Annotated in this window: 55 protein-coding genes and 2 riboswitches (1 of these 57 running past the window's edge); of the genes, 36 read left to right on the forward strand and 19 right to left on the reverse strand. The window is 71.9% G+C overall.

Annotated features, from left to right (window positions below; genetic code table 11):
- The 3 genes from AB0I06_RS19225 to AB0I06_RS19235 all read left to right on the forward strand — a co-directional run.
- Window positions 1–770, forward strand: a 770-nt coding sequence (locus tag AB0I06_RS19225) for a cbb3-type cytochrome c oxidase subunit I (RefSeq protein ID WP_363120010.1), incomplete at its 5' end; no start/stop codon positions are given.
- Entirely contained in the window at window positions 767–1165 is a 399-nt protein-coding gene (locus tag AB0I06_RS19230) for a cytochrome c oxidase subunit 4 (RefSeq protein ID WP_363120011.1), read from the forward strand. The genes AB0I06_RS19225 and AB0I06_RS19230, both read left to right, overlap by 4 nt.
- A gap of 132 nt (window positions 1166–1297) precedes the next feature.
- Window positions 1298–2551 (forward strand): Ig-like domain-containing protein, encoded by a 1254-nt coding sequence (locus AB0I06_RS19235; protein ID WP_363120012.1) that lies wholly within the window; start codon window positions 1298–1300, stop codon window positions 2549–2551.
- Window positions 2552–2660: 109 nt separating this feature from the next.
- Here AB0I06_RS19235 and AB0I06_RS19240 read toward each other — a convergent pair whose 3' ends face one another.
- Complete coding sequence (locus tag AB0I06_RS19240; RefSeq protein ID WP_363120013.1) at window positions 2661–3062, reverse strand: hypothetical protein; 402 nt, start codon at window positions 3060–3062, stop codon at window positions 2661–2663.
- A gap of 145 nt (window positions 3063–3207) precedes the next feature.
- On the opposite strand from AB0I06_RS19240, the gene AB0I06_RS19245 reads away from it, so the two are divergent.
- The 6 genes from AB0I06_RS19245 to AB0I06_RS19270 all read left to right on the forward strand — a co-directional run bounded on the left by AB0I06_RS19245 (window position 3208) and on the right by AB0I06_RS19270 (window position 10359).
- Window positions 3208–3828 (forward strand): heme-copper oxidase subunit III, encoded by a 621-nt coding sequence (locus AB0I06_RS19245; RefSeq protein WP_363120014.1) that lies wholly within the window; start codon window positions 3208–3210, stop codon window positions 3826–3828.
- Window positions 3829–3901: 73 nt separating this feature from the next.
- Entirely contained in the window at window positions 3902–4714 is an 813-nt protein-coding gene (locus tag AB0I06_RS19250) for a c-type cytochrome (protein WP_363120015.1), read from the forward strand.
- Entirely contained in the window at window positions 4711–5784 is a 1074-nt protein-coding gene (locus AB0I06_RS19255; protein ID WP_363120016.1) for a Rieske 2Fe-2S domain-containing protein, read from the forward strand. Before AB0I06_RS19250 ends, AB0I06_RS19255 begins: the two co-directional genes overlap by 4 nt.
- Window positions 5781–7403, forward strand: coding sequence for a cytochrome bc complex cytochrome b subunit (locus tag AB0I06_RS19260; RefSeq protein ID WP_363120017.1), 1623 nt, complete (start codon window positions 5781–5783; stop codon window positions 7401–7403). The genes AB0I06_RS19255 and AB0I06_RS19260 overlap by 4 nt, the downstream gene beginning before the upstream one ends.
- Window positions 7404–7537: 134 nt before the next feature.
- Entirely contained in the window at window positions 7538–8602 is a 1065-nt protein-coding gene (gene trpD / locus AB0I06_RS19265) for an anthranilate phosphoribosyltransferase (RefSeq protein ID WP_363120018.1), read from the forward strand.
- Window positions 8603–8677: 75 nt separating this feature from the next.
- A riboswitch (SAM riboswitch) is annotated at window positions 8678–8794 on the forward strand.
- Between the two features lie 182 nt (window positions 8795–8976).
- On the forward strand, window positions 8977–10359 hold the full coding sequence (locus AB0I06_RS19270; protein WP_363120019.1) for an aminotransferase class V-fold PLP-dependent enzyme: 1383 nt from the start codon (window positions 8977–8979) through the stop codon (window positions 10357–10359).
- Between the two features lie 60 nt (window positions 10360–10419).
- On the opposite strand, the gene AB0I06_RS19275 is transcribed toward AB0I06_RS19270, so the two are convergent.
- A complete protein-coding gene (locus tag AB0I06_RS19275; RefSeq protein ID WP_363120020.1) occupies window positions 10420–10701 on the reverse strand; it encodes an Lrp/AsnC ligand binding domain-containing protein in 282 nt (93 codons plus the stop codon).
- On the reverse strand, window positions 10698–11450 hold the full coding sequence (locus AB0I06_RS19280) for a rhomboid family intramembrane serine protease (protein WP_363120021.1): 753 nt from the start codon (window positions 11448–11450) through the stop codon (window positions 10698–10700). Before AB0I06_RS19280 ends, AB0I06_RS19275 begins: the two co-directional genes overlap by 4 nt.
- A 159-nt stretch (window positions 11451–11609) precedes the next feature.
- On the opposite strand from AB0I06_RS19280, the gene AB0I06_RS19285 reads away from it, so the two are divergent.
- From AB0I06_RS19285 to AB0I06_RS19305, 5 genes are all read left to right on the forward strand, one after another.
- Complete coding sequence (locus AB0I06_RS19285; protein ID WP_114251597.1) at window positions 11610–11849, forward strand: hypothetical protein; 240 nt, start codon at window positions 11610–11612, stop codon at window positions 11847–11849.
- A gap of 37 nt (window positions 11850–11886) precedes the next feature.
- Entirely contained in the window at window positions 11887–13236 is a 1350-nt protein-coding gene (locus AB0I06_RS19290; protein WP_363120022.1) for an NYN domain-containing protein, read from the forward strand.
- A 245-nt stretch (window positions 13237–13481) separates the two neighbouring features.
- Window positions 13482–14522 carry an NlpC/P60 family protein gene (locus AB0I06_RS19295; protein WP_363120023.1) on the forward strand — a complete coding sequence of 347 codons (1041 nt, stop codon included), beginning with the start codon at window positions 13482–13484 and terminating at the stop codon, window positions 14520–14522.
- A gap of 210 nt (window positions 14523–14732) precedes the next feature.
- Window positions 14733–15746 carry an NlpC/P60 family protein gene (locus AB0I06_RS19300; RefSeq protein ID WP_363120024.1) on the forward strand — a complete coding sequence of 338 codons (1014 nt, stop codon included), beginning with the start codon at window positions 14733–14735 and terminating at the stop codon, window positions 15744–15746.
- 32 nt (window positions 15747–15778) lie between these two features.
- Window positions 15779–16963, forward strand: a complete 1185-nt coding sequence (locus AB0I06_RS19305) for a hypothetical protein (protein WP_363120025.1) — start codon at window positions 15779–15781, stop codon at window positions 16961–16963.
- A gap of 67 nt (window positions 16964–17030) precedes the next feature.
- Here AB0I06_RS19305 and AB0I06_RS19310 read toward each other — a convergent pair whose 3' ends face one another.
- Entirely contained in the window at window positions 17031–18266 is a 1236-nt protein-coding gene (locus AB0I06_RS19310; protein WP_363120026.1) for a glycosyltransferase family 87 protein, read from the reverse strand.
- Window positions 18267–18384: 118 nt separating this feature from the next.
- Between AB0I06_RS19310 and AB0I06_RS19315 the strand changes: the two genes are divergently transcribed.
- Window positions 18385–19527 carry a glycosyltransferase family 4 protein gene (locus tag AB0I06_RS19315; protein WP_363120027.1) on the forward strand — a complete coding sequence of 381 codons (1143 nt, stop codon included), beginning with the start codon at window positions 18385–18387 and terminating at the stop codon, window positions 19525–19527.
- A gap of 163 nt (window positions 19528–19690) precedes the next feature.
- Window positions 19691–21277, forward strand: a complete 1587-nt coding sequence (locus tag AB0I06_RS19320) for a GMC oxidoreductase (protein ID WP_363120028.1) — start codon at window positions 19691–19693, stop codon at window positions 21275–21277.
- Between the two features lie 44 nt (window positions 21278–21321).
- Here AB0I06_RS19320 and AB0I06_RS19325 read toward each other — a convergent pair whose 3' ends face one another.
- On the reverse strand, window positions 21322–23118 hold the full coding sequence (locus AB0I06_RS19325) for an AMP-dependent synthetase/ligase (RefSeq protein WP_363120029.1): 1797 nt from the start codon (window positions 23116–23118) through the stop codon (window positions 21322–21324).
- Window positions 23119–23414: 296 nt separating this feature from the next.
- Between AB0I06_RS19325 and AB0I06_RS19330 the strand changes: the two genes are divergently transcribed.
- The 6 genes from AB0I06_RS19330 to AB0I06_RS19355 all read left to right on the forward strand — a co-directional run bounded on the left by AB0I06_RS19330 (window position 23415) and on the right by AB0I06_RS19355 (window position 28798).
- Window positions 23415–24212 (forward strand): metallophosphoesterase, encoded by a 798-nt coding sequence (locus AB0I06_RS19330; protein WP_363120030.1) that lies wholly within the window; start codon window positions 23415–23417, stop codon window positions 24210–24212.
- A gap of 108 nt (window positions 24213–24320) precedes the next feature.
- Complete coding sequence (locus tag AB0I06_RS19335; RefSeq protein ID WP_363120031.1) at window positions 24321–24758, forward strand: SRPBCC family protein; 438 nt, start codon at window positions 24321–24323, stop codon at window positions 24756–24758.
- A gap of 126 nt (window positions 24759–24884) precedes the next feature.
- Window positions 24885–26054, forward strand: a complete 1170-nt coding sequence (locus AB0I06_RS19340) for an ArsA-related P-loop ATPase (RefSeq protein WP_363120032.1) — start codon at window positions 24885–24887, stop codon at window positions 26052–26054.
- 101 nt (window positions 26055–26155) lie between these two features.
- Complete coding sequence (locus AB0I06_RS19345) at window positions 26156–26656, forward strand: DUF5304 domain-containing protein (RefSeq protein ID WP_363120033.1); 501 nt, start codon at window positions 26156–26158, stop codon at window positions 26654–26656.
- A gap of 133 nt (window positions 26657–26789) precedes the next feature.
- Window positions 26790–27743 (forward strand): ROK family glucokinase, encoded by a 954-nt coding sequence (locus AB0I06_RS19350; protein WP_363120034.1) that lies wholly within the window; start codon window positions 26790–26792, stop codon window positions 27741–27743.
- A 308-nt stretch (window positions 27744–28051) separates the two neighbouring features.
- Window positions 28052–28798 carry an endonuclease/exonuclease/phosphatase family protein gene (locus tag AB0I06_RS19355; RefSeq protein WP_363120035.1) on the forward strand — a complete coding sequence of 249 codons (747 nt, stop codon included), beginning with the start codon at window positions 28052–28054 and terminating at the stop codon, window positions 28796–28798.
- Here the strand turns inward: AB0I06_RS19355 and AB0I06_RS19360 are convergent.
- Together AB0I06_RS19360 and AB0I06_RS19365 are read right to left on the reverse strand one after the other, a co-directional pair.
- Window positions 28795–29439, reverse strand: a complete 645-nt coding sequence (locus tag AB0I06_RS19360; protein ID WP_363120036.1) for a hypothetical protein — start codon at window positions 29437–29439, stop codon at window positions 28795–28797. The two genes, AB0I06_RS19355 and AB0I06_RS19360, sit on opposite strands and share 4 nt — an antisense overlap.
- On the reverse strand, window positions 29432–30229 hold the full coding sequence (locus AB0I06_RS19365; RefSeq protein ID WP_363120037.1) for an alpha/beta fold hydrolase: 798 nt from the start codon (window positions 30227–30229) through the stop codon (window positions 29432–29434). The genes AB0I06_RS19360 and AB0I06_RS19365 overlap by 8 nt, the downstream gene beginning before the upstream one ends.
- Before the next feature lie 203 nt (window positions 30230–30432).
- On the opposite strand from AB0I06_RS19365, the gene AB0I06_RS19370 reads away from it, so the two are divergent.
- The 4 genes from AB0I06_RS19370 to AB0I06_RS19385 are packed head-to-tail and all read left to right on the forward strand — an operon-like array spanning window position 30433 to window position 34235.
- A complete protein-coding gene (locus AB0I06_RS19370) occupies window positions 30433–31212 on the forward strand; it encodes a lysophospholipid acyltransferase family protein (protein WP_363120228.1) in 780 nt (259 codons plus the stop codon).
- Between the two features lie 28 nt (window positions 31213–31240).
- Complete coding sequence (locus AB0I06_RS19375; RefSeq protein WP_363120038.1) at window positions 31241–32467, forward strand: DUF5931 domain-containing protein; 1227 nt, start codon at window positions 31241–31243, stop codon at window positions 32465–32467.
- The gene (locus tag AB0I06_RS19380) at window positions 32464–33153 is read left to right on the forward strand and encodes a response regulator transcription factor (RefSeq protein WP_363120039.1); all 690 of its coding nucleotides are present in this window, start codon (window positions 32464–32466) and stop codon (window positions 33151–33153) included. Before AB0I06_RS19375 ends, AB0I06_RS19380 begins: the two co-directional genes overlap by 4 nt.
- A gap of 53 nt (window positions 33154–33206) precedes the next feature.
- Entirely contained in the window at window positions 33207–34235 is a 1029-nt protein-coding gene (locus tag AB0I06_RS19385) for a 6-phosphofructokinase (RefSeq protein WP_363120040.1), read from the forward strand.
- Window positions 34236–34285: 50 nt separating this feature from the next.
- Here AB0I06_RS19385 and AB0I06_RS19390 read toward each other — a convergent pair whose 3' ends face one another.
- Both AB0I06_RS19390 and AB0I06_RS19395 read right to left on the reverse strand, forming a co-directional pair.
- Entirely contained in the window at window positions 34286–36151 is a 1866-nt protein-coding gene (locus AB0I06_RS19390) for an anthranilate synthase family protein (RefSeq protein WP_363120041.1), read from the reverse strand.
- Between the two features lie 95 nt (window positions 36152–36246).
- On the reverse strand, window positions 36247–36342 hold the full coding sequence (locus tag AB0I06_RS19395) for a trp operon leader peptide (protein ID WP_363120042.1): 96 nt from the start codon (window positions 36340–36342) through the stop codon (window positions 36247–36249).
- A gap of 57 nt (window positions 36343–36399) precedes the next feature.
- Here AB0I06_RS19395 and AB0I06_RS19400 point away from each other — a divergent pair, with 57 nt between their 5' ends.
- Both AB0I06_RS19400 and AB0I06_RS19405 read left to right on the forward strand, forming a co-directional pair.
- Window positions 36400–37752 (forward strand): class II 3-deoxy-7-phosphoheptulonate synthase, encoded by a 1353-nt coding sequence (locus tag AB0I06_RS19400; protein WP_363120043.1) that lies wholly within the window; start codon window positions 36400–36402, stop codon window positions 37750–37752.
- 148 nt (window positions 37753–37900) lie between these two features.
- A complete protein-coding gene (locus tag AB0I06_RS19405; RefSeq protein WP_234750469.1) occupies window positions 37901–38134 on the forward strand; it encodes a (2Fe-2S)-binding protein in 234 nt (77 codons plus the stop codon).
- Between the two features lie 9 nt (window positions 38135–38143).
- Here the strand turns inward: AB0I06_RS19405 and bfr are convergent, their stop codons facing one another.
- On the reverse strand, window positions 38144–38620 hold the full coding sequence (bfr, locus tag AB0I06_RS19410) for a bacterioferritin (RefSeq protein ID WP_363120044.1): 477 nt from the start codon (window positions 38618–38620) through the stop codon (window positions 38144–38146).
- A gap of 175 nt (window positions 38621–38795) precedes the next feature.
- On the opposite strand from bfr, the gene AB0I06_RS19415 reads away from it, so the two are divergent.
- Window positions 38796–39446, forward strand: coding sequence for a sulfite oxidase-like oxidoreductase (locus AB0I06_RS19415; RefSeq protein ID WP_363120045.1), 651 nt, complete (start codon window positions 38796–38798; stop codon window positions 39444–39446).
- Window positions 39447–39450: 4 nt separating this feature from the next.
- Here AB0I06_RS19415 and AB0I06_RS19420 read toward each other — a convergent pair whose 3' ends face one another.
- The 5 genes from AB0I06_RS19420 to thiO form a co-directional block, all read right to left on the reverse strand.
- Window positions 39451–40329, reverse strand: a complete 879-nt coding sequence (locus AB0I06_RS19420) for a deoxyribonuclease IV (protein WP_363120046.1) — start codon at window positions 40327–40329, stop codon at window positions 39451–39453.
- Window positions 40330–40388: 59 nt separating this feature from the next.
- Window positions 40389–42317 carry a Stk1 family PASTA domain-containing Ser/Thr kinase gene (gene pknB / locus AB0I06_RS19425; protein ID WP_363120047.1) on the reverse strand — a complete coding sequence of 643 codons (1929 nt, stop codon included), beginning with the start codon at window positions 42315–42317 and terminating at the stop codon, window positions 40389–40391.
- Between the two features lie 87 nt (window positions 42318–42404).
- The gene (locus AB0I06_RS19430; RefSeq protein ID WP_363120048.1) at window positions 42405–43202 is read right to left on the reverse strand and encodes a thiazole synthase; all 798 of its coding nucleotides are present in this window, start codon (window positions 43200–43202) and stop codon (window positions 42405–42407) included.
- A 2-nt stretch (window positions 43203–43204) separates the two neighbouring features.
- Window positions 43205–43405, reverse strand: a complete 201-nt coding sequence (gene thiS, locus AB0I06_RS19435) for a sulfur carrier protein ThiS (RefSeq protein ID WP_363120049.1) — start codon at window positions 43403–43405, stop codon at window positions 43205–43207.
- Window positions 43402–44574, reverse strand: a complete 1173-nt coding sequence (gene thiO, locus AB0I06_RS19440) for a glycine oxidase ThiO (RefSeq protein ID WP_363120050.1) — start codon at window positions 44572–44574, stop codon at window positions 43402–43404. The genes thiS and thiO overlap by 4 nt, the downstream gene beginning before the upstream one ends.
- Window positions 44572–44683: riboswitch (TPP riboswitch) on the reverse strand. It overlaps the preceding gene by 3 nt.
- 52 nt (window positions 44684–44735) lie before the next feature.
- Here thiO and AB0I06_RS19445 point away from each other — a divergent pair.
- The 6 genes from AB0I06_RS19445 (at window position 44736) to AB0I06_RS19470 (ending at window position 49820) form a co-directional block, all read left to right on the forward strand.
- Window positions 44736–45086: a hypothetical protein gene (locus tag AB0I06_RS19445; RefSeq protein ID WP_363120051.1), complete on the forward strand. Its 351-nt coding sequence runs from the start codon at window positions 44736–44738 to the stop codon at window positions 45084–45086.
- 32 nt (window positions 45087–45118) lie between these two features.
- The gene (locus AB0I06_RS19450) at window positions 45119–46360 is read left to right on the forward strand and encodes an FAD-dependent oxidoreductase (protein WP_363120052.1); all 1242 of its coding nucleotides are present in this window, start codon (window positions 45119–45121) and stop codon (window positions 46358–46360) included.
- Between the two features lie 110 nt (window positions 46361–46470).
- Window positions 46471–46836 (forward strand): Rv2175c family DNA-binding protein, encoded by a 366-nt coding sequence (locus AB0I06_RS19455; protein ID WP_086855209.1) that lies wholly within the window; start codon window positions 46471–46473, stop codon window positions 46834–46836.
- Between the two features lie 310 nt (window positions 46837–47146).
- Window positions 47147–47806: a thiamine phosphate synthase gene (thiE, locus tag AB0I06_RS19460; RefSeq protein WP_363120053.1), complete on the forward strand. Its 660-nt coding sequence runs from the start codon at window positions 47147–47149 to the stop codon at window positions 47804–47806.
- A gap of 95 nt (window positions 47807–47901) precedes the next feature.
- Window positions 47902–48825 carry a methylenetetrahydrofolate reductase [NAD(P)H] gene (gene metF / locus AB0I06_RS19465; RefSeq protein ID WP_363120054.1) on the forward strand — a complete coding sequence of 308 codons (924 nt, stop codon included), beginning with the start codon at window positions 47902–47904 and terminating at the stop codon, window positions 48823–48825.
- Between the two features lie 56 nt (window positions 48826–48881).
- Window positions 48882–49820, forward strand: coding sequence for a hypothetical protein (locus AB0I06_RS19470; protein ID WP_363120055.1), 939 nt, complete (start codon window positions 48882–48884; stop codon window positions 49818–49820).
- A gap of 28 nt (window positions 49821–49848) precedes the next feature.
- Here AB0I06_RS19470 and AB0I06_RS19475 read toward each other — a convergent pair whose 3' ends face one another.
- From AB0I06_RS19475 to AB0I06_RS19490, 4 genes are all read right to left on the reverse strand, one after another.
- The gene (locus AB0I06_RS19475) at window positions 49849–51348 is read right to left on the reverse strand and encodes an NAD(P)/FAD-dependent oxidoreductase (RefSeq protein ID WP_363120056.1); all 1500 of its coding nucleotides are present in this window, start codon (window positions 51346–51348) and stop codon (window positions 49849–49851) included.
- Window positions 51349–51811: 463 nt separating this feature from the next.
- On the reverse strand, window positions 51812–52441 hold the full coding sequence (locus tag AB0I06_RS19480; RefSeq protein ID WP_363120057.1) for a TetR/AcrR family transcriptional regulator: 630 nt from the start codon (window positions 52439–52441) through the stop codon (window positions 51812–51814).
- A 47-nt stretch (window positions 52442–52488) separates the two neighbouring features.
- A complete protein-coding gene (locus AB0I06_RS19485) occupies window positions 52489–54573 on the reverse strand; it encodes a YhgE/Pip domain-containing protein (RefSeq protein WP_363120058.1) in 2085 nt (694 codons plus the stop codon).
- A complete protein-coding gene (locus AB0I06_RS19490) occupies window positions 54545–55357 on the reverse strand; it encodes an ATP-binding cassette domain-containing protein (protein WP_363120059.1) in 813 nt (270 codons plus the stop codon). The genes AB0I06_RS19485 and AB0I06_RS19490 overlap by 29 nt, the downstream gene beginning before the upstream one ends.
- Before the next feature lie 167 nt (window positions 55358–55524).
- Between AB0I06_RS19490 and AB0I06_RS19495 the strand changes: the two genes are divergently transcribed.
- On the forward strand, window positions 55525–56042 hold the 5' portion of the coding sequence (locus AB0I06_RS19495; RefSeq protein ID WP_363120060.1) for an SAV_6107 family HEPN domain-containing protein. The gene runs 43 nt beyond the window's last position; only the first 518 of its 561 coding nucleotides appear in the window; the start codon lies at window positions 55525–55527; its stop codon lies beyond the right edge, outside the window.

The following is a 56042-nucleotide window of genomic DNA, read 5'->3' on the forward strand; positions in this document are numbered from 1 at the left end:
CCGGCGGTGTGCTGCTGCCGTTCTTCTCCTTCATGACGTTCCTCATCGCGGTCCCGACCGGTGTGAAGTTCTTCAACTGGATCGGCACCATGTGGAAGGGCTCGCTGTCCTTCGAGACACCGATGCTCTGGGCGACCGGCTTCCTGATCACCTTCACCTTCGGTGGTCTGACCGGTGTCATCCTGGCCTCGCCGCCGATGGACTTCCACGTCTCCGACTCGTACTTCGTGGTGGCCCACTTCCACTACGTCGTCTTCGGCACCGTGGTGTTCGCGATGTTCTCCGGCTTCCACTTCTGGTGGCCGAAGTGGACCGGTAAGATGCTGGACGAGCGCCTGGGCAAGATCACCTTCTGGACGCTGTTCATCGGCTTCCACGGCACGTTCCTGGTCCAGCACTGGCTGGGCGCCGAGGGAATGCCGCGCCGGTACGCCGACTACCTGGCGGCCGACGGCTTCACCGCGCTGAACACGATCTCGACGATCAGCTCGTTCCTGCTCGGCATGTCGATCCTGCCGTTCTTCTACAACGTGTGGAAGACGGCCAAGTACGGCAAGCCGGTGGGCGTCGACGACCCGTGGGGCTACGGCCGCTCCCTGGAGTGGGCGACCTCCTGCCCGCCGCCGCGGCACAACTTCATCACCATGCCGCGGATCCGCAGTGAATCCCCGGCGTTCGACCTGCACCACCCCGAGATCGCGGCTCTCGACCAGCTCGAGAACGCCGGTCACGAGAAGGCCATCGCTGGTGGCAAGGAGGCCGGCAAGTGAAGATCCAGGGCAAGATGTTCATGTGGCTGAGCGTCTTCGTCCTCGCCATGGCTGTGGTCTATGGCGTGTGGTCGAAGGAGCCGGCCGGTACCACGGCGCTCTTCCTGGCCTTCGGCCTGTGCATCATGATCGGCTTCTACCTGGGCTTCACGGCCAAGCGGGTGGACGTCGGTGCGCAGGACAACAAGGAGGCGGACGTCGCGGACGACGCCGGCGAGGTCGGGTTCTTCAGCCCGCACAGCTGGCAGCCGCTCTCGCTGGCCGTCGGCGGCGCCCTCGCCTTCCTGTCGATCGCGATCGGCTGGTGGCTGATGTACTTCTCGCTGCCGATCATCCTGATCGGCGTCTGGGGCTGGGTCTTCGAGTACTACCGCGGTGAGAACCGCACCCAGTAACACACGCCGAGCGCCTCAGGGGCCCGGACACTCCGACAGGAGCGTCCGGGCCCCTGCCGTGTGCCGTAACGCGGTTCACTCGTACGAGTCGCTCGGCGTGCCGCTGTTGACCCGGCTTCCTAGCGTGAGCTCATGAGCCACACAGCGATATCCCGCCCCCGCACCGCCGTCGGCTGCACGCTGCTGGTGATCGCCCTCTGCGCGGGCGCCACCGCCTGCGGCTCGGACGGCAACCCGCTCGCCGCCCGCCCCTACGACGCGGCGGACCAGGTCTCCTTCAACGCCCCCTCCGAAGGCCGCAAGAAGGCCGACCCGGACAAGCCCCTGGAAGTCGTCGAGGACTCTGACGGGCGCATCACGGACGTCACCGCCCAGGACGCCTCAGGACGCTACGTGGCGGGCGAACTCGCCGCCGACGGCAGCCGCTGGCACAGCACCTCCCCGCTCGCCGCCAACGCCAGCTACACGGTCCGGGTGAGCACCGAGGACGAGGACGGGGCGCCCGGCCGCAAGGTCGTCACCTTCGACACCGGCAAGCCGACCACCAAGCAGCGCCTGGACGTCACCTTCGGCCCCAAGGGGGGCACCTACGGCGTCGGCCAGCCGATCACCGCCGAGCTGAGCCGGCCCGTCAAGGACCTGGCCCAGCGGGCCGTCGTGGAACGGGCCCTCAAGGTCTCCTCCACCCCCGCCGCGGACGGCGCCTGGCACTGGGTGGACGACAAGAAGCTGCACTACCGCCCGAAGGACTACTGGCCCGCGCAGGCCACCATCCAGGTCCGCAGCAACCTGCAGGGCATCAAGATCGGTGACCGCATGTGGGGCGGCAAGGCCAAGCCGCTGACCATCACCACCGCGGACAAGCTCATAGCCGTGACGGACGCCGCCGCCCACCGGATGACGGTCTACAAGAACGACGAGATCATCCGGCAGATACCGGTGACCACGGGCATGCCCGGCTACGACACGCGCAACGGCGTCAAGGTCGTCCTCGCCAAGGAGGGCACCGTCCGGATGACCAGCGCCAGCATCGGCGCCTCGGACTTCTACGACCTGGTCGTGCACCACTCGGTCCGGGTCACCAACAGCGGCGAGTACGTGCACGCCGCCCCCTGGTCCGTCGGCTCCCAGGGCTTCGCCAACGTCAGCCACGGCTGCACCGGCATGAGCACCGAGAACGCCGCCTGGTTCTTCGACACCGTCCGCGAGGGCGACATCGTCGAGGTCGTGAACTCCGGCGGCGACACGATGGCGCCCTTCGGCAACGGCTTCGGCGACTGGAACCTCGACTGGGCGAAGTGGCGCACGGGCAGCGCCCTCGCCGGCGGCACCCCGGACGGCCTCACACAGGCCGACAGGGCCCGACTGCGCCCGCAGAGCGTCTAGACGCCCTTGGGGCACGCCCGCACGGGCACGCCCCTTCAGGGGCGCGGGGAACTGCGCGAACAACCCCCACGGGCCCGCAGCCGCCCCACAACCGGCCGAGCCCGACCCGCTAGGCGTTCAAAGCCGCCTTGTCCCGGAGCAGCGAAGCGAGTGCCGCGGCGAACTCCACCGGCTCCACCGGCAACGTCACCGCGGCCTCGGCGCGACTCCACGTCGCCAGCCACGCGTCCTGCGGCCGCCCGATCAGCAGCAGCACCGGAGGACACTCGAAGATCTCGTCCTTGATCTGCCGGCAGACCCCCATGCCGCCCATCGGCACGGCCTCACCGTCCAGCACGCAGACGTCGATGCCGCCCCGGTCCAGCTCCTTGATCACCGCCGCCGGGGTCGCGCACTCCACGAACTCCACCACAGGGACGTCCGGGGCCGGCCGCCGGCCGGTCGCCAGCCGCACCTGCTCGCGGGTGTTGGAGTCGTCGCTGTAGACCAGCACCGTGGCGGTCGGCTGCATTGTTCCTCCGTGACGTCAGCGTCGTAAGGACAGGCCCGTTGGGCCGGATGCTACTCCCTTGAACACCACGTCAACACCGGTACGACCGGCTTAGACACTCCGAACGGCACCCCCCGGAGTGAGGGCGGGATAAGCGACCGACATAATGTCGGTCGTGGCGACAGCAACGACAGTAGAAACCGGGCACGCGCACCCGTCGGTCAATCGGCCGAACCTCACCAGCGTCGGAACCATCATCTGGCTGAGTTCCGAGCTGATGTTCTTCGCGGCCCTCTTCGCGATGTACTTCACCCTGCGATCGGTGACGGGTCCCGATCACTGGAAGGAGATGGCCGCCCATCTCAACTTCCCGTTCTCGGCGACGAACACCACCATCCTGGTGCTCTCCTCGCTCACCTGCCAGCTCGGCGTCTTCGCCGCCGAGCGCGGTGACGTGAAGAAGCTGCGGATGTGGTTCATCGTCACCTTCATCATGGGTGCGATCTTCATCGGCGGTCAGGTCTTCGAGTACACGGAGCTGGTCAAGGACGCGGGCCTGTCCCTGTCCTCCGACCCGTACGGCTCGGTGTTCTACCTGACCACCGGCTTCCACGGCCTGCACGTGACGGGCGGTCTCATCGCCTTCCTGCTGGTCCTGGGCCGGACCTACGCCGCCCGGAGGTTCACCCACGAGCAGGCGACGGCCGCGATCGTCGTGTCCTATTACTGGCACTTCGTCGATGTCGTCTGGATCGGCCTCTTCGCCACGATCTACATGATCAAGTAGCAGGGCCCGCATCCGCGCCACGAGGCGCATCCCAGAAGCATCGACGCAGAAGATCCTGACACCGGGGTAATCCGTGAAAAAGCTCTCCGCACGACGACGCCACCCGTTGGCGGCGCTCGTCGTCCTACTCCTCGCGCTGGCATGCACCGGGGGGCTGTACGCCGTGTTCGCACCCGCGGACAAGGCGCAGGCCGACGAAACCGCCCAGTCCCTCACCATCGAGGAGGGCAAGAAGCTCTACTCGGTCGGCTGCGCCAGTTGCCACGGCACCGGCGGTCAGGGCACCTCCGACGGGCCGAGCCTGGTGGGTGTGGGCGCCGCGGCCGTCGACTTCCAGGTGGGCACGGGCCGTATGCCGGCCGCCACCTCCCAGGGCCCCCAGGTCCCGGAGAAGAAGAACATCTACTCGCAGGCCGAGATCGACCAGCTCGCGGCGTACATCGCCTCGCTGGGCGCCGGTCCGTCCGTCCCGACGGAGGAGCAGTACGGCCCCGAGGGTGCCGACATCGCCAAGGGCGGTGAGCTGTTCCGCACCAACTGCGCGCAGTGCCACAACTTCACCGGCAAGGGCGGCGCGCTGACGCACGGCAAGTACGCGCCGACCCTCGAGGGCGTCTCCCCGAAGCACATCTACGAGGCCATGCAGACCGGCCCGCAGAACATGCCGTCCTTCCCCGACACCACGCTGTCGGAGAAGAACAAGAAGGACATCATCGCGTACCTCGACGCGGTCAACAGCGAAAAGACCGAGAGCCCCGGCGGCCTCGAACTGGGTGGCCTCGGGCCGGTCAGTGAAGGCCTGTTCGGCTGGATCTTCGGTCTCGGCGGTCTGATCGCCGTCGCCGTGTGGGTCGCCGCCCGGACCGCAAAGGCCAAGAAGTCATGAGTAGCCAAGACATTCCAGAAGAGAACCTGCCTGCCGCGCAGTCCGCAGGCCATGACGAGCACGGGCACGGCGTGGTGAGCGTCGCGGACGAGAAGCACCCGTTCGCCGACCCGGGCCTGCCGCCCCACGAGCACCGGATCCAGGACATCGACGAGCGGGCCGCCAAGCGGTCCGAGCGTGCGGTCGCCCTGATGTTCACGGTGTCGATGCTGGCCACCGTCGCCTTCATCGCCGCGTTCGTGGCGATCCCGGTCGACAAGTCGGTCTTCATCTTCCCGCTGGGCCACATCAGCGCGCTGAACTTCGCGCTGGGCCTGACGCTCGGCATCGCGCTGTTCTGCATCGGCGCGGGCGCCGTCCACTGGGCCCGCACCCTGATGTCGGACGTGGAGGTCGCCGACGAGCGGCACCCGATCGAGGCGGCGCCCGAGGTCCGCGAGAAGGTCTTCGCGGACTTCAAGCAGGGCGCCAAGGAGTCCGCGCTCGGCCGCCGCAAGCTGATCCGCAACACCATGCTCGGCGCGCTCACGCTGGTCCCGCTCTCCGGAGTCGTGCTGCTGCGCGACCTCGGTCCGCTGCCCGGCGAGAAGCTCCGCCACACGCTGTGGTCGAAGGGCAAGCTGCTCGTCAACATGAACACCAACGAGCCGCTGCGTCCCTCCGACGTCGCGGTCGGTTCGCTGACCTTCGCCAAGCCCGAGGGCCTGGAGGAGCACGACCACGACTTCCAGAACGAGATCGCCAAGGCCGCCCTGATGATCGTCCGCATCCAGCCGGACAACATTAAGGACAAGCGCGAGCTCGAGTGGTCGCACGAGGGCATCGTCGCGTACTCGAAGATCTGCACCCACGTCGGCTGCCCGATCTCCCTGTACGAGCAGCAGACGCACCACGTGCTCTGCCCCTGCCACCAGTCCACCTTCGACCTCTCCGACGGTGCCCGAGTGATCTTCGGTCCCGCTGGTCACGCCCTGCCGCAGCTCCGCATCGGCGTGAACGACGAGGGCTACCTCGAGGCGCTCGGCGACTTCGAAGAGCCCGTCGGCCCTGCTTTCTGGGAGCGCGGATGAGCACTGCACAGACACGCCGCAAGGCGCCCGCGGGTGAGCGGGTCGCCGACTGGGCCGACGGCCGCCTCGGGATCTACTCCCTGGCCAAGGCCAACATGCGCAAGATCTTCCCGGACCACTGGTCCTTCATGCTCGGTGAGATCTGCCTCTACAGCTTCATCATCATCATCCTCACGGGTGTGTACCTGACGCTGTTCTTCCACCCGTCGATGAACGAGGTGGAGTACCACGGCAGTTACGTCCCGCTCCAGGGGCAGCTGATGTCGGAGGCCTTCGCCTCCACGCTGGACATCAGCTTCGACGTCCGCGGCGGTCTGCTCATCCGGCAGATCCACCACTGGGCGGCGATCATCTTCCTCGCCGGCATGTTCGTGCACATGATGCGCGTCTTCTTCACCGGCGCGTTCCGCAAGCCGCGCGAGATCAACTGGCTGTTCGGCTTCCTGCTGTTCGTCCTGGGCATGTTCACCGGTTTCACCGGCTACTCGCTCCCGGACGACCTGCTCTCCGGCACCGGTGTCCGCTTCACGCAGGGCGCGATCCTGTCCGTGCCGATCGTGGGCACGTACATCTCGATGTTCCTGTTCGGCGGGGAGTTCCCGGGCACCGACTTCGTCGCCCGGTTCTACTCGATCCACATCCTGCTGCTGCCGGGCATCATGCTCGGGCTCGTGGTCGGCCACCTGATCCTGGTCTTCTACCACAAGCACACCCAGTTCGCGGGTCCCGGACGGACCAACAAGAACGTCGTCGGCATGCCGCTGCTGCCGGTCTACATGGCCAAGGCCGGAGGCTTCTTCTTCCTGGTCTTCGGTGTCATCGCGGCCATCGCCGGCATCGCGACCGTGAACCCGATCTGGGTCCTGGGCCCCTACCGTCCCGACCAGGTGTCGACCGGTGCCCAGCCCGACTGGTACATGGGCTTCGCCGAGGGTCTGGTCCGCGCCATGCCGGGCTGGGAGATCAACCTCTGGGGTCACACGCTCGTCCTGGGCGTGTTCATCCCGCTGGTCCTCTTCGGCCTGTTCCTCGCGATCATCGCCCTGTACCCGTTCATCGAGTCGTGGGTCACCGGGGACAAGCGCGAGCACCACATCCTGGACCGCCCGCGCAACGCCCCGACGCGTACCGCCGTGGGTGTCGCGTGGGTCACCGGCTACATCATCATGCTGATCGGCGGTGGCAACGACATCGTCGCCACGCACTTCCACCTGTCGATCAACGCGGTCACCTGGTTCGTCCGGATCGGCTTCTTCCTCGGACCGGTCATCGCCTTCGTCGTCACCAAGCGGATCTGCCTCGGCCTCCAGCGCCGGGACAAGGAGAAGGTGCTGCACGGCCGCGAGTCGGGCATCATCAAGCGCCTGCCGCACGGTGAGTTCATCGAGGTGCACGAGCCGCTCAGCCAGGAGCAGATGTACACGCTCACGGCGCACGAGCAGTACAAGCCGGCCGAGATCGGCCCGACGGTCGACGAGAACGGTGTCGAGCGCAAGGTGAAGGGCTCCGAGAAGCTGCGCGCCAAGCTCAGCGACGCCTACTACGGAGAGGGCGCCCAGATCCCGAAGCCCACCGTCGAGGAGTACCGGGAGATCACGAGCGGCCACGGCCACCACTGATCACTGCTTCGCCACGCCACTGAAGGGCCCCGTCCGGTGTTCGGACGGGGCCCTTCGCGTGCCCGGGCCTGGATAGGGTGGACCCGTTGAGACTCTCGTCCCGCAGTGCGGGACGCCTGACCCTGGAGCGGCTTATGAGCGCTGTGACCCCCGCTGGAGGCGACACCGCGGCGGGCCGCTCCTGGCCCCTGCTGCTGAACGGCCTGCTGGACGGCAGGCACCTGAGCGCGGACGACACCGCTTGGGCGATGGACCGGATCATGCGCGGCGAGGCGACCGAGGCGCAGATCGCCGGGTTCGTCGTCGCCCTGCGCGCCAAGGGCGAGACCGTCGAGGAGATCAACGGTCTGGTCCGCACGATGTACGAGCACGCCAACGTGATCGAGGTGCCCGGGGCGACGGTCGACATCGTCGGCACCGGCGGTGACGGCGCGAAGACGGTCAACATCTCCACGATGTCCTCCATCGTCGTCGCGGGCACCGGCGCGAAGGTCGTCAAGCACGGCAACCGGGCCGCGTCCTCGGCGTCCGGGGCCTCCGACGTGCTGGAGAAGCTCGGGGTCAACCTGGAACTGCCGCTGCACCGGGTCGCGGAGGTCGCCGACGAGGCCGGGATCACCTTCTGCTTCGCGGTGAAGTTCCACCCGGCGCTGCGGCACGCGGGCGCGGCGCGCGGCCAGTTGGGCATCCGCACGGTGTTCAACGCCCTCGGCCCGCTGACCAACCCGGCCCGGGTCCGCGCCCAGGCCGTCGGTGTGGCGGACCCCCGCATGGCGCCGATCGTCGCGGGCGTCTTCGCCGAGCGCGGCAACTCGTCCCTGGTCTTCCGGGGCGACGACGGCCTGGACGAGCTCACCACCACGGCCACGTCCCGGGTGTGGATCGTGCGCGGGGGCAAGGTGACCGAGGAGGCCTTCGACCCGCGTGACGTGGGCCTCGACCTGGTCCCCGTGGAGGCCCTGCGCGGCGCTGACGCCTCCTACAACGCGGAGGTCGCGCGGCGGCTGCTGGACGGGGAGACCGGGCCGGTGCGGGACGCGGTGGTGCTGAACTCGGCGGCGGCGCTGGTGGCCCTGGAGCCCACACAGGCCCCGCTGGCCGAGCAGATCCGCGCCGGGATGGTGAAGGCGGCCGAGTCGATCGACTCGGGCGCGGCGAAGCGCACCCTGGAGCGCTGGGTGGCCGCGAGCAACAAGTAGCGGATGTCCGTACGGCGTCCCGCGATCCGGACTCGGGTTGCGGGACGCCGATCTTTTCGCGTACGTTCCTGAGCAGGTCATGAGTGACAGTCATGAGGCCCCGGCCGACTGTCCGGCAACCCTCCGTCCGTGGCGGGGTGCCCCGGGTGAAGACCAGGCCGCAGGCAGCGAGGTCTGCGGCAAGCGCGGACCCCTCGCACGCTTTTGAGAAGTGTGGGGCCAGGGGTCCTGGTCGTCGAGGAGTTCTCCCGTGAATCAGCGAATGCGATAGGGCCGCAGAGCCCCGCCTCCGCATCCCTCTTTCCTTCACCCCCCCCGCTGGCAGCCGTACCGGCTCGCGGGCGGATTCCACCTGCCTTCACGGGAGTTCACCCATGTCCGTCTCCACCGTTGCCGCCGCTCCGTCCATTTGTGCCCCGCTGCCCGTTCTGGGCCGGGACGTCACCGTGCCGCTCGTGACCGGCGGCGAGGTCACCTACGCCGCCCTCGACTACGCCGCCAGCGCCCCGGCGCTCCAGCGGGTCTGGGACGACGTCGCCGCCTACGCGCCGTACTACGGCAGCGTGCACCGCGGGGCCGGGTACCTCTCGCAGCTGTCGACCGACCTGTTCGAGAACGCCCGCCGGACCGTCGCGGAGTTCCTGGACTGCCGGGAAGGCGACCAGGTGGTCTTCACCCGCTCCACCACCGACTCGCTCAACCTCCTCGCCGCCGCGCTCCCCGCCGACTGCCAGGTCTTCGTCTTCGAGACCGAGCACCACGCCTCCCTGCTGCCCTGGCGCGACGCCCGCGTCACCTTCCTCGACGCGCCGCGCAGCCCCGGTGCGGCCGTCGAGAGCCTGAACCGCGCCCTGGCCGGCCGGACGGTGTCGACCGAGGGGGGCCACGGGCCGGCCCTGGTCTGCATCACCGGCGCCTCCAACGTCACCGGCGAGCTGTGGCCGGTGCGGGAACTCGCCGCGGCCGCGCACGCCCACGGTGCGCGGATCGTGCTGGACGCCGCCCAGCTGGCCCCCCACCACCCGGTGTCCGTCGCCGATCTGGACGTCGACTGGGTCGCCTTCTCCGGGCACAAGCTGTACGCGCCCTTCGGCTCGGGCGTGCTGGCCGGGCGGTCCGACTGGCTGCGCACGGCCGAGCCGTACCTCGCGGGCGGCGGCGCCAGCCGCAAGGTCACCCGGCGCGAGGACGGGGGAGTGGACGTGGAGTGGCACGACAGCGCCGCCCGCCACGAGGCGGGTTCGCCCAACGTCATCGGCGCCTACGCCCTGGCCTCGGCCTGCAAGGCGCTGACCGAGGCCGGCTTCGACACCCTGGTGGCCCGTGAGCGGTACCTGGTCCGCGCGGTACGGGAGGGTCTCGCCGACGTGCCCGAGGTGCGGTTCCTGTCCCTCTTCGGGGACGACGCGCCGCGGGTCGGGGTGCTCTCCTTCGTCGTCGAGGGCTGGAACAGCTCCCACTTCGCCGCCGCCCTGTCCGCGGAGTACGGCATCGGCGTGCGCGACGGGCTGTTCTGCGCCCACCCGCTGGTGCGCACGCTGCTCGGCAGCGACCCCCGGTCGCAGGGGGAGTGCGGGTCGCCGGAGGCCGCGCCCGGGGAGAAGTCGCTGAACGCCATCCGGGTCAGCTTCGGCGCGGGCACGCCGGACGAGCACGTGGAGCGGTTCGTGCGCGCGGTCAGGGAGCTGGTGGCGGACGGGGCGAAGTGGACCTACCGCACCGAGGACGGCCGCTGCGTGCCGGACACCTCCGCCTGAGCCGGCGGTCGGCCGCCCTGTCCGCCCTGGACGATCATCCGCAGGGCGGACAGGGCGGCCTCAGTTGTCCAGGCCGATCGAGAACGCCGCTTCCAGGTCGTGCTGCGAGTAGGTGCGGAACGCCACGTGCGTATCCGTCCCCTCCACCCCGCTGATCTTGCTGATCCGGCCCGGGATGACCTCCGCCAGGTCCTCGTGCTCCTTGACCCGGACCATCGCGATCAGGTCGTAGGTGCCCGTGACGGAGAAGACCTCGCTGACGCTCTCCAGCGCCGCGATCGACTCGGCGATCTCGGGGATCCGGTCCACGCTGGTCTTGATGAGGACGATCGCGGTGATCACGGCTGGTTCTCTCCCTCGGGGGCCGGAGCAGGGGCGGCCTTCACTCTAGTGGGGCCGGTCGGGCGGCCGTAGCGGACCGACGCGTAGCCGAAGCCCAGACCGAATCCGATCAGGTGGGCGAGGTAGGCCACCCCCGGCCCGTCCGAGGCCCGCCCCGCCGCCAGCCACTGCAGCGCCGCCCAGAACGGCAGCACGACCCAGGCCGGGAAGCGCACCGGCAGGAAGAAGAGGAACGGCAGGAGACTGGTGACCCGGGCGCGTGGGAACAGGTACAGGAACGCACCGAGGACCGCCGAGATCGCCCCGGAGGCGCCGACCAGGGACTGCTCGGAGTCCGCGTTGGCCACGGCGTAGCCCAGCAGGGCCAGGTAGCCGCAGCCGACGTAGAACAGGGTGAACTGCACGCGGCCCATCCGTTCCTCGGTCATGGCGCCGAAGACGTAGAGGAAGAGCATGTTGCCGAGCAGGTGCACCCAGCTGCCGTGGACGAAGAGCGCCGTCGCGGGGGTGAGGGCCGATCCCGTGGACCCTTCGAACAGTTCCGCGGGGATCACCCCCCACCGCCGGAAGTAGGCCCGCTGCACGGCGAGCAGCTCGTCGCCGGCGCCGTACGCCGGGTTCAGGCCCGAGGCGGGTCCGGCCAGGAAGGACAGACAGCACAGGGCGATCAGGGTGTACGTGACCGGCGCCGACGACCGCGTGACCGATCTGCCGGCCCGGACGAGCGGCGCACTCCACTTGCGGATCATGAATACAGAGCATGACGTAACCGGACGCAACCACCCAGACCGCCTCGCCGCCGTGGACGCGCAGGCGGCGAGGACCCGCCAGGCCTTAGGGTTACGGACCACACGCACCGGGGATGCCGGTCGCGTCACGGACACTAGAAGGAAAGAGAACAGGTCACGATGACGGTTCCCCTGCCGACCGCCGGGACGCGGTGGCGCTGCACCCTCTGCGGCAACCTCACGAGGTTCGACGTGACCCGCTCGTCGAAGGTTGTCGAGTACGTCCACCTCGACCTGGCCGGAGAGCCGAAGGTCGAGGAGCGCGAGGTGCTCAGTGAGACCATCGAGTCGGTGCGCTGCCGCTGGTGCAACGCGGTGGACCAGGTGGAACTCGTGGACAGGCCGGGTGCCGGCTCCTGACAGGGACCGGCCCCGCACAGGCATAGGGGTGTGACGGATGGTGGAGACCACGGGCGGGGGGCCGGGCGACGGCGCCGCCGAGGTGCTCGACCGTCCCCTGCCCGACGGCGTGCGCCGCAGGGTCGTGCAGATCGTCTCCGACGGCTTCGGCTCGCTGACGGTCGGCGAGCTGCCCGCGCAGCTCAGGCAGTACGCCAGATTCGCCCCGAACCGCAGGGCCAAGTTCGCCGGCAACGCGATGGCCGCGGCGCTGGAGACCGATCCGCTGTTCCGGCAGCGCATCGGGGAGAAGCTGAGAGAGGCCCAGCCGGAGCTGACCGGCGCTCTCGACTCAGGCTCCCCGCCCCCGGCCGCGGACCCGCTCGACGTGGCGGCCGCGGCCTACGTACTGCGGCCCCTCGACTGGGTGAAACTCGTGACCGCCGCCGGCGAGGAGGCCCAGCGGGCCGACGCCGAGCGCGCCGACGAGGAGAGCCGGGCCGAGCTGGAACGGCTCCGCGACGAGCTCGACCGGGCCCGTGACCACACCCGGGCCGAGACCGAGCGGCTGCGCGCGGAGCTGGATTCGGCCAAGAAGGAGACCGAGTCGCTGCACCGCAAGCTGCGCGCCGCCCTCAGTGACGTCAAGCGCGGCGAGGCGGCCCTGCGCAAGGCGCACGGCGAGATCGAGGCCGTCCGCGCCGAGGGGCACGCCCAGGTGTCCGCCGCCGAGAGCGAGACGCGGCGGCTGAAGTCCCGGCTGAGCGAGACCGAGGCCGCCCTGGAGGCCGCGCGCCGTGCCGCCCGCGAGGGCCGCAGCGTCGAGGACATGCGGGTACGGCTGCTGCTGGACACCCTGCTGGACGCGACCCAGGGGCTGCGCCGCGAACTGGCGCTCCCCCCGGTGTCGGTGCGGCCGGCCGAGACCGTCGACGCCGTCGAGCCGGGCCGGATGACCCCCAAGGACATCGCCGCCCGCGCCCTGTCGGAGAACGACCCGCAGGTCCTCGACCAGTTGCTGGCGCTGCCGCAGGCCCATCTGGTCGTCGACGGCTACAACGTCACCAAGACGGGCTATCCGCAGATGCCGCTGGAGAAGCAGCGCCTGCGGCTGCTCGGGCAGCTCTCCCAACTGGCCGCGCAGAGCGGCGCGGAGGTGACCTGCGTCTTCGACGGCGCCGAACTGGCCGCGCCGGTGCTGCTTGCCCCGCCGCGCGGGGTGCGCGTGCTGTTCTCGAAGCCGGGCGTCACCGCCGACGAGCTCATCCGCCAGCTGGTGCGGGCCGAACCGCCGGGCCGCCCGGTCATCGTGGCGTCCACCGACCGCGAGGTCGCCGACGGCGTGGCCCGGGCCGGTGCCCGCCCCGTGGCCTCCGCGATGCTGCTGAAGCGGCTTTCACGGGCCTAGGAGTCGTACGCACCATGCGTAACGTCCGGGCGTGATGCCCGAATTGGTGGGACCTGTGAGCCACGGTGCGTCAAGTGGGTCTCACCGCCTGTGAGTCCCGGGGAAAAGTTGGCCTACCGTGACGCGATTTTTCATCTGAGGATTTGAACTGATCACAGGAAGGTCACTAGGGTCAGCCCCAACCTCCGCTCGGGTGATCACTCATCGGGAGAGACGGCGGAGGGGCCAGAAGGAGCTTTTCACCCGTGGCGTCCCACCGTCGTCCGAAGCAGCCGAGCCGCGCACGTGTGACCGTGCTGACCACAGCCGCCGCCGCTGCCGTCGCCTTCAGCTCGCAGGCCGCCAGCGCGGCCCCCAGTGAGAAGCCGAGCAAGGACGAGGTCAAGGCCAAGGTCGACAAGCTCTACGAAGAGGCGGAGCAGGCCACCGAGAAGTACAACGGGGCCAAGGAGAAGCAGGAGAAGCTCCAGAAGGAGATCTCCACCATCCAGGACAACGTCGCCCGCGGCCAGGAGGAGCTCAACGAGCTCCGCGACAGCCTGGGCCTCGCCGCCGCGTCGCAGTACCGCACCGGCTCCATCGACCCCTCCGTCCAGCTGTTCCTCTCCGCGAACCCCGAGGACTACCTCGACAAGGCCTCCACGCTCGACCAGTTGAGCAGCCAGCAGGTCGAGGCGCTGAAGAAGGTCCAGGAGAAGCAGCGCGAACTCGCCCAGGAGCGCGCCGAGGCCTCCGAGAAGCTCAAGGACCTCGCCTCCACCCGGACCGAACTGGGCAAGAAGAAGAAGGAAGTCCAGGGCAAGCTCTCCTCCGCGCAGAAGCTGCTCAACAGCCTCACCGCCGCCGAGAAGGCCCAACTCGCCGCCGAGCAGAGCCGCGCCAGCCGCACCAGCGAGCGCGACGCCCTCGACGTGGACGTCCCGCCCGGCTCGGGCCGCGCCGCCGCCGCCTTCGCCTTCGCCCAGAGCCAGCTCGGCAAGCCCTACGTCTACGGCGCCACCGGCATGAGCTCCTTCGACTGCTCCGGTCTCACCTCGCGGGCCTACGCCGCCGCCGGCATCCAGATCCCGCGCACCTCCGAGGCCCAGTCCCAGATCGGCACCAAGATCTACTCGGTCAGCCAGCTCAAGGTCGGCGACCTGGTCTTCTTCTTCAACGACCTGCACCACGTCGGCCTCTACGCCGGCAACGGGCAGATCATCCACGCCCCCCGCACCGGCACGGTCGTGCGCTACGAGTCGATGGACACCATCGGCGGTCCGTTCATGTTCGGCGTCCGGGTCTGACGACCGGGCCCCAAACCCTCCGAACCGGGACACCCTGTCCGCCGTTCGGGCGAATCACCCCAGCTCCGAGTGAGCCCCCGCCCCGCCGTTGACCTGCGTCAGCGGCGGGGCGCACCGCTGTACACCCACGGATGGTCGTTGGCGGCCCCCGGCCACGGGGCTACTGTCTGCCGCGTTCTTAGTCCGCCAGCGGAAGGAGAGCGGCTTCCCGTGGGGTCCCATCGCCGCCTTGCACCGTCCGGGTCCGACCGGGGCGCCAGCGCCGCGGTCGGCCTGCTGTCCGTCGCGGCCGCCGCCCTGGGCGCCGTACCGGCCGGCGCCGCACCGTACGACGACACCCGGGCCACGGTGGACCGGCTCTACGAGCAGGCCGAGAAGGCGACCGAGGCCTACAACGAGGCCGACGAGCGCGCCGACGCGCTGCGCGAGGAGGTCGGCACCGCCCGGGACCGGATCGCCCGTGGGCAGCAGCGCGTCAACTCGATGCGCGAGTCCCTCGGTTCGCTCGCCGGTGCCCAGTACCGCTCGGGCGGCATCGACCCGTCCCTCGCCCTGCTGTTCTCCGACGACCCGGAGGACTACCTCGACAAGGCCTCCCGGCTCGACCGCCTCACCGCCCATCAGGCCGGCGAGCTGAGGGAACTCCGGCACGCCATGCGCGAACTCGCCCAGGACCGCGAGGAGGCCGCCGGCAAGCTCCGCGAGCTGGAGAAGAGCCGCAAGGCCGTCGCCGCCCACAAGAAGAGCGTCGAGCGGAAGCTCGCCGCGGCGCAGCGGCTGCTCAACTCCCTGCCCGACGCCGAGCGCGACGCCTACGGCCGCGCCTCCCGCTCCGGCCGCACCGGCATGCCCGACCTCGGCGGCGCCACCGCCGCCTCGGGCCGTGGGTCCGCCGCCGTGGCCGCCGCCCGCAGCGCGCTCGGCAAGCCCTACGTCTGGGGGGCGAACGGACCCTCCGGCTTCGACTGCTCGGGCCTGATGCAGTGGTCGTACGCACAGGCCGGGGTCTCCCTGCCGCGCACCTCGCAGGCCCAGCGGTACGCCGGCCGGCAGGTCCCGCTGTCCGAGGCACGCCCCGGTGACCTGGTCGTCTACCGGGGCGACGCCAGCCATGTCGGGATGTACATGGGCAACGGCCAGGTCATCCACGCGCCCTACCCCGGCGCGCCCGTGCGCTACGACCCGGTCGGGATGATGCCCGTCTCGTCGGTCACCAGGGTCTGACCCGCGCGGCCCGGCGCCCGTACGATCGGGACGTGGCTGGTCGAAGGTCGGGATCCGGGGTGGTGGCGCTCGTCCTGCTGCTCGTCGCCCTGGTCGGGTGCGGCGGGCGCCCGGCGGCCGACAGCGCCACGGCCGACGTCCAGCGGCTCCTGGACCGCCGGGCCGCCGCGGTCCTCGACCGTGACCAGCGGGCCTACGAACGCACGGGCCGGGGCACGGACTTCGCCAGACTGCGCGCGGTGCCCGTGGCCGCCTGGTCGTACCGGGTGACCGGGCTGCGCCGCACCGGCGACACCGCCACCGCCGAGGCCGAACTGCGCTACCGCGTCGCCGGCTACGACCCGGCGCCGGTGACCGCGGGACGCACCCTGCGGCTGAGCCGGGACGCGACCGGGCGGTGGTCCGTGGACACCGACCGGCCCGCGAAGAAGTCCGCGCAGCAGCTCTGGGACCAGGGGACGGTTCAGCTCGTCCGGGGACGGCACAGTCTCGTGCTCGGCGTCGGGCAGTCCGGACGGTCGCTGCGCGACTTCGCGGACCTGGCCGACCGAGCGGTGCCCGCCGTGTCGGACGCGTGGGGCACCCGCTGGAGCCGGCGGGTCGTGGTGCTCGTGCCCACCTCCCTCGAGGGGATGGCGGGGCTGCTCGGCTCGCCCGCCTCCTCCTATCGCGGGATCGCCGCCGTCACCACCGGTGAGACGGGCGCGCGGGGCCGGGCGCCGGCGGACCGGATCATCGTCAACCCGGACGCGTTCGCGCTCCTCGGCGGCCTCGGCGAGCAGGTCGTCGTCACCCACGAGACCACCCACGTCGCCACCCGCGCCCACACCTCCGCCGCGACCCCCCTGTGGCTGTCCGAGGGATACGCCGACTGGGTCGGCTACCGCGCGGCCGGCCGCATCCCCGCCGAGGCCGCGCCCGAGCTGACACGGGCGGTCGCCGACGGCCGGATCCCCACCGCGCTCCCGGACGACGAGGACTTCGGCTTCACCGGCGACGCGGGCCGCCTGGCCCGCGCCTACGAGAGCGGCTGGACGGCGTGCCGCCTGATCGCCGACCGCTGGGGCGAGCCCCGGCTGCGCGCGTTCTACCGGGCCGTCGGCGCCCACGGGAAGCGGGCCGGGGCGGTGGAGGACGCGATGCGGACGGTGCTGGGGACGACGCAGGAGGCCTTCACCAGGGAGTGGCGGAAATCCCTGGAGGACCAGCTCGGATGACCCGGCGGGGCCGGGGAGCGGCCGACGCGGGCCGGACCACCCGTACGCCCCACGGCCGGGCCCCCGCTCAGGAGGAAACGGGCGTCTCGTCGCTTCGGGTGGGCCGGGCGGACGCGGGCGCGGGGAGCGTGCCGGGGACCGTCGCCCGCCACAGGGCACGGGCCGCGGTCAGCGCGGCGGCCACCAGCAGACCGTTGCGCAGGAACAGCAGGGTCAGGCCGAGGCCGTCACTGGCCACCACGCTGCCGAAGTAGTACGGGAACTCCAGCACCGTCACGAAGCTCGCCACCAGGACGAGGGCGACCGGCAGCCGCATCCGGCTCCCGGGGAAGTACAGGCACACCGCCGCCAGCCCGACCAGCCACACCATGTACTGCGGGCTGATCACGCGGCTGGTGGTGGTGAACATCAGCACCGCCACGAAGGCCGCGTCGGCGAGCGTGTGCTCCTCGAAGCGCCGGGCCAGCAGCCGCCACAGCACCAGCCAGCCGAAGGCCGCCCCGGTGAGGAACAGCGCGCCCGTGCTCACCTCGCTCACATACGGCCCCAGGAACTCGATGGAGCCGTAGTTCAGCTTCACCTCGCCCTGCCAGCCGAAGTGCCGGGCGACGTGGAAGACCAGCGCGCCCAGCGACTCCACCTCGGTGCCCCGGTCCCGCTGGAAGGTCAGGAACGCGAACGCACCCGGCATGGCCAGGGCGAACACGCCCGTCACCGCCACCCCCGTCACCAGGGCCGACACCCAAGTACCGCGATGGCGGGCGGCCAGCAGCAGCATCGCGGGCCACACCTTGAGCAGGGCGCCGAACGCGGCCAGGGCCCCCATCGCCCTCGGGTGCCGGGCGCCCGCGAGCAGCGCGGCCATCGCCACGGCCGTGACCATCACGTCGTAGCGGGCGTACACCGTCGGACCGAGCAGCGGCACGCCGGTCACCCACACCCAGGCGCCGCGCAGCGACCGGCCCGGGCGGCGCCCCGCGTACGTCATGAGGGCCAGCACGGCCGCGTCGGTGACGCAGACCAGCACGAAGAACGCGGTCGCGTAGTCCAGGAAGGGCAGCAGGCCGGGGGAGAGGATCGCCAGCGCGGCGGCGGGCGGATACTGCCAGGTGACGTCGTGCAGAGGGAACGTTCCGCTGCTCAGGACGTCGTACCAGCCCCGGTAGATCACGTGCACGTCGCTCGTGACGTCCGGGCCGGGGAAGACGTACACCTTCAGGACGAACAGCAGCAGCACCAGCCTCGTGAGACACCAGACCACCGGCAGCCATGCCAGGGACCGCCCCGCGCCCGTCGTCTTCACGTGATCCCTGCCCGTTCGCCTGCCGTGTCGAGGGGGCCATGATGGGCCCGCCGCCTGTGAGCGTGCCACACCTGCCGCGACGCGGGGCTGTGAGGGGCGGTTCGGTAGGGTCGGCGGCGTGCGCAAGACCCTGATCGTGACCAACGACTTCCCGCCCCGGCCCGGTGGCATCCAGGCGTTCCTGCACAACATGGCGCTGCGCCTGGACCCGCAGCGGCTGGTCGTCTACGCCTCCACCTGGAAGCGGAGCCGGGAGGGACTCGAGGCGACCCGTGCCTTCGACGCGGAGCAGCCCTTCACCGTCGTACGCGACCGCACGACCATGCTGCTGCCGACGCCGGACGTCACCCGGCGGGCCGTCGGGCTGCTGCGGGAGCACGGCTGCACCTCCGTCTGGTTCGGGGCGGCGGCCCCGCTCGGCCTGATGGCCCCGGCGCTGCGCAAGGCGGGTGCCGAGCGGCTGGTCGCCACCACGCACGGGCACGAGGCCGGCTGGGCGCAGCTGCCCGCCGCCCGGCAGCTGCTGCGGCGGATCGGCGACGCCACGGACACGATCACCTACCTCGGCGAGTACACCCGCTCGCGCATCGCCCCCGCCCTGACGCCCCAGGCCGCCGCACGCATGGTCCAGCTGCCGCCCGGCGTGGACGAGAAGACCTTCCACCCCGCCTCGGGCGGCGACGAGGTGCGGGCCCGGCTGGGCCTGACGGACCGCCCGGTGGTGGTCTGCGTCTCCCGGCTGGTGCGGCGCAAGGGGCAGGACACCCTGATCCGGGCCCTGCCCCGCATCCTGGCCGCCGAGCCCGACACCGTCCTGCTGATCGTCGGCGGCGGCCCCTACGAGAACGACCTGCGCAGGCTCGCGCGCGAGACCGGCGTCGCCTCCGCCGTCCGGTTCACCGGCGCCGTGCCCTGGTCGGAGCTGCCGGCCCACTACGGCGCCGGTGACGTCTTCGCGATGCCCTGCCGCACCCGCCGCGGCGGCCTGGACGTCGAGGGCCTCGGCATCGTCTACCTTGAGGCCTCCGCGACGGGGCTCCCGGTCGTCGCCGGAGACTCGGGCGGCGCCCCGGACGCGGTCCTGGACGGCGAGACGGGCTGGGTGGTGCGCGGCGGTTCCCCGGCGGAGGCGGCCGACCGCGTCATCACCCTGCTGGGAGACCCCGAGCTGCGCCGCAGGATGGGGGAGCGGGGCAGGGAGTGGGTCGAGGAGAAGTGGCGCTGGGACCTCCTCGCGGAGAATCTCAAAAGCTTGCTTTAGGGCCATGAGGGGCGCGGGGAACTGCGCGGCAAGCCACAGGCGACCCGCGCGCCCGCAAGGATCACGCCGCACCCCACTAGGCGGAACCCCAAAATCCGCCGATGCTGCGCCCATGACAGCAAATCTGACGCATCGTCACCTGACAAGACGTCACATCCTCGGCATGGCAGCCCTCCAGACCGCTGCCGCCCTCGGTTTCACCCGCGTCGGCCTCGAAAGCGCCCGGGCCGCCCAGCCCGACGCGGTCGGCACCGCCCCGGCGATCGTCGTCGGCTCGGGCTACGGCGGTGCCGTCGCCGCCCTGCGCCTCGCCCAGGCCGGCATCCGCACCCTCGTCCTGGAGATGGGCCGCCTCTGGAACACCCCCGGCCCCGACGGCAAGGTCTTCTGCACCACCAGCGCGCCCGACAGCCGCTCCATGTGGTTCCGCACCCGCACCGAGGCCCCCCTCGGCAGCTTCCTCTGGCTGGACGTCGTCAACCGCGACATCGGCCGCTACCCGGGCGTCCTGGACCGCGTGCACTTCGACCACATGTCCGTCTACGTCGGCCGCGGCGTCGGTGGCGGCTCCCTGGTCAACGGCAGCATGGCGGTCACCCCGCCCCGGCCGTACTTCGCCGAGCAGTTCCCGACGGTGGACGCCGACGAGATGTACGGCACGTACTTCCCGCGTGCTCGCGCCGCCCTGGGCGTGAACACGATCGACCCCGCCTGGTTCGAGTCGACCGAGTGGTACCGCTTCACCCGCGTCTCCCGCAAGCACGCCGAGAAGACCGGCCTGCGGACCACCTTCGTGCCGAGCGTCTACGACTTCGGCCACATGGAGCGCGAGGCGGCCGGCAGCGCCCCGAAGTCGGCGCTCGGCGGCGAGGTCATCTACGGCAACAACCACGGCAAGCGCAGCCTCGACAAGACCTACCTCGCCGCCGCGCTCGGCACCGGCAACGTCACCGTCCACACCCTGGAGAAGGTGCGCGCGATCAGCCGCGCACCGGACGGGACCTACGTCCTGACCGCCGACCGCGTCGACGAGACGGGCCGGGTCGTGGAGACCAAGGAGTACGGCTGCACGTACCTCTTCCTCGGCGGCGGCAGCCTCGGCACCACCGAACTGCTGCTGCGCGCCCGGGAGACGGGCACCCTGCCCGCCCTCGACGCCAGTGTCGGCGCCGGCTGGGGCACCAACGGCAATGTGATGCTCGGCCGGGCCAACCACCTGTGGGACACCGTCGGCGCGAACCAGTCGACCATGCCGGTCATGGGCATCGACGACTGGGCGAACACCGCCAACCCGGTGTTCGCCGAGATCGCCCCGCTGCCGACGGGCCTGGAGCACTGGGTGAGCCTCTACCTGGCGATCACCAGGAACCGGGAGCGGGCCTCCTTCTCCTACGACGCCGCCTCGGACCGGCTGGCACTGGGCTGGACGGCCGCCCACAGCGCCGTCTCCGTCGCCATGGCCAAGAAGCTGTTCGACCGCGTCAACGCGGCCAACGCGACGATCTACCGGTACGACCTGTTCGGCTCGAAGAACAAGGTCTTCGCCGACGACTTCACCTACCACCCGCTGGGCGGCTGCGTGCTGGGCAAGGCGACCGACGACTACGGCCGCGTGAAGGGATACTCCCGCCTCTACGTCACGGACGGCTCGCTGGTGCCCGGGTCGCTCGGGGTGAACCCCTTCGTCACCATCACGGCGCTCGCCGAACGCACGATGGCGCGGGTCCTCGCCGAGGACACCGCGCCATAGCCGACCGGCCAGGGGCTCACCACGTGGAGGATGGCCCCGGGGGTTCACTTCGCGTAGATCGCCTCGATCTCGTGCGCGTAGTCCTTCGCCACCACGTTCCGCTTCAGCTTCAGCGAAGGCGTCAGGTGGCCCGACTCCTCCGTGAACTGGTGCGACAGGATGCGGAACTTCCGCACCGATTCCGCCTTCGACACCGCGGCGTTGCCGTCGTCGACCGCCGCCTGGACCGCGGCCAGCAGGTCCGGGTCCTCGCACAGCGACGCCGCGGTGGAACCCGCCGGCTTGCCGTGGTCGGAGCACCAACGGCCCAGGAACTCCTCGTCGATGGTGACCAGCGCGCCCACGAACGGCCGCCCGTCGCCCACCACCATGCACTCCGCGACCAGCGCGTGCGCCCGGATGCGGTCCTCGATCACGGCCGGGGCGACGTTCTTGCCGCCCGCGGTGACGATGATCTCCTTCTTGCGGCCGGTGATCCTGAGGTAGCCGTCCTCGTCGAGGGTGCCGATGTCACCGGTGTGGAACCAGCCGTCGGCCAGCGCCTCGGCGGTCGCGCCAGGGTTGTTCCAGTACTCCTTGAACAGGTGCTCGCCGTGCAGCAGCACCTCGCCGTCGTCGGCGATCCGCACCACCGAGCCGGGCAGCGGCTGGCCGACCGTGCCGATCTTCTGCCGGTCCCAGGGGTTGAACGCCGTGGCCGCGCAGGACTCGGTCAGGCCGTAGCCCTCCAGGACCGTGAAGCCGATGTCGCGGAAGAAGTGGCCGAGGCGCTCGCCGAGCGGGGCGCCGCCGGAGATGGCGTACTCGCCCCGGCCGCCGAGGACCGCGCGGAGCTTGCTGTAGACGAGCTTGTCGAACGTCTTGTACTTGATCCGCAGGCCGAGGGACGGGCCGGAGGGGGTGTCCAGCGCCTTGCTGTAGGCGATCGCGGTGTCGGCGGCCTTGTCGAAGATCTTGCCCTTGCCGTCGGCCTGGGCCTTGGCCCGCGCCGAGTTGTAGACCTTCTCGAAGACACGCGGCACGCCCAGGATCAGCGTCGGGCGGAACGCGGCCAGCTCGTCGGTGAGGTTCTTGATGTCCGGGACGCAGCCGAGCTTGATCGGCGCCATCATGGGCGCGATCTGCACCAGCCGGCCGAAGACGTGCGCGAGCGGCAGGAAGAGCAGCACCGAGCACTCGCCCGTGCGGAAGAGCGGACGCAGCCGCTCCACGATGTTGCCGCACTCCGCGAAGAAACTGCGGTGGGTGAGCACACAGCCCTTGGGGCGGCCGGTGGTGCCGGAGGTGTAGACGATGGTCGCCGGGTCGTCGGCCTTGGCGAACGAGCCGCGCTCCTCGACCGTCTCGTCGGTGACGTCCTGGCCGAGCCGGCCCAGCTCGTCGACGCCGCCGCCGTCGATCCGCCACACGTGCTTGAGCTCCGGCAGCCCGTCGCGCACCGACTCGATCGCGGCCGCGTGCGCCTCCGACTCCACCACGCAGGCGGTCGCGCCCGAGTCGCCGAGGATCCACCGCACCTGCTCCGGCGAGCTGGTCTCGTACACCGGCACGGTCACCGCGCCCGCGCTCCAGATCGCGAAGTCAAGCAGCGTCCACTCGTAGCGGGTGCGGGACATCAGCCCCACCCGGTCGCCCGGCTGGATCCCGGCGGCGATCAGCCCCTTCGCGGCCGAGTGCACCTCGGCGAGGAACGCGGTGGCGGTGACGTCCTGCCAGCTGCCGCCGACCTTGCGGGCGATGACGGCGACGTCCGGGTGCTGCGCGGCGTTTCTGCGGACGATGTCGGTCAGATTTCCGTCCGCAGGGACCTCGTACAAAGCCGGAAGGCTGAACTCGCGCAAGACTGCTGCTCCTCATAGGGCGCCGGCGCCACGACGGTGTGTGCTGCGACGGTGCGGTCCAAGGCTCGGGGAGGTACTCAGGCATTCACTCGTTGAAATGCAGAGCACGACTGGACTGCCCGGACGTTACCCGCCGGTATGCCTTCTCCGACAGGGGGACCCGTCGAGATGTTCGCTGCGTCACACAGTTGGGTATTCCTTCGCGCACAGTAGTCCACGCGCTAACTGACTGGCCAGTAACCGCAGGTAGGACCGCCACTGTTCACGTGTGCCGCACACGCTTACGCTTGATCGTCATGGCACCCACACCAGTCGGAAACCACCGGACGCGCGTACACGTGGTCAGCGACGTGCACGGCAACGCCCGCGACCTGGCCAGGGCCGGGGAGGGCGCCGACGCGCTGGTGTGCCTGGGCGACCTCGTCCTCTTCCTGGACTACGCCGACCACTCGCGCGGCATCTTCCCCGACCTGTTCGGCGTGGAGAACGCCGACCGCATCGTCGCGCTGCGCACCGCCCGCCGCTTCGAGGAGGCCCGGGCGCTCGGGGCCGAGCTGTGGGCCGGCCTCCAGGGCGACCGCGCCACGGTGATCGAAGAGGCGGTGCGCAAGCAGTACGCCGAGCTGTTCGCCGCCTTCCCCTCTCCTACGTACGCCACCTACGGCAACGTCGACATGCCGCCGCTGTGGCGGGAGTACGCGGGCCCCGGCACGACCGTCCTGGACGGCGAGCGCGTGGAGATCGGAGGCCGGGTCTTCGGCTTCGTCGGCGGCGGCCTGCGCACCCCGATGCGAACGCCCTACGAGATCAGCGACGAGGAGTACGCGGCGAAGATCGAGGCCGTCGGCGAGGTCGACGTGCTCTGCACGCACATCCCGCCCGAGGTTCCCGAGCTGGTCTACGACACCGTGGCCCGCCGCTTCGAGCGCGGCAGCCGCGCCCTGCTGGACGCCATCCGCCGCACCAGGCCCCGCTACTCCCTCTTCGGGCACGTGCACCAGCCGCTGGTGAAGAGGATGCGCATCGGGGCGACCGAGTGCGTGAACGTGGGGCACTTCGCGTCAACCGGAACGCCCTGGGCACTGGAGTGGTGAGGACGTCCCAGGTCGGGTGAGATCCGGGGGTCCCGTGCGCGGTAGCCTTCACGCTGCACGCACCTGCGCACGACCTCATACCGGCCCGCATCTGGAGGAGCCACGGCGATGGCGGAACACACCAGCTCGAGCATCACCATCGAGGCGGCCCCGGCCGACGTCATGGCGGTCATCTCCGATTTCGCCCGCTACCCGGACTGGACCGGCGAGGTGAAGGAGGCCGAAGTCCTCAAGACGGACGCCCAGGGCCGCGCCGAGCAGGTCCGCCTCGTCATGGACGCGGGCGCGATCAAGGACGACCAGGTCCTCGGCTACACCTGGACCGGCGAGAACGAGGTGTCCTGGACGCTGGTGAAGTCCCAGATGCTGCGGTCCCTGGACGGCTCTTACATCCTCAAGCCCGCCGGGGCGGGGGGTACGGAGGTCACGTACCTGCTGACCGTGGACGTCAAGATCCCGATGCTCGGGATGATCAAGCGGAAGGCCGAGAAGGTCATCATCGACCGGGCGCTGGCGGGGCTGAAGAAGCGCGTGGAATCGGCCTGACCCCGCCGCGGGGCTCGCGGTGAAGCAGGTCCCGGGCGCGGACGCGTCGTGGATGGTCGCGCCCACGCGGCAGAGCGGAAGCGCGGCCCCGCGCCCCTGAGGGCGTCTCGGTTACCGTTCCTTCCCATGCGCACCCTCCTGATCACGGGCCCCGGCGGCAGCGGTCGTACCACCCTCGCGGCCGCGACCGCCCTGGCCGCGGCGGCCGAGGGCACCCGCACCCTCGTCCTCGGCACCGACCGCACGGACACCCTCGGTGCCGCCCTGGGGGTGCGGACCGGCCCGGCCCCCGTCCAGGCAGCCCCCGACCTCACCGCCTGGCGCCCCGACGCCGCCCAGGACTTCCGCAGGGACCTCACCGCCCTCCAGGAGCGCGCCTCCTCCGCCCTCGACCTCCTCGGCGCCTCCCGCCTCGACCCCGAGGAGCTCACGCCCCTGCCCGGCGCGGAGGAACTCGCCCTGCTGCGGGCCCTGCGCGACGCCGCGCTGTCCGAGCGGTACGACACGCTCGTCGTCGACCTCCCCCCGGCCCCGCAGGCCCTCGCCCTGCTCGCCCTGCCCGAGGAACTCCGCCGCTACCTGCGCCGGCTGCTCCCGCCCGGACGCCAGGCCGCCCGGGCCCTGCGCCCCGTCCTCGGCCGTCTCGCCGGCGTCCCCATGCCCGCCGACTGGCTCTACGAGACGGCGGCCCGCTGGGACCTGGAACTGGCCGCCGTCGAGGCGGTCGTCGCCGACCCCGGCACCGCCGTACGCCTGGTCGCCGAGCCCGGCCCGGCCGGTGCCGAGGCACTGCGCACCACCGGCCTCGGCCTCGCCCTGCGCGGCCTGCGCACCGACGTCCTGATCGCCAACCGGGTGCTGCCCGAGGCCTCCCCGGACACCTGGCTCGCCGGGCCGGTCGCCCAGCAGCGCAAAACGCTGGAGGAGTGGCGGGAGTCCTACGACGTCCGCACCGTGGCCCACCTCGGACACGACCCGCGCGGCACCGACGACCTCACCGCCCTCGCCGTGCCCGGGGCGCGGCAGACGGCCACCGGTGCCGACTGGCCGGTGACCGACCGGCTCGCCGAGGACGGCGTGCTGGTCTGGCGGATCCCGCTGCCCGGCGCCATACGCGAGGAACTCGACCTCGTCCGGCGCGGCGACGAACTCCTCGTCACGGCGGGACGGTTCCGCCGGATCGTCCCGCTGCCCTCCGCGCTGCGCCGCTGCACCGTCGACGGGGCCGCCCTGCGCGACGGCGAACTGCGCATCCGCTTCGCGCCCGACCCCGGGCAGTGGCCGCGGCACCCGTGACACGGCGGGGCGGGCCCGGGGAAGAGGGCCGGACCGGCCCGTGAACGCGCCCCGTCCGTTCGGGTAACGTCGTAGGGACGAACCGCAGTCAGGAGTCCGTCATGAGCGAAGAGCTCCCCCCGCCCGGCGCCGCCCGCGACGAGGCCGCGGACGAGGTGCGGACGAGCGACGCCGACGCCTGGGCGACCGCGTGCGCCGAGGACCTGGAGTCGGAGAAGGCCCGCCGCCGCACCCGGTACGGCACGCCCCCGGGCTCCGCGGCCGAGGAACTGAAGAAGCTCGTCGACGCCGTCGCGGACAAACTGTCGGGGGCGGGGTCCCCGCTGCTCGGCGCGGTCGCGGGACCCGCCGCCCAGCAGGTCGTCCGGCAGGTCGTGCAGCAGGCCAAGGACGCCGTCGAACCCGTCATCGAACGCAATCCGGACGTCTTCGACCACCTGGCGGCGGCCGGGAACGAGCTGCTCGCCGCCTACCGCTCCGCCGTCCAGGCCCAGGAGCGGCGCTGGACCGGCCGCGACGACCAGGACGACCCCCGTGACCAGGGCGAACGCCGGGACGGCGGTGACGACGCCGGTCCCGGGGAGCGCATCGACCTGGACTGAGCCCCCGGTTCCGCCCGGGTGGCGGCTCGTGAGCGGCCCCCTCGGGTGCCCGGCGTGCGGACGACGGCGAACCCGACGGCAGGGCCTCGGGTACCGTTGGCCGTAGCGGGGCTCGACCGAAACTGAGGGATTCATGGGACTCACCATCGGCGTCGACATCGGCGGCACGAAGATCGCGGCCGGCGTGGTCGATGAGGAAGGCAACATCCTCTCGACCCACAAGGTGCCGACCCCGGGCACGGCCGAGGGCATCGTGGACGCCATCGCCTCGGCGGTGGACGGCGCACGCGTCGGTCACGACATCGTCGGCGTGGGCATCGGTGCCGCCGGTTACGTGAACCGGCAGCGCTCCGAGGTCTACTTCGCGCCCAACATCCACTGGCGCAACGAGCCGCTCAAGGACAAGGTCGAGGCCCGTGTGGGCCTCCCGGTGGTCGTGGAGAACGACGCGAACGCCGCGGCGTGGGGCGAGTACAAGTTCGGTGCCGGCAAGGGCCACCGCAACGTCATCTGCATCACGCTGGGCACCGGCCTCGGCGGCGGCATCATCATCGGCAACAAACTGCGCCGCGGGCACTTCGGCGTGGCCGCCGAGTTCGGCCACATCCGCATGGTGCCCGACGGCCTGCTGTGCGGCTGCGGCTCGCAGGGCTGCTGGGAGCAGTACGCCTCGGGCAGGGCGCTCGTGAGGTACGCCAAGCAGCGCGCCAACGCCACCCCGGAGAACGCCGAGATCCTGCTCGGCCTCGGCAACGGCACGCCCGACGGCATCGAGGGCAAGCACATCTCCATGGCCGCCCGCCAGGGCGACCGGGTGGCCGTCGACTCCTACCGCGAACTGGCCCGCTGGGTCGGCGCGGGCCTCGCCGACCTGGCCTCCCTCTTCGACCCGTCGGCGTTCATCGTCGGCGGTGGTCTCTCCGACGAGGGCGAGCTGGTCCTGGGCCCGATCCGCAAGTCGTACAAGCGCTGGCTGGTCGGCGGCAACTGGCGCCCGGTCGCCGAGGTCCGCGCGGCGGAACTGGGCAACAAGGCGGGCCTCGTCGGCGCGGCGGACCTCGCGAGGGAACCCGACCCGATCATCTAGGGCCTGTCGGGGCGTGGTGCGTGCAGCTGCAAGGCGGAGGAGGGCGTCAACGCGATGGGGGTCCCTCCCGCGCGAGCGCAGTTGAGCGTGGGGGAGTTGACAACCGACGACAACGCGGCAGATGTGCGTGCCACGCCCCGCGACGCCGGCATGATCCAAACGACAGGCCCTAGTCGCCCGAGGGAGGCACTTCAGGGGCGCGGGGCCGTATCGATGTGCGGCGCCGCCGCGTGGGCGCGAGGGGCCACGAAGCACCGGCACTCGCGCACCATCCCCGCGCCCCGCCGCGCCGGGCGTAGATTGATCACATGCCGCTGCTCCCCAACTCCCGTACGGAACCCGACGGTTCCGCGGTCATCAGGGTCCTCAGCTACAACATCCGCTCCCTGCGCGACGACACCGACGCCCTGGCCCGCGTGATCAAGGCCTGCGCACCCGACCTGGTCCTCATCCAGGAAGCCCCCCGTTTCTTCCGCTGGCGCAAGAAACTCGCCCGTCTGGCCCTGGCCTGCGACCTGGTGATCGTCACCGGCGGGGCCACCACCACGGGACCGGCGATCCTCAGCTCGCTCCGGGTGGGTGTCGAACGCACGGAGGACGTCCTGCTGCCGCCCACTCCCGGCCTGCACCGCCGAGGCTTCGCCACCGCGGTCGTCCGCGTCGCCGGCACCCGGCTCGGTGTACTGAGCTGCCATCTGTCCCTGCACAAGGACGAGCGCCACGAGCAGTCCGGCATGCTCCTGGACCGGCTCTCCGGCCTGGGCGTGGAGCACGCGATCGCCGGCGGCGACCTCAACGAACGCCCCGACGGGCCGGCCTTCCGCCGCCTGGCCGGCGCCCTGACCGACTGCCGGGCCGCGGCCCCCTGGGGCGGCGAGCACACCTGGACGCCCACCGACCCCTACCAGCGCATCGACGCGATCTTCGCGACGAAGGGCATCGAGGTGCTGGGCTGCGGTGTGCCCCGAGGGCACCCGGGGGTGTCCGACGCGGACCTGAGGGCGGCCACGGACCACCTCCCGGTCCTGGCCGCCCTCAGAGTCCCGGCGTCCTAGACGACCGCGCCCCGTCCGGGGTCGTCGTCCTCCTCGTCCGTGCGCATGCGCGTCACGAGCGTCGCGAACCCGCCGAGGAAGCCGCCGATCCCCAGCGTGGCCAGCCACCACGTCATGTCCCAGCCGAGCAGCACGGCCAGCAGGAGCAGCACCGGCCCGCCGAGGACACCGAGCCAGGCGAACTTGGCGGTGGGGTCGGCGGTGGGCAGCGGAGGCGGCTCCGGAGGCACGAAGTGCCCCTCGTCGTCCTCGTCGAAGTCGTCCTCGGCGGGCTCGGTCACGGAGTAGTCGCGCGGGCCGACGCCGGGAGCGAAGGAGACGGATCCGCCCAGGGGCTTGACGGGCTTCGCGGGCGGCGCGGACTGCTCCGCGGGCTCTTCGGCCTCCTCCGGCTCGGCCGGCTTCACGGTGTCCCCGGACTTCACGGCCGTATCGCCCCGCGCGCCGTCCATCACGCCGTCGTTGGTCCCCGTCGCCGGCAGCGCCAGGTCCTCGATCGGCTTGAAGGGCTTGGCGCCCGGCGGGTCCGGCGGTTCCTCGCCGTATCCGGCGACGATCGCCGCCCAGGCGGCTTCCTCGTCGAACGGGACGCCCTTCTCGTCCGGCTCCCGGCCCTCGCGGTCGGAGTCGTGCTCAGCCACCTGCGGTCGTCCCTTCCTTGCCGAGACCGGGCTCCTTGGCGAGACCGGACGCGATGCGGCCGATGAACGCGAGGCTCTCCTCGTGGATCCGGTCCGCGTCATGGTCCAACGTGGCGACGTGGTAGCTCTGTTCCAGGAGGACCTCTTTCACGTCCGTCGACGAGATGCGGCTGAGGATCCGGGCGGAGTCGACGGGCGGCACGACATGGTCCTGGGGGCTGCGCATGAGCAGCACCGGCTGCGTGACCTGCGGCAGCTCACGGTCGGTGGCCTGGAAGAACTGCCGCAGCGAATGCGCCGCGTGCAGCGGCACCCGGTCGTAGCCGAGCTCCTTGCCGTCCGGCTTGGCGATGTCGCTGGCGATGCCCTTCGTGGCCGGGACCAGGTGGCGGACCACCGGGAGGGCGTGCGCGGCCAGGCCGTGCACCTTGTTGGCGGGGTTGACGACCAGGACACCGCGCACGGCGTCGCCGTGCTTCGCGGCCAGCCGCAGGGCGAGCGCGCCGCCCATCGACAGACCGGCCACGAAGACCGTCCCGTGGCGCTCGCACAGCAGGCGCAGCTCGCGGTCCACCTCCGCGTACCAGTCCTGCCAGCCGGTGATCCGCAGGTCCTCCCAGCGCGTGCCGTGCCCGGGCAGCAGCGGCAGGGAGACGGTCAGGCCGTGCTCGGCGAGGTGCTCCGCCCAGGGGCGCAGCGACTGCGGTGATCCGGTGAAGCCGTGGCAGAGGAGGACGGCGACCTCCCCGCCCTCGTGGTGGAACGGCTCGGCTCCGGCAAGGACCGGCACCTTCGGCCTCCTGGTCGTGAGAAGGGACTGGCACGATCACGGACTGTCACGGAACGTCATGAAAAGGGGCGCACGCCGTTCGCGGGACCTTCACCGTACGCGACCGCACTGACACCGACCAGGGCCGTCGGCGCCTTTGACGGCGCTCCGGGTTAAGGTCTGATCGTCACACCACAGGAGGCACTCGGTTGTTGTACGGCGCGATGAAGGTCACCATCGGGGGTCCGCTGAAGCTCGCCTTCAGGCCCTGGGTGGAGGGCCTGGAGAACGTACCCGCCGAGGGTGCCGCGATCCTGGCGAGCAATCACCTGTCGTTCTCCGACTCGTTCTTCCTGCCCGCGGTCCTCGACCGCAAGGTCACCTTCATCGCGAAGGCCGAGTACTTCACCACGCCCGGCGTGAAGGGCCGGCTGACGGCCGCCTTCTTCAAGGGCGTCGGGCAGCTCCCGGTGGACCGCTCCGGCGCGCGCGGCGCGGGTGAGGCCGCCATCAAGAGCGGCATAGAGGTGCTCGAGCGCGGCGAGCTGTTCGGGATCTACCCCGAGGGCACGCGCTCGCCCGACGGGCGTCTCTACCGGGGCAAGCCGGGGGGCCTCGCGCGCGTGGCGCTGGCGACCGGCGCGCCCGTCCTGCCCGTCGCCATGATCGACACGGAGAAGATCCAGCCGCCCGGGAAGGTCGTGCCCAAGCTGATGCGGCCCGGCATCCGGATCGGCAAGCCCCTGGACTTCAGCCGCTACCAGGGCATGGAGCACGACCGGTTCGTGCTGCGCGCGGTGACCGACGAGGTCATGTACGAGATCATGAAGCTCTCCGGCCAGGAGTACGTCGACATGTACGCGACGGCCATGAAGCGGCAGCTCACCGACGCGGCGAAGGCGGAGAAGGAAGCCGAGAAGGCGGCCAGGGCCGCTCTCGCGCGTGCGGAGAAGGAACAGGCGGAGAAGGAAAAGCAGGCGGAGCAGCGGCGGACCGAGCCCTAGCCGGGGCGTCGGCCGGGGGGCGGGGGAGATGGCCAAGCGCGAGCGTGTCATGAGGATGTCGGTCGAGCAGCCGCTGTGGCGCGCGCTCACCGCCTACCGGGTGCTCACGATGCTGTACGCGGTCGGCCTGTTCGCCACCGCCTACGACGAGTTCCCGCGCCCCTGGATCGCCGTCGCCTACTACGCCGTGCTGGCCGGATGGACCCTGGCCACACTGCCCCGGGTCGCGAGCGCCGCCCGCTGCACCAAGCGGTTCCTCGCCGCCGACCTCACCGTCGCCGTCGTCGGCATCCTGCTCACGCCCGTCGCCGACGCGCACGAGCGGGTCCAGGCGGGCGGCCCGACGCTGCCGTCGATATGGACCGCCGGTGCCGTCCTGGCCTTCGCCATCAAGGGCGGCTGGCGCTGGGCGGCCCTCGCCTCCGGCCTGGTGGCCGTGGCCAACCTCGTCGAGCGCGGCAGCCCGGCCCGTGACACCGTCCACAACGTCATCCTGGTCTGCATCGCCTCCGTCGCCATCGGCTACGTCGTCGAGGTGGCCCGCGCCTCCGAGCGCACCCTCGCCCGCGCCCTGGAGATCGAGGCCGCCACCCGGGAGCGTGAGCGGCTCGCCCGGGACATCCACGACAGCGTGCTCCAGGTGCTGGCCATGGTGCAGCGCCGCGGCGCGGTGATCGGGGGCGAGGCGGCCGAGCTGGGCCGGATGGCCGGCGAGCAGGAGGTCGCGCTGCGCACGCTGGTCTCCGGCGGACTGGTGCCCGTCTCCAGGGTCTCGGAGGACGCCGCCGAGGGCGCGCTCGTCCGGGCCGTCGACGAGGAGCCGGAGGTGAGCGGCCCCGTCGACCTGCGCGCCCTGCTCGCGCCGTACGCGGGGGCCCGGGTCAGCCTCGCCGAGCCCGGCGCGCCCGTGCCGCTGGCACCCGCCGCCGCACGGGAGGTGGCCGCCGCGGTCGGGGCCGCCCTGGACAACGTCCGCCGGCACGCCGGTCAGGACGCGCGCGCGTGGATCCTGGTCGAGGACGAGCCGGGCGAGGTGATCGTCACCGTGCGGGACGACGGACCCGGAATCCCGGAGGGCCGGCTCGTCCAGGCCGAGGGCGAGGGGCGGCTCGGCGTGGCCCTGTCGATCCGCGGCCGGCTGCGCGACCTCGGCGGCAGCGCGGAGCTGATCTCGGTGCCCGGCCAGGGCACGGAGGTCGAGCTGAAGGTACCGAAGGACGTGACAAACCCACGGGGGAAGGCGGAGCGACGATGACGGAGACCACCGAGGAACGGCCGGACCCGATCCGGGTCATGGTCGTCGACGACCACCCCATGTGGCGCGACGCCGTCGCCCGCGACCTGGCCGAGTCCGGCTTCGAGGTGGTCGCCACCGCGGGCGACGGCGACCAGGCCGTACGCCGCGCCAAGGCCGCCACGCCCGACGTCCTGGTGCTCGACCTGAACCTGCCCGCCAAGCCCGGCGTGCAGGTCTGCAAGGAGGTCGTCGCCGCCAACCCCGCGCTGCGGGTCCTGGTGCTGTCCGCCAGCGGCGAGCACGCCGACGTCCTGGAGGCCGTGAAGTCCGGCGCGACCGGCTATCTGCTGAAGTCCGCCTCCACCGAGGAACTGCGGGACGCGGTCCGCCGCACCGCCGTCGGCGACCCGGTCTTCACCCCCGGCCTCGCCGGACTGGTCCTCGGCGAGTACCGCCGCCTGGCCTCCGAACCCGCCCCCGCCCCCGACACCGGCGAACCCAAGGCGCCCCGGCTCACCGACCGCGAGACCGAGGTGCTGCGCCTGGTCGCCAAGGGCCTGAGCTACAAGCAGATCGCCGAGCGCCTGGTCATCTCCCACCGCACGGTGCAGAACCACGTCCAGAACACCCTCGGCAAGCTCCAGCTGCACAACCGCGTGGAGCTCGTGCGGTACGCGATCGAGCGCGGCCTCGACGACGAGTGAGGCGCACGTCACACTGACCCTTCGTCAGGCACCTGCGGCGAAGGGACTGTTCCATGCGCGTCGGAGTACTGACCGGTGGCGGCGACTGCCCCGGCCTCAACGCCGTCATCCGGGCCGTCGTCCGCAAGGGCGTGCAGGAGTACGGCTATGACTTCACCGGCTTCCGGGACGGCTGGCGAGGGCCCCTGGAAGGCGACACCGTCCGTCTCGACATCCCCGCCGTGCGCGGCATCCTGCCCCGCGGCGGCACCATCCTCGGCTCCTCGCGGACCAACCCGCTGAAGGTGGAGCACGGCATCCGCCGGATCAAGGAGACCCTCGCCGGGCTGGAGGTGGAGGCGCTCATCGCCATCGGCGGCGAGGACACCCTGGGCGTGGCCGCCCGTCTGTCCGACGAGCACGGTGTGCCCTGCGTGGGCGTCCCGAAGACCATCGACAACGACCTGTCCGCCACCGACTACACCTTCGGCTTCGACACCGCCGTCGGCATCGCGACCGAGGCCATCGACCGGCTGCACACCACCGCCGAGTCCCACATGCGGGTCCTGGTCGTGGAGGTGATGGGCCGGCACGCCGGCTGGATCGCCCTCCACTCCGGCCTGGCCGGCGGCGCCAACGTCATCCTCATCCCCGAGCAGCGCTTCGACGTCGAGCAGGTGTGCTCCTGGGTGACCTCGCGCTTCCGGGCGTCGTACGCGCCGATCGTGGTCGTCGCCGAGGGGGCGATGCCGAAGGACGGCGACATGGTGCTCAAGGACCAGTCGCTGGACTCCTTCGGGCACGTCCGGCTGTCCGGGGTCGGCGAGTGGCTCGCCAAGGAGATCGAGAAGCGGACCGGCAAGGAGGCCCGTACGACGGTCCTCGGGCATGTGCAGCGCGGCGGCACCCCGAGCGCCTTCGACCGCTGGCTCGCCACCCGCTTCGGGCTGCACGCCATCGACTGCGTCCGGGACCGCGACTTCGGCCGGATGGTCGCCCTGCGCGGCACGGACATCGTCCGCGTGCCCATCGGGGACGCCACGGCCCGGCTGAAGACGGTCGACCCGACGCTGTACGAGGAGGTCGGAGTGTTCTTCGGCTGACCGCCCGCCCCGTACGCCGGTCGGGGCCGGGCGGCCCCGACCGGCCCGCGCTACGCCGAGGGCGCGCTCGTCCCGCGCAGCTGCCCCACCAGGTCCCGCACGATCCGTGCCCCGTTCAGTGTCAGCACCGACTCCGGATGGAACTGCACCCCGGCGAAGCCCGCCCCGCGCAGCGCGTGCACCTCGCCGTTCGCGGCGCGGGAGACCTCGACACCGTGGGCCGCCAGCCCGGCCGCGGCCTCGTCGTCGCAGCGCGCCACGAAGCTGTTGTAGAAACCGACGGTCTCCCGCCGCCCGAACAGCTCGATCCGCGTCTGCGCCCCCTGGAAGGGCACGTCCTTGCGCACGATGTCCAGCCCCAGCTCGGCCGCGATCAGCTCGTGTCCCAGGCAGACGCCCAGCACGCCGTGGTGGTCGCCCCTGAGCACCTCGGCGGTCAGCAGACGCAGGAATCGCATCTTCGGATCCGTCAGGTCGGACGGGTCCCCGGGCCCGGGCCCCAGCACCACCGGCCCCTGGTGCCCGAGCACCGCCTCCCGCAGCCCCGGCGCGTCGTACCGCCGCACGCTCACCTCCAGGCCGCCGGCGCGCAGCACGTGCGCGAGCATCGCCGTGAAGGTGTCCTCCCCGTCGACGACCAGGGCGTGCCCGGCCGGTTCCTGCGAGCGCTCCTGCATCCGCAGCCAGAACGGCGCGAGCGAGGCCCGGCGTCCGTCCAGCGCGGCCCGCACCCGCGGGTCGTCCGCCAGACGCGGCCCCACGGCCTGCGCGCGCGGGCGGGAGGGAGCCACGCCGAGGGCCGCCAGCACACCCGCCGCCTTGGCGTGGGTCTCCGCGACCTCGCCCGCCGGGTCGGAACCGCGCACCAGCGTCGCGCCGACCGGTACCCGCAGCCGCCCCTCCGCGTCGATGTCGGCGGTGCGGATGAGGATGGGGGAGTCGAGGGTCTGGCCCCCGCCCGCGTCCCGGCCGATCAGCGCCAGCGCCCCGGCGTAGTACCCGCGTCCGCCGCTCTCGTGCCGCTCGATCACCCGGCAGGCGTTCTGCACCGGCGAGCCGGTGACGGTCGCGGCGAACATGGTCTCCTTCAGCACCTCCCGCACGTCCAGGGAGGACCTGCCGCGCAGCTCGTACTCGGTGTGCGCGAGGTGCGCCATCTCCTTCAGCCGGGGCCCGATCACGACCCCGCCCATGTCGCCCACGGTGCACATCATCTTGAGCTCCTCGTCGACGACCATCGACAGCTCCTCGATCTCCTTGCCGTCGGCGAGGAAGTCCAGCAGGTGCTCGGGCGTCGGCCCCTCGGCGGGGTAGCGGTACGTCCCGCTGATCGGGTTCATGACGACCGTGCCGCCGGACATCCGCACGTGCACCTCGGGGCTCGCCCCGACCAGCGTGCGCTCCCCGGTGTGCACGACGAACGTCCAGTACGCCCCCCGCTCGCCCTGAAGCAGCCGCCGGAACAGCGCCAGCGCGTCGGCCCGCCCGAACCCGGGGATCCGGCCCCGGTACGTCCGCCGGATCACGAAGTTCGCGCCCTCACCGCGCCCGATCTCCTCCTCGAGCACGCGCCCGACGATCTCCGCGTACTCCTCGTCGCCGACGTCGAAGCCGCCGCCCTCGACCCGCACGTCGTGCGCAGGCAGCTGGTCGAGGGCGTCGCCGAGCGGGACGCCGTAGGACTCCTCGGGCGTGAGGGCGAGCAGGGGCGTGCCGTCGTCGGTGACATCGAAGCCGCGCTCGCGGATCTGCCGGAAGGGCACCAGCGCGAGGCCCTCCCCTGGCAGGTCGGCGAGGCGGTCGTACGCAGCGACCGGGCCGATCAGGACCTCGACCAGCTCGTGGTCATGGCCGGGGGTGCGGCGGCGCAGCAGGGCGAAGGGACGGGTGTCGTCCAGCAAGCCGAGCAGGTTCATGGGTCCGTACTCCATCTCGGTGAGAGGAACGGACCCCGGGAAACACCGAAGGCCGCCCCTCGGGCGGCCTTCGCGAAGTCGTGAGTACGCGCAAGTCAGCGGGCCGCCGGATGAGCGGTCCACCACCAGGTCTGGATCGAATGCGCGAACATGGCGGGCACCCTACCCCATGTCCGAGGGGTGTACGGCATGTCTCACTTGCTGGGCACGGGCCAGAACGGCCGACCCGACCCCGTAGTGTTGAGCTCGTGACCGTGAACGCTAAGACCAGCGCGAGTGCTGGCAACACCTGGCGAGACCTGCCCGCGGCGCAGCAGCCCGAGTACCCCGACACCGAGGCTCTGCGCGCAGTGATCGCGGACCTCGAGTCGTATCCGCCGCTCGTCTTCGCGGGCGAGTGCGACCAGCTGCGCGCCCGGATGGCGGCCGTCGCCAAGGGAGAGGCGTTCCTCCTCCAGGGCGGCGACTGCGCGGAGGCCTTCGACGCGGTGTCCGCCGACCACATCCGCAACAAGCTGAAGACGCTGCTCCAGATGGGCGCCGTGCTCACGTACGCCGCGTCCGTGCCGGTCGTGAAGGTCGGCCGGATCGCCGGCCAGTACTCCAAGCCGCGCTCCAAGCCGACCGAGACCCGCGACGGCGTGACCCTGCCGACCTACCGCGGCGACTCCGTCAACGGCTTCGACTTCACCGAAGAGGCCCGGATTCCGGACCCCGAGCGGCTGAAGCGGATGTACCACGCCTCCGCCTCCACGCTGAACCTGGTGCGCGCCTTCACCACCGGCGGCTACGCCGACCTGCGCCAGGTGCACGCCTGGAACCAGGACTTCGTGAAGTCGTCCCCGTCGGGGCAGCGCTACGAGCAGCTGGCCCGCGAGATCGACCAGGCGCTCAACTTCATGCACGCCTGCGGGGCCGACCCGGAGGAGTTCAAGACGGTCGAGTTCTACGCCTCGCACGAGGCGCTGCTGCTCGACTACGAGTCCGCCCTGACCCGGGTCGACTCGCGCACCGGCCAGCTGTACGACGTCTCCGGCCACATGGTGTGGATCGGTGAGCGCACCCGGCAGCTGGACCACGCGCACATCGAGTTCGCCTCGAAGATCCGCAACCCCATCGGCATCAAGCTGGGTCCGACGACCACCGCCGAGGACGCGCTGGAGTACATCGAGCGTCTCGACCCGGAGCGCGAGCCCGGCCGGCTGACCTTCATCGTCCGCATGGGCGCCGACAAGGTCCGCGACAAGCTCCCCGAGCTGGTCGAGAAGGTCACGGCCTCCGGCGCGACCGTGGCCTGGGTGACCGACCCGATGCACGGCAACACCTTCGAGGCGGCCTCCGGGCACAAGACCCGCCGCTTCGACGACGTGCTCGACGAGGTCAAGGGCTTCTTCGAGGTCCACAAGGCCCTCGGCACCCACCCGGGCGGCATCCACGTGGAGCTCACCGGCGACGACGTCACCGAATGCGTGGGCGGCGGCGACGAGATCTTCGTCGACGACCTGCACCAGCGCTACGAGACGGCCTGCGACCCGCGGCTCAACCGCAGCCAGTCGCTGGACCTGGCGTTCCTCGTGGCCGAGATGTACAGGGACCAGTAGCGGGTCCGCCTGTTACCGGGGCACGGACTGGGGCGCGGATCACACGATCCGCGCCCCGCTCCACTTTTGTGCTCCGAACCCGACGGGTAAGGTTAGGTTAGCCTCACCGATCAACGGGGACGGCGCCAGAGAACGACCCCCGTCGGAGGTGAACCGCGTGTACGTGTGCAGTTGCTTCGGGATCACCGAGCAGCAGGTCAAGCAGCACGCGGACGGCGGTGCCTGCACCCCCCGCCAGATCGCCTCCGCCTGCAAGGCGGGCACGGACTGCGGCTCCTGTGTGCGCCGCATCCAGGCGATCCTGGGCCGGGGCTCCTGCCCGCGCCGCGATCTGGCCGACCGGGGCGAGCCGGTCCTCGCGGAACTGGACGACGCCGCCTGACGGCAGGCCTTAGCTCGGCTGCTCGATCTGCTGTGCGATGTACAGCGCCTCGCCGAGCTGGTCGATCAGTTCCAGCTGCGTGTCCAGATAGTCGATGTGGTGCTCCTCGTCCTCCAGGATCGACTCGAAGAGGTTCGCGGACGTGATGTCGCCCTTGCTGCGCATCACCTCGATGCCGCGCCTCAGGCGGTCGATCGCCTCGACCTCGACCTGCCGGTCCGCCTGGAACATCTCGGTGACCGTCTGGCCGACCCGGACGTGGAAGAGCCGCTGGTAGTTGGGCAGGCCGTCCAGCATGAGGATGCGTTCGGTGATCTTGTCCGCGTGCTTCATCTCGTCGATGGACTCTTCACGCGTGTACTTGGCGAGCTTGGTCCAGCCCTTGTTGTCCTGGATCCGGTAGTGCAGCCAGTACTGATTGATCGCCGTCAGCTCGCCGGTCAACTGCTCGTTCAGAAATTCGAGGACCTCGGGGTCGCCCTGCATCGCAGAGGCTCCTTCCACGCGGGGGAACTGGCAGGTTGCGCCGCATGATTCCACTGGTGCGGAAGATCGTCCAGTAAGTCTCCACTTAGTAAGTAAGGGCATGCTTAGTCGAGTTTGTCCCGTTGTGGAGTGGCCCCTGTCGGGGGCACCGCCCGAGGTCTGTCAGGATGGAGTCATGGGTCAGCCGCTGGAACACGAATCGGGAGAAGGGCGCGATCCAGCAGAAGCGACGCAGCCCGAGCTGCCCCCGGGACAGCGGCTGCAACGCGGCTGGCCGGTCACGCACTACGGGCCCGTCCCCAAGTTCCGGCCCGAGCGCTGGGAGTTCCGGGTCTTCGGCGCCACCGCCGACGGCGGCAAGCACTGCTGGACCCACGAGGAGTTCACGGCCCTGCCCCACACCACCGTGGTGGCCGATCTGCACTGCGTCACCAAGTTCAGCATGCTCGGCGCCGAGTGGGGCGGCATCCCCGCGCGCACGATCCTCGACCTCGCCCCGCCCGCCGACGACGTCACCCATGTGATGGTGTGGGCCGAGTACGGATTCAGCTCCAACCTCCGGCTGTCGGACTTCGCCGACGAGCAGGTCCTGTTCGCCACCCACAAGGGCGGCGAGCTGCTCACCGCCGAGCACGGCTTCCCGCTGCGCCTGATCGTGCCCCACCTGTACGCCTGGAAGGGCCCGAAGTGGGTGCGCGGCGTGGAGTACATGACCGCCGACCGGCGGGGCTTCTGGGAGGAGCGCGGCTACCACAACATCGGCGACCCCTGGCGGGAGCAGCGCTACTCCTACCAGGAGGAGCCCGGGGACGGCCCCGACCTCTGACGCCTCAGCCGTCGCGCAGCTTCTTCAGCCGCTCCACGTCCCCGGCGTGCCCCTGCTTGCCGCCCGGTGTCTCGATGATCAGCGGCACCCCCTCGGTGGCGGGGTGCGTCATCAGCGCCCGGAACGGGTCCTCGCCGATGTGGCCGACGCCGATGTTCTCGTGCCGGTCCTTGTGCGCGCCCACCACGTCCTTGGAGTCGTTGGCGTGGATCAGCTTCAGCCGGCCCTCGCCGACCGTGTCCACCAGCAGGTCCAGCGTCCGGTGCATCCCGTCCGGGCCGGTCAGGTCGTGCCCGGCGGCGTAGATGTGGCAGGTGTCCAGGCACACGCCGAGCATCGGGTGGGCGTCCAGCGCCTCGAAGTACGGGCCGAAGTCCCACGTCCGTGAGCACAGCGAGGCGCCCTGGCCCGCCGTCGACTCCAGCAGCAGGAACGGGTCGTCGTCGTGGGTCAGCTCGTCCAGCAGCGGCAGCAGCCGCTCCCGCACCTGCTTCAGCGCCACCGACCGCTCCCGGCCACCGGTCGCGCTGCCGGTGTGCACGACCACGCCCAGCGCCCCGATCTCCCGCGCGCGCCGCAGCGAGTGCCGCAGCGACTCCACCGACCGCTCCACGGTCGCCTCGGTGTGCGAGCCGAAGTTGATCAGGTAGGGGGCGTGCACATAGGCCGGGATCGACTCGGCCGCACACGCCGCTCGGAACGCCTCGTCCTGCTTCGGGTTGCCGGTCGGCGTGGCCCAGCCGCGGGGGTTGGCGACGAAGACCTGGACGGCCTCCGCCTTCAGGTCACGGGCGTACGACAGGCCGACGGAGTGGAGCCCGCCGGCCACGGGGACATGGCCGCCCACGGGGTTGCGGGACGGGCCGGACAGCTGATGGTTCACCCGTTCAGGGTGTCATGCGTCCGGCCCCGCCCCGGCCACGGGCTCCCCGCCCGCGGCCCTCACCTGATCGTGATGGTGATCGTCGAGCCCTTGGGCGCGGTCCCGCCGCCCTCGACGGACTGGCTCTTGACCTCGTCGCCGAACAGACCGAGCAGGCCGCGGTCCTCGTCGACCTCGAACCCGGCGCCCTCCAGCGCCCGCCTGGCGTCGTCGACGCTGTCGCCCACCACGTCCGGGACCTCGATCATCTCGGGGCCCTTGGACAGCGTCAGCGTCACGGTGTCGCCCTCGGCCGCCGGGCCGCCGGACTTCGGCGTCTGCCGGACGACCTGGCCCTTGTCGTACTCGGAGGAGGTGACCCGCTCGGTGGCGATCCTCACCTTGAGGCCGGCGTCCTCCAGCTCGGCCCGGGCGTCGGCCTCGTCGTCACCGGTGACGTCGGGGATGTCGATGCGGGCGCCCTTGCTGACGACCAGCGCGACACCCGTGCCCGCGCGCACCTTCGTGCCGTCCGCCGGACGCGCGGAGATCACCGAGCCCCGCGGCACGTCCTCGCTGAACTCCCGGGTGACCATGCCGGGCTCCAGTCCGTCGTCCCGCAGCTGGTCCTGCGCCGTGCTCAGCTTCCGGCCCACCAGCGCGGGCACCCGTACGGTCTCGGGGCCGTCGGAGATGGTGAACGACACGGAGTCGTGCAGGCGGATACGGGCGCCCGGCTCGGGGTCCGTGCCGATGATCGTGCCGCGCTTGACGGTGTCGCTGTGGGCGTGGGTGACCTTGCCGGCATCGAGGCCGGCCTCGTCCAGCCGGTCCCTGGCCTGCGCCTCGGTCTTCGCCAGCAGCGGGGGGACCTTGGTGAACTGGCCGGAGTTGATGTACCAGATCCCGGCGCCGAGGCCGAGCACGAGCAGCACGGCGACGGCGATCGCCGCCGGGCCCCTCCGGGAACCCGAGCGGCGCCGGGACGGCGGGGGCGGCGGCGGTGACGCCAGGCGGGTGGTGCGGTTGAGGGCGGGCCCGGAGGTCTCGTCGGCCGGCAGGGGGCGCGCCGTGGCCAGGGCGCGCGGGATCACGGTCGTGCGGTCCTCGCCGTTGTCGTGGGCCACCGCCAGGGCCTGCGGCGGCACCGCGTCCAGCTGGTCCTCGCTCAGCCGGTCGCGCCCGTCACGGACCTGCGCGAGCAGCGCCACCGCGTCGTACGGGCGGATCGCCGGGGTGCGGGCCGTCGCCGAGGCCACCATCTCGTCCAGCTCGTAGGCCAGACCGGGCACGGCGGCCGAGGGCGGGGGCACGTCCTCGTGCAGGTGCTTGTAGAGGATCACGGCCGGGGAGTCACCGTCGTGCGGCTTGTCGCCGGTCAGCATCTCGTACAGCATCACGCCGCACGCGTACACGTCGACGCGGGGGTCGGCGGTGCCGTCCTCTATCTGCTCGGGGGCGAGGTAGGAGACCGTGCCGAGGACGGTGCCGGTGGTGTTCGTCACCGTGTCCACGGCCCGCACCAGGCCGAAGTCGGCGACCTTGACCCGGCCGTCGTCCCCTATCAGGACGTTCTCCGGCTTCATGTCGCGGTGCACGAACCCGGCGCGGTGCGCGGCGCCCAGCGCGGCCAGCACCGGCTCCAGGATGTCCAGGGCGGCCCGCGGCTGCAGGGCCCCGCGCTCACGCAGCACGTCCCGCAGGGTGCAGCCCGCCACGTACTCCATCGCCAGGTACACGTAGGAGCCGTCGGTGCCCTGGTCGAAGACCTGCACCACGTTGGGGTGGGCCAGCCGGGCCACGGACTTCGCCTCGCGGATGAACCGCTCGACGAACGAGGCGTCAACCGCGAGCGAGGGGTGCATCACCTTGAGCGCGAGGATCCGGTCGAGCCGGGTGTCCACGGCCCGGTAGACCGTGGCCATCCCGCCGACCGCGATCCGCGCGTCGATGCGATACCGGCCGTCGAGCACCTGCCCGACCAAGGGGTCCTGAAGGGTCGTGTCCACGCAGGCGAGTGTACGAGCCGGGACCGACGGCTCTCCCGTCCCGCCCGTTTTCCGGGCGGGACTGCAGCCGACCTGTGACGTGTGCCCCTACTGGAAAGCGGGACGCTCCGGGTCCAGCGCGGCCATGCCCTCCACGGGCGACGACGCCTCGGCGAAATGCCGCCGCGGGATCCGCCCCGCCCGGTACGCCAGCCGCCCCGCCTCCACGGCGTGCCGCATGGCGTCGGCCATCAGCACGGGCTCCTGCGCCCGCGTCACCGCGGAGGCCAGCATCACGCCCGCGCACCCCAGCTCCATCGCCAGCGCCGCGTCCGAGGCGGTCCCCGCGCCCGCGTCCAGGATCACCGGCACGCGCGCGTGCTCCACGATCAGCTGGAAGTTGTGCGGGTTGCGGATCCCGAGCCCGGAGCCGATGGGGGAGCCGAGCGGCATGATCGCCGCGCAGCCCACGTCCTCCAGCTTCCGCGCGAGCACCGGGTCGTCGTTGGTGTACGGCAGCACCGTGAACCCGTCGTCGACCAGGGTCTCGGCCGCGTCCAGCAGCTCGATCGGATCCGGCAGCAGGGTGCGCTCGTCGGCGATGACCTCCAGCTTGATCAGGTCGGTGCCGAGGGCCTCGCGCGCCAGGCGGGCCGTGAGGACGGCCTCCCCGGCCGTGAAGCAGCCCGCCGTGTTGGGCAGCACCCGGATGCCGAGCCGGTCCAGCACGGACAGCACCGAGCCGTGCACCGAGGCGTTCACCCGGCGCATCGCGACCGTGGTCAGCTCCGTCCCGGACGCCACCAGCGACCGCTCCAGCACATCGAGGCTGGGCGCCCCGCCCGTGCCCATGATCAGGCGGGAGGTGAAGGACGTGCCACCGAGGACAAACGGATCGTCGGCCATGGTCAGCCTCCCTGGACGGCGGTGAGGACTTCCACGCGGTCTCCCTCGGCCAGGGGCGTGGAGGGCCACTGCGTGCGCGGGACGACGGTCTCGTTGAGGGCGGCGGCCACGCCCGAGGGCGAGGCGGTGAGCGACCTCACGACGGTGTCGAGAGCCGTGCCGGGCCGGACGTCCCGGGGCTCGCCGTTGACGGAGATGTTCATGCGGGCTGCTCCGTGAGTGCGGTGGCGGGACTGAAGCGCTTCGGCGTGAAGGGCCGGGCCTCCTCGGGGAGTTCACCCGTCGCCAGGACGTGCGCCAGGGCGTCGCCGGTCACGGGCGTGAGCAGGACGCCGTTGCGGTAGTGCCCGGTGGCCAGCAGCAGGCCCTCCAGGCCGGTCGGGCCGAGCAGGGGCGCGTTGTCGGGGGAACCGGGACGCAGCCCGGCCCGGGTCTCGGTGAGCGGCAGCTCGGTGATGCCCGGCACCAGTTCGTGCGCGTCCCGCAGCAGCTCGTACACGCCGCCCGCGGTCACGGTGGTGTCCCAGCCCATTTCCTCGCTGGTGGCCCCGATGACGAGTTCGCCGCTCGTGCGCGGCACCAGGTAGACGTGGCTGCCGCGCACGACCGCGCGCACGGTCCGGCTCAGGAACGGCCCGTGCCGCTGCGGCATGGTCAGCCGCAGGACCTGCCCCTTCACCGGGCGCACCGGCGGCAGCACGTCCTCCGGGACGCCGGCGAGCCGCCCGCTCAGGCTGCCCCCGGCGAGCACCACCTGCCCGGCGGCCACCTCGGTCCCGTCGGCCAGCACGACACCCGTGGCCCGCTCCCGTACGACGGTCAGCCGCTGCGCCCACGTCCGGTGGAAGACCACGCCCGTGCGCTCGCAGGCCGCCACCAGGGCCCCGGCCAGCCGCCGCGGATCGATCTGGTGATCGCCGTCGACCCGCAGCCCGCCGCGCACACCCGGCGCGAGCATCGGCTCCAGGCGCCGGCACTCGCGCCCCGACAGCCACTGCGACTCCAGGCCCGACTGCTGTTGCAGGACGTGCAGTTCGCGCAGGTGGGCCCGGTCGTCGGCGTCCAGGGCCACAGCGAGCGTGCCGCAGCGGCGGTAGCCGAGGTCCCGGCCGGTCAGCTCGGTGAGCTCGGCGGCGAAGTCCGGGTAGCGCCGGGCGGAGGCGAGGTTCAGGCCGAGCAGGGTCTGCTCGCCGTAGTGCAGTTCCGTGACGGCGGCCAGCATGCCGGCCGCCACCTGTGCGGCTCCGCCGCCCGGCTCGGGGTCCACGACGGCGGTGGCGAACCCGCGTTGCGCGGCCCGCCAGGCCGTCACCAGGCCGATGATCCCGCCCCCGATGACCAGGACGTCTGACGATGTGGACGTAGGCGACATGGGCGTCCAGCCCCTCCCTTCGCCGGCATGACCCGGATCAGGTTCGTACGGTCGGAGGCCGCCAGCCTCCCTCTCAGCCCGGTGCGTCCGGGCTCCCGCGAGTGCTTTACGTTGGCCACCCTAGCCCGATGCCGCAGCCCGCAGTAAGGGAGCCTCCGCCCATGGCCCGATCCCTCGACGGTCTCGTCCTGGCCCCGGTCGCCGACCAGGCACCGGGCCAGGTGGGCAGCCGCACCCGGTTCACGTACCACGAGCGGGCGGGCGAGATCTGGGCCGACTACACGGGCGGCGACGTCGTACGCGGGCATCTCGTGGGTACCCGGGAAGGTGACCGGCTGGACTTCCGGTACGTCCAGCTGGTCCGGGACGGCACCACCTCCTCGGGGCACTGCGTCTCGACGGTCGTGGAGCTGCCAGACGGGCGGGTGCGGCTGGAGGAGACCTGGGAGTGGGAGTCCCGGCGGGGCAACGGCACGAGCGTTGTGGAGCAGGTCACGGCGCATGAGCACTGACTGACCATCCGTCAGGTGTCTATGGTGATCAGGTGAGCGAGCAGACGCAGGAACCAGGGTCGTCCGCGCCACGGCGCGTGGTCGTGGCGGGCGCGGGCATGGCCGGGGTGCAGACCGCCGTCGCGCTGCGCGAGCAGGGCTTCACCGGCGACGTGCTCCTCATCGGCGCCGAGCCCCACCAGCCCTACGACCGGCCCCCGTTGTCGAAGGCCGTCCTGCTCGGCAAGTCCGAGGGCTCCGCCTTCGACGTCGACTTCGAGGCCCTCGGCATCGAACTGCGGCTCGGCTGCGAGGTGCTGGGCCTGCGCCCCGCCGACCACGAGCTGGACACCGAGGACGGGCCGGTGCCCTACGACGTCCTGGTCGTGGCGACCGGCGCCGAACCGGTCCGGCTGCCCGGCACGGAGGGCGTGCCGGGCGTGCATCTGCTGCGCACCCTCGACGACGCCGAGCGGCTGCGTCCGGTGCTGGCCCGCCGGCACGACATCGTGGTGGTCGGCGCGGGCTGGATCGGCGCGGAGTTCGCCACGGCCGCGCGCGAGGCGGGCTGCGCGGTGACCGTCGTGGAGGCCGCCGAACGCCCGCTCACCGGGGCGCTGCCCGCCGAGGTCGCGGCCCCCATGAGCGGCTGGTACGCCGACGCGGGCGCGGTTCTGCGGACGCACGCGCGCGTGGAGCGCGTCGAGCCCGGCGCGGTGTTCCTCGACGACGGCTCGCGGCTGCCGGCGGGCGCGGTCGTCGTCGGCATCGGCGCCCGCCCCGCGACGGCCTGGCTGGCCGGCTCCGGCGTGGAGCTCGGCGCCCACGCCGAGATCGTGGCCGACGAGCACCTGCGCACGTCCGTGCCGGACGTGTACGCGGTCGGCGACTGCGCCTCCTTCCCCTCCGGACGCTACGGCGAGCGCCTGCTGATCCACCACTGGGACAACGCCCTCCAGGGGCCGCGCACGGTCGCCGTGAACATCGTGGGCCGGGCCTCGGGGGAGCCACCGGCCGTCTACGACCCGGTGCCGTACTTCTGGTCCGAGCAGTTCGGGCGGTTCGTCCAGTACGCCGGGCACCACGCGGCCGCGGACACCACCCTGTGGCGGGGCGACCCCTCAGGACCGGCCTGGACGGTGTGCTGGCTGCGCGGTGAGCGGCTGGTCGCGCTGCTGGCGGTCGGCCGGCCCCGGGACCTCGCCCAGGGCCGCCGCCTGATCGAGGCGGGCACACCGATGAACCCGGCGCTGCTGGCGGATCCGGCCAGGCCCATGAAGGCGGCGACGGCGTAGGCGCGGGGCCGTCGCGAGGGGTGCCGGGCGGCGCTGCCGGACCCGGCGCGTCCGCCCAGGTGGACGGGGCCGACTTCCGACTGTCGGTGGCGAATGGCAGGCTTGTTTCCGTGACCGAGATTGACGCAAAGATCGATGCTCTCGTCCCCGCCTGGCTCACCCTCCCCGACATCGCCGAACAGCTCGGCGTCGAGGTGACGCGTGTGCGGCAGCTGGTCAAGGACGGCCAGCTCATCGCCGTACGCCGGGGTGAGAACCGCGCGCTGCACGTCCCCGCCGCCTTCATCGACGGGGACAAGGTCGTCAAGGGCCTGTCCGGGACCTTGACGCTCCTGCGGGACGACGGCTTCACGGACGAAGAGATGCTGGAGTGGCTCTTCACCCCGGACCCCAGCCTGCCCGGTACGCCCGCGCAGGCACTCAGCGAGAATCGCGGCACGGAGGTGAAGCGCCGCGCCCAGGCGCTCGCGGTCTGACCCGGCCGCGACGGGACAACCGCCCGGCGCCGCGCGTGCGGGGCCGGGCCTGAACAACCGCCCGAGGTGAGGGCCGTGGCCGTGGGGCCACGGCCCGGGGTGGCCCGCGCCCGTCCAGGCCGCGGACGGACCGGGAGCGCCCGGGGCGGTGGCGGCCCGGGCAGGCGTAAGGTGCCCGAGGCGTTCGCACGGACCCGCGCCGGGCGGCACGGGCCGTGTCCGCGCCGCCGGACCCGAGCGTGCGCACCCGCATGCCGCCGACGCCGGGCCCACCGGGTCCGCCACGCCACCGACACCCTGGGGGACACGCATGACCGGCACCGCCGCCACCGCACGGGCCCAGCTCGCCGACGCCCGGCTCTACCTGTGCACCGACGCGCGCAAGCGGCAGGGCGACCTCGGGGAGTTCCTCGACGCCGTGCTGAGCGGCGGGGTCGACATCGTGCAGTTGCGCGACAAGGGCATGGAGGCGGGCGAGGAGCTGGAGCACCTGGCCGTCTTCGCCGACGCCTGCGCCCGGCACGGCAAGCTGCTCGCGGTCAACGACCGCGCGGACGTCGCCCACGCCGCCGGCGCCGACGTCCTGCACCTCGGCCAGGGCGACCTCCCGGTCCCCGCGGCCCGCGCCCTCCTCGGCGACGACGTCCTGATCGGCCGCTCCACCCACGCCGAGCCGGAGGCCGCAGCGGCCGCCGTCCAGCAGGGCGTCGACTACTTCTGCACCGGCCCGTGCTGGCCCACCCCCACCAAGCCCGGCCGCCACGCCCCGGGCCTGGACCTCGTCCGGTACACCGCCGCCCTGGGCACCGACCGCCCCTGGTTCGCCATCGGCGGCATCGACCTCGGCAATCTCGACCAGGTGCTGGAGGCGGGCGCCCGGCGGGTCGTCGTCGTACGGGCGATCACCGAGGCCGGTGACCCGGGGGCCGCGGCGGCGGAGTTCGCCGAGCGGCTGCGGGCGGCGCAGTGACGACCGTCTGTCCAAGGGATGGACAACAAGTGGACAATCCAGACAAATCGCGGCCCTCGGTTGGGGGACCGACCGCCCCTGGCTAACCTGCCGGTATGGCCCTCGGCACCGCATCCATCAGATCGGACCACGCCCGCACCGTCCGCGACATGCTCGCGGCCGGCAAGACGACGTACTCCTTCGAGTTCTACGCCCCCAAGACCCCGAAGGGCGAGCGGAACCTGTGGAACGCGCTGCGCCGGGTCGAGGCGGTGGCACCCGACTTCGTCTCCGTGACGTACGGCGCGGGCGGTTCCACCCGCGCGGGCACGGTCAAGGCGACCGAGGCGATCGCCTCCGACACCACCCTCACCCCGATCGCCCACCTCACCGCGGTCGACCACTCGGTGGCCGACCTGCGCAACATCATCGGCCAGTACGCCGACGCCGGGATCCGCAACATGCTCGCCCTGCGCGGCGACCCGCCCGGAGACCCGATGGGCGAGTGGGTGCCGCACCCCCGGGGCCTCGCCTACGCCGCCGAACTCGTCGAGCTGATCAAGGCGTCCGGCGACTTCTGCGTCGGCGTCGCCGCCTTCCCGGCGATGCACCCGCGCTCCGCCGACTGGGACACCGACGTCCGCCACTTCGTCGACAAGTGCCGGGCGGGCGCGGACTACGCCATCACGCAGATGTTCTTCCAGCCCGAGGACTACCTGCGCCTGCGCGACCGGGTCTCCGCCGCCGGCTGCGACACCCCGATCATTCCCGAGGTCATGCCGATCACGAGCGTGAAGACGCTGGAGCGGATCGGGTCCCTCACCAACGCCGCGTTCCCTTCCGCCCTGAAAGAGCGGATCCTCACAGCACAAGACGATCCGGCCGCTGTACGCTCCATTGGGATCGAATTCGCCACGGAGTTCTGTGCGCGGCTGCTCGCCGAGGGCGTGCCCGGCCTGCACTTCATCACGCTCAACAACTCCACCGCGACACTGGAGATCTACGAGAACCTGGGCCTGCACCACTCATCGCAGGCCTAGACCGTTCGCACCGGTATACGACACACTGCGTAACGGCCACTGGGAGAGGGGCGTACATGGGCTGGGCGGTCCTCTACATCGCGTTCGGCATCGTCGCGCTGTGGCTGCTGGGCGAGGTGCTGCTGCAGTACAAGGCGCGGCTGCGCTGGCGGCTGCTGGCCTTCGCCGGATTCCTCGGTGTCGTCGTCGGTGTCCTGATCCCGTCGGTCGTCGTGATCGGACTGGGCGCCGCCGCCTTCGCGGTCGGGCAGACCTACGTCACCCTGTCGTTCCGCAGCGGCTTCGCGTCCGGCTGGGCGATGAACGCGCCCGCGCTCGGCGGCGGCAGCAAGCGCCGCCGCGGTGAGCGCGGCCGTCAGGAGCCGACCCTGGAGGTCTCCGGCCTGGAGGCCGAGGGCGGCTACGACGACGAGGCCGGCGCCTACCGCCCCGACCCCGCCGCACACGTCCAGGACGACGACTACGACCGGGACGACGTCTTCACCCCCGCGCGTCCCCTCCACCATCCGACGTCCGCGGACACCACCGCCGTCTACGAGCCGCAGCCGGTGCCCGAGGACACCGGCTCCTACGGCGTCTACGGCCACGGTTACCAGGACGCCGGGCAGCAGGCCCACGACCCGTACGCCGCCCAGTCCGCCGACCAGTCCTACGCCTACGACTCCTCCGGCTACGGCCGGCAGCAGGGCTACGACGCCACCGGCCAGCAGCAGTACGCCGCCTACTCCGACCCGTACATCGGCTCGTCCCACTACGGCCAGCCCTCCTACGACACCTCGTACGGCGACCAGCAGTACTACGGTCAGCAGGCCTACGGGCAGGACCAGTACGCCGGCAGCCACACCGGCGAGACCCCGCCCGGCGGGGCGTGGGTGCCGCAGCAGCGCAACACCGACGAGTACGGGCAGGAGCTGCCGCCCGAGCAGCACTACCCCTACCAGGGCGGCGGTCAGCAGCCGCAGGGGAACGGCTTCGACGAGCAGTACCGTTTCTGAAGCCCGGACCCCGCCGGGGCGGGTGTGCTCACTGCGAGCCGCGGAACTCCGGGCCCTCCACGATCAGTCCGGCGACCAGGGCACCCGACATGCCGGCGTGCGGCAGCCCGCCGCCGGGGTGGGCCCAGCCGCCCACCGTGAACAGGCCGGGCACCCGCGTGCCGTTGGACGGGTGCAGCAGCCGTCCGCCGGCCGCCGCCAGGGCCGGCGCGGGAACCGCCCCGCCCTCCGCCCCCGTCGCGTCCGCGATGTCGGCCGGGGTGCGCACCTCGTGCCAGAGCAGCCGGTCGCGCAGGCCGGGCACGGCGCGTTCGGCGACGGTGAGCAGCCGGTCGGCGAGGCCGGCGAGATCGGCCTGGGGCCGGTCGACCCGCGCGGGCACCACCGTCGTGAGGGTGACCGCCTCGTGATCCGCCGGGGCCAGGCCCGGGTCGTCGGGCCGTAGCACCGTCACCGTGGGACGCGCCGCGTCGGCCGCCGTGGCGAACAGGGCGTCCAGCTCGGCCTCACGATCCGGGGTGTGCACCACGGTGCGGTGCGCCGTGCCCTCGGGGCGGGCGCCGCGCAGGGCCGCCAGCAGCGTCAGCCGGGCGGCCGCCGGGGGCCGCCCGGGCACCTCGCCCTCGCCCCGGAGGGCCGATCCCGGCGTCAGCCGCTCCAGGACGCCGGGCGCGACGCCGGCCACCACGAAGTCCGCCTCCACGACCGACCCGTCGGAGAGCTCCACCCCCGACGCCCGGCCGTCCTTCTCCAGCACGCCGGTGACGTCGGCGCCGAAGTGGAACTCGACCCTGCGGGCCAGGCACCGCTCGTACACCGCCCGCGCCAGCTCGCGCAGACCACCGCGCACGTACCAGGTGCCGAAGGCGTGCTCCATGTACGGCAGTACGGCCGCGCTCGCCGGGGCGATCCGGGGATCCAGGCCGTACCCGAGGGCGTGGCTCTCCAGAAGCGCCGCGAGCCGGGGGTCGCGCAGCTCCCAGGCGCCGACCTCGGCGAGGGTGCCGGCCCGGCGGGTGCGCAGCAGCCGCTTGTGGGGCACCGACGGGTAAGGCTCGCGCTCGGCCAGGACCTGCCAGTTCGGCCAGAGCGGCTCCTCGAGCAGCGGCCGGCGGGTCCGGTCCCAGGCCTCGCGGGCCCGCACCAGGAAGTCGCCCCAGCGCTTCCCGGCACCCGCCCCCAGCCCCTCGTCCAGGGCGGCCACCACACCCGCGCGCGAGGCGTTCGGCAGCGACACCTCGGTGCCGTCCGCGAACAGGTGCCGGGACGACGGGTCGACCTGGACCAGCTCGACGCAGGACTCCAGGGGCTCCTTGCCGGTCTTGACGAACAGGTCGCGGTACACGGCCGGCAGCGGGAGCAGGGCGGGGCCCGTGTCGAAGGAGAACCCGTCGCGCTCGAAGCGGCGCAGCGCTCCGCCGTAGGTGTCCGTCCGTTCGTACACCGCCACCCGGTGGCCCGCGACGGCCAGCCGGGCAGCGGCCGTCAGCGCGCCCATCCCGGCGCCGATCACCGCAATCCGTGCCATGCCAGGGACTTTATCGGCACCCGCCGACACGCCTCGCCGGCCACCTCCGAGTACGGGCGCGGGGGTGATCGTGACCACACGGCGAAGCGGCGTTCCGGGGAGGTGTGCGCAGCACTGAGTACTCGTACTCAGGCGGGGAGTTGAGTACGCGCGCGGATGGGGGAGGACCTGCGACGACGAGAGAGTGGAGACACGGAGAGGGGCACGGCTCCGGCACCGGCGACACGGGGCGCCGGAACGGGGCCGGCCCGCGATCCGCTCCTTCCGCCGGCGGTGTCGGCGGGAGCGAGGCACGGGGGAGAACCGGGGGACGACCGAACGGGGGTCGTGGGGGGAGCACGGGGGAGTACGGGGGAGTACGGAAGGCGCCGGTTCGAGGTGGCCCGCGGGGGACGCGGCCACACCGGACCGGCGCCTTCACTCGTGCCGGCGCCTTCACCGTGCCGGCCTTTCAGCCGGTCTTTCAGCGGCAGCCGCTCACCCGTCCCTGGAGCAGCCGGGACAGTGCGGCGTGGACGTCGTCCAGGGAACGCTCCGCCTGGAAGGACTTCCAGTCGAGAGCGGCCACCAGGACCATGCCGACCAGCGCGGACGCCGTCAGCGAGATGTCGATGTCCTCGCTGAACTCGCCGCCCGCCACACCGTCGCGCAGCACGTCCTCCACGACCGCTACGGCCTGCTGCCGGACCACCATCAGCGTCGACTGCCAGGTCCGGTTGGTGCGCCACAGCTCGGCCACGTACAGCTGCGTGAAGGCCGGATAGCGGTCGATGAAGACCAGCCCCGCGCGGATCATGGCGTCCAGGGCGTCGACCTTGGTGCCGCCCTCCCGGGCGGTCCGGTCGGCAGCTTCCCGCAGGGAGGCGGTCAGCAGACCCACTCCGTGCCGCAGCAACTCCTCGAAGAGGACGGACTTGCTCGCGAAGTTGTAGTAGACGGTGCCCTTCGCGACCCCGGCACGCTCGGCGATCTCGTCCACGGTGGTGGCGGAGAACCCCTGCTCGGCGATGAGCGTGACGGCCGCTTCGTAGAGCTTCTGCCGGGTGGCCTCGCGGCGCGTGCTGCCGCCCGACGCGGCACTGCTGCTTTCCATGGTCCTGATTGTCACAGGAACCTTTCCGGGGGAAGTGACGGCGGCGCTCACAGGCTCAGCTCCGGGTGCAGCCGGTCCAGCGTCCACACCTGGCGCCGGCGGGCCGCGACGGCGGTCAGCGCCAGGGCGCCCGCGGTGAACGCCGTCAGCACGACGCACGCCTGCCACACCGGATCGAGTCCACCGCCGGTGATGAGCCGCCGGAGTGCCTCGACGACATAGCTCATCGGGAGGAACGGGTGGAGCGCGTTGAAGAACCCGGGGCTGGTCTGCACGGGGTACGTACCGCCCGCGGAGGTCAGCTGGAGCATCAGCAGCGCGAGGACGAGGATCCGGCCCGCCGCCCCGAAGCGCGCGTTCAGCCACTGCACGATCGCCGCGAAGCACGCCGTCACCAGGAACAGGAAACTCACCGTCCCGGCCGCCCGGGTCATCTCCAGACCGACCGCCCAGTGCAGCACCGACATCAGCGCCACCGTCTGGAGCACCCCGATCGCCACCACCGGCAGCCAGCCCGCCAGCGCGATCCGCCAGGCCGGGGCGCCGGCCGCGAGGGCACGCCGGTTCATCGGCGTGATCAGCATGTACGCCACCATCGCGCCCACCCACAGCGACAGCGGGATGAAGTACGGGGCGAACCCGGTGCCGTAGTTGGGCGCCTTGTGCAGGTCGTGGGAGGCGAGCCGCACCGGGTCGGCCATGACCTCGGTGCGCCGGTCGCGGTCCTGCTCGTCGTAGTCGGGGATCTTCTCCGCCCCGTCGTGCAGGCCTCCGGCGAGCTTCCCGGAGCCGCCGACGAGCTTGTAGATGCCGCCGTTGAGGTCGTCCGCGCCCGTCTTCAGCTTGCCGACGCCCTTGTCCAGGTCGACGGCGCCGGTCTTGGCCGTGCCGATCCCCTTGTGCAGCTTCTTCGCCCCGGCGGCGACCCGGGCCGCGCCGTCGTTCAGCTTGTTGATCTTCTTGACGGCGTCGGTCAGGTCCTCGGAGAGGTGCGGCGCGCGGTTCGCGAGGGCCTGGGACTGCTTCTGGAGGGTGGCGAGATTCTTGTCGAGCTTGTCCAGGTCGCCGTCCTGGTCCGCGATCAGCGTGTTGAGGTCGTCCGCGATGGTGCTCACGTCGGCGGCGGCGTCCTTGGCCTTCTTCAGGTCGGAGCAGGCCGCGTCGGGCAGGACGGGGTCGTCGCAGCGCCGGGCGTAGACGTCGGTCAGCGTGCCGGACGCGGCGCGGGCGCCCTTGGCGGCGGTCGGGGCCGTCTTCACCAGGGTGTCGAGGTGCTTGCGGATCGCCCCGGAGGAGTCGGCCACCAGCTGGGCGGTGTCACCGATGGTCTTCTCGTTGCCCTTGAGGAACGGGCCGACCTTGTCGGCGGTGCCGTTGACCCGGTCGGCGAGCTTCTGCGTGCCCTGTGCGACCCGCTTCGAACCGTCCTCCAGGTCGCCGGCGCCGGTGTTCAGCTTCTTCAGGCCCGTGGACAGCTTGCCGCTGCCGGCCTTGGCGTCCTTCAGGCCGTCGGCCAGGTCCTTGGAGCCCTTCTCGGCCTTGCCGATGCCGCCCTTGAGCTGGTCGGCCCCCTTCGCCGCCTTCACGGTCTTGCCGTGGATGTCGGAGAACGACACGAAGATCTTGTCCAGGAAGGAGCGTGACGTCTTCGTGGACGCCGCCTGGCGCACTTCGCCGAAGACCGTCCGCGAGATCTGCCCGACGATGTAGTTGTTCGCGTCGTTGGTGCGCACCTGGAGGGCGCCGGTCTCCGGGGTGTTCCCGGAACTGGAGGCGATCCGCTCGCTGAAGTCGGCGGGCATGGTGAGCGACAGGTAGTAGCTGCCGTCCTCGACGCCCCTGCGGGCCTCGGCGGCGCTCACCTCCTGCCAGTCGAAGGTCTTGCTGTCGCGCAGGCCCTTGGTGATGTCGTCGCCCGCGGTGATCTTCCTGCCGTCGGCGGTGGCTCCCTTGTCGTCGTTCACCAGCGCCACCGGGATCCGGTCCAGACGGCCGTACGGGTCCCAGAACGACCACAGGTACAGCGCGCCGTACAGCAGCGGCAGCACCAGCAGCGCGACGAGCGCGGCCCGCGGCAGTTTGCCCCGCCCGAAGCGGCGCAGCTCAAGCGCGGCGAGTCTCGGCGAGCGCATCGGCCTTCTCCTCTCCCTGGTCCGTCTCTTCGGCCTCTGCCCGATCGGCCCGGTCGGGCTCGTCCTCGGCGGCCGGTTCCTCGTCGCTCCGCGCGGTGGAGACCCTGACGGCACCCTCGGGCGCCTCGCTGCACACCGCCACGACCGTCGTCCCGGCGTCGGCCAGGGACCTGAGCAGCGCCCAGACCTCCTGCCGCTCCCCGTCCGAGAGCTTCAGGTCGGTGTCGTCGATGCCCAGCAGCCGCGGCTCGCCGACCAGGGCGAGCGCGACCGACAGCCGCAGCGCCTCCAGGCGCTCCAGGTCCCGGACGGCCGTACGCGGCCCCTTGGGCAGGGCCTCCACGTCGAGCCCGGCGGCCTCGAGCGCGGCGTCGACGCGCCGTGCGGCCTCGGCCGCCCGCTCGCCGCGGGGCCGCAGGAGGCCGCGCAGCGAGGCGCCGAAACGGCGCTGGAGCAGCGCGCGTTCGCGCAGGTGCTCGCCGACGGTCAGGGCCGGGTCGAGGTCGGTCACCCCGGGGACGTGCGCCAGCGCGCTGACGCCCCGGACCGCCGCCATCCGCTTCGGCAACCGCGCGTCACCGACGGCGGCCGTCCCCTCCGAGACCTTCATCCGGCCCGTCAGCGCGAGCAGCAGGCACGTACGGCCGGACCCGGACGGGCCCTCCACCGCGACGAGCGAACCCGGGCCGGCGTCCATGGAGATCCCGCGGACCGCCCACCCCCGTGGCCCCTTGATCCCGAGGCCCTCGGCGACGATCCGCACTCCTCCCGCCTGTTCCCCCACGAGTCTCCCCTGATTTGAACTGACTGGTCAGTGCAAAAACTACTCCGAACCTTCGATCGAGGCAAAACAGCAGGTCAGAACGGATTGTCAGTGCCATACCTCACGATGGGTCACATACGGCACTTCGTGACCGGACGTGCCGTCACACAGACGACAGGAGGTTCGTCATGGCCAGCTACCACGCAGCAGCCGCCCGTCGGCGCCGCGCCACCGGCCCTGCCCCCTCACTGACCGGCCCGGCGAGCGACGTGCACCCCGTGCTGCGCCGGGCCACGGCCCCGCCCGCCGCCCTCGACCTTCTCGCCCAGGCACGCGCGAGCCTCGACGAGGCCACCGCCCTGGAGACACCGAACGAGCGCTACGCCACCGCCCACCTCGCCGCCCTGCGCACCGCGGCCGCGGTGCTCGCCGCCCGGGGTCGCCCCGAGACCTCCCCCCGGGCCCGGGCCAAGATCCGGAGCGCCTGGGAAGTGCTCCCCGAGATCGCTCCGGAACTGGCCGACTGGAGCGCCCTGTTCGCCTCCGGCGCCCGGCGCCGCGCCCGCGCCGAGGCGGGCATCCAGGGCGCGGCCACCGGCCGGGACGCCGACGACCTCATACGGGACGTGGCGATGTTCCTGCGCCTCGTCGAGCGGATGCTGGTCCTCCAGCCGGTCCTGCCGCAGCCCCGCCCGGACCAGGACCG

This window comes from Streptomyces sp. NPDC050674 (assembly GCF_040654575.1).
Lineage (GTDB): Bacteria > Actinomycetota > Actinomycetes > Streptomycetales > Streptomycetaceae > Streptomyces.

Coding starts and splice junctions, on each gene's coding strand:
- AB0I06_RS19235 (WP_363120012.1), top strand. CDS start 1,298: ATGAGCCACACAGCGATATCCCGCCCCCGCACCGCCGTCGGCTGCACG.
- AB0I06_RS19240 (WP_363120013.1), bottom strand. CDS start 3,062: ATGCAGCCGACCGCCACGGTGCTGGTCTACAGCGACGACTCCAACACC.
- AB0I06_RS19245 (WP_363120014.1), top strand. CDS start 3,208: ATGTCGGTCGTGGCGACAGCAACGACAGTAGAAACCGGGCACGCGCAC.
- AB0I06_RS19255 (WP_363120016.1), top strand. CDS start 4,711: ATGAGTAGCCAAGACATTCCAGAAGAGAACCTGCCTGCCGCGCAGTCC.
- AB0I06_RS19260 (WP_363120017.1), top strand. CDS start 5,781: ATGAGCACTGCACAGACACGCCGCAAGGCGCCCGCGGGTGAGCGGGTC.
- trpD (WP_363120018.1), top strand. CDS start 7,538: ATGAGCGCTGTGACCCCCGCTGGAGGCGACACCGCGGCGGGCCGCTCC.
- AB0I06_RS19270 (WP_363120019.1), top strand. CDS start 8,977: ATGTCCGTCTCCACCGTTGCCGCCGCTCCGTCCATTTGTGCCCCGCTG.
- AB0I06_RS19280 (WP_363120021.1), bottom strand. CDS start 11,450: ATGATCCGCAAGTGGAGTGCGCCGCTCGTCCGGGCCGGCAGATCGGTC.
- AB0I06_RS19285 (WP_114251597.1), top strand. CDS start 11,610: ATGACGGTTCCCCTGCCGACCGCCGGGACGCGGTGGCGCTGCACCCTC.
- AB0I06_RS19290 (WP_363120022.1), top strand. CDS start 11,887: ATGGTGGAGACCACGGGCGGGGGGCCGGGCGACGGCGCCGCCGAGGTG.
- AB0I06_RS19320 (WP_363120028.1), top strand. CDS start 19,691: ATGGCAGCCCTCCAGACCGCTGCCGCCCTCGGTTTCACCCGCGTCGGC.
- AB0I06_RS19330 (WP_363120030.1), top strand. CDS start 23,415: ATGGCACCCACACCAGTCGGAAACCACCGGACGCGCGTACACGTGGTC.
- AB0I06_RS19335 (WP_363120031.1), top strand. CDS start 24,321: ATGGCGGAACACACCAGCTCGAGCATCACCATCGAGGCGGCCCCGGCC.
- AB0I06_RS19340 (WP_363120032.1), top strand. CDS start 24,885: ATGCGCACCCTCCTGATCACGGGCCCCGGCGGCAGCGGTCGTACCACC.
- AB0I06_RS19345 (WP_363120033.1), top strand. CDS start 26,156: ATGAGCGAAGAGCTCCCCCCGCCCGGCGCCGCCCGCGACGAGGCCGCG.
- AB0I06_RS19350 (WP_363120034.1), top strand. CDS start 26,790: ATGGGACTCACCATCGGCGTCGACATCGGCGGCACGAAGATCGCGGCC.
- AB0I06_RS19355 (WP_363120035.1), top strand. CDS start 28,052: ATGCCGCTGCTCCCCAACTCCCGTACGGAACCCGACGGTTCCGCGGTC.
- AB0I06_RS19370 (WP_363120228.1), top strand. CDS start 30,433: ATGAAGGTCACCATCGGGGGTCCGCTGAAGCTCGCCTTCAGGCCCTGG.
- AB0I06_RS19375 (WP_363120038.1), top strand. CDS start 31,241: ATGGCCAAGCGCGAGCGTGTCATGAGGATGTCGGTCGAGCAGCCGCTG.
- AB0I06_RS19380 (WP_363120039.1), top strand. CDS start 32,464: ATGACGGAGACCACCGAGGAACGGCCGGACCCGATCCGGGTCATGGTC.
- AB0I06_RS19385 (WP_363120040.1), top strand. CDS start 33,207: ATGCGCGTCGGAGTACTGACCGGTGGCGGCGACTGCCCCGGCCTCAAC.
- AB0I06_RS19390 (WP_363120041.1), bottom strand. CDS start 36,151: ATGAACCTGCTCGGCTTGCTGGACGACACCCGTCCCTTCGCCCTGCTG.
- AB0I06_RS19395 (WP_363120042.1), bottom strand. CDS start 36,342: ATGCCGTACACCCCTCGGACATGGGGTAGGGTGCCCGCCATGTTCGCG.
- bfr (WP_363120044.1), bottom strand. CDS start 38,620: ATGCAGGGCGACCCCGAGGTCCTCGAATTTCTGAACGAGCAGTTGACC.
- AB0I06_RS19415 (WP_363120045.1), top strand. CDS start 38,796: ATGGGTCAGCCGCTGGAACACGAATCGGGAGAAGGGCGCGATCCAGCA.
- AB0I06_RS19430 (WP_363120048.1), bottom strand. CDS start 43,202: ATGGCCGACGATCCGTTTGTCCTCGGTGGCACGTCCTTCACCTCCCGC.
- thiS (WP_363120049.1), bottom strand. CDS start 43,405: ATGAACATCTCCGTCAACGGCGAGCCCCGGGACGTCCGGCCCGGCACG.
- thiO (WP_363120050.1), bottom strand. CDS start 44,574: ATGTCGCCTACGTCCACATCGTCAGACGTCCTGGTCATCGGGGGCGGG.
- AB0I06_RS19445 (WP_363120051.1), top strand. CDS start 44,736: ATGGCCCGATCCCTCGACGGTCTCGTCCTGGCCCCGGTCGCCGACCAG.
- thiE (WP_363120053.1), top strand. CDS start 47,147: ATGACCGGCACCGCCGCCACCGCACGGGCCCAGCTCGCCGACGCCCGG.
- metF (WP_363120054.1), top strand. CDS start 47,902: ATGGCCCTCGGCACCGCATCCATCAGATCGGACCACGCCCGCACCGTC.
- AB0I06_RS19470 (WP_363120055.1), top strand. CDS start 48,882: ATGGGCTGGGCGGTCCTCTACATCGCGTTCGGCATCGTCGCGCTGTGG.
- AB0I06_RS19475 (WP_363120056.1), bottom strand. CDS start 51,348: ATGGCACGGATTGCGGTGATCGGCGCCGGGATGGGCGCGCTGACGGCC.
- AB0I06_RS19480 (WP_363120057.1), bottom strand. CDS start 52,441: ATGGAAAGCAGCAGTGCCGCGTCGGGCGGCAGCACGCGCCGCGAGGCC.
- AB0I06_RS19485 (WP_363120058.1), bottom strand. CDS start 54,573: ATGCGCTCGCCGAGACTCGCCGCGCTTGAGCTGCGCCGCTTCGGGCGG.